The 57,671-nt window shown below is 70.4% G+C and carries 48 protein-coding genes and 7 pseudogenes (2 of these 55 only partly in view); 39 read left to right on the top strand and 16 right to left on the bottom strand.

Features of this window, described 5'->3' with window-relative positions:
* The 4 genes and pseudogenes from MTP03_RS15220 to MTP03_RS15205 all read right to left on the bottom strand — a co-directional run.
* Window positions 1–485 carry the 5' portion of an acyclic terpene utilization AtuA family protein gene (locus tag MTP03_RS15220; protein WP_248488972.1) on the bottom strand. Its footprint begins 1,258 nt before the window's first position, so only the first 485 of its 1,743 coding nucleotides appear in the window; the start codon lies at window positions 483–485; its stop codon lies beyond the left edge, outside the window.
* A complete protein-coding gene (locus tag MTP03_RS15215; protein ID WP_248488971.1) occupies window positions 482–1,264 on the bottom strand; it encodes a TIGR03084 family metal-binding protein in 783 nt (260 codons plus the stop codon). The genes MTP03_RS15220 and MTP03_RS15215 overlap by 4 nt, the downstream gene beginning before the upstream one ends.
* 95 nt (window positions 1,265–1,359) lie before the next feature.
* Window positions 1,360–2,085, bottom strand: a complete 726-nt coding sequence (locus MTP03_RS15210; RefSeq protein ID WP_248488970.1) for a hypothetical protein — start codon at window positions 2,083–2,085, stop codon at window positions 1,360–1,362.
* A gap of 725 nt (window positions 2,086–2,810) precedes the next feature.
* Window positions 2,811–3,550 (bottom strand): annotated as a pseudogene (locus tag MTP03_RS15205) (HNH endonuclease family protein).
* A 55-nt stretch (window positions 3,551–3,605) separates the two neighbouring features.
* On the opposite strand from MTP03_RS15205, the gene MTP03_RS15195 reads away from it, so the two are divergent.
* From MTP03_RS15195 to holA, 13 genes and pseudogenes are all read left to right on the top strand, one after another.
* Window positions 3,606–4,913: a glutamate-5-semialdehyde dehydrogenase gene (locus tag MTP03_RS15195; protein WP_248488968.1), complete on the top strand. Its 1,308-nt coding sequence runs from the start codon at window positions 3,606–3,608 to the stop codon at window positions 4,911–4,913.
* A 10-nt stretch (window positions 4,914–4,923) separates the two neighbouring features.
* Window positions 4,924–5,373, top strand: coding sequence for an SRPBCC family protein (locus tag MTP03_RS15190; RefSeq protein ID WP_248488967.1), 450 nt, complete (start codon window positions 4,924–4,926; stop codon window positions 5,371–5,373).
* A gap of 146 nt (window positions 5,374–5,519) precedes the next feature.
* Window positions 5,520–6,410 carry a MoxR family ATPase gene (locus MTP03_RS15185; RefSeq protein ID WP_248492223.1) on the top strand — a complete coding sequence of 297 codons (891 nt, stop codon included), beginning with the start codon at window positions 5,520–5,522 and terminating at the stop codon, window positions 6,408–6,410.
* On the top strand, window positions 6,411–7,922 hold the full coding sequence (locus MTP03_RS15180) for a VWA domain-containing protein (protein WP_248488966.1): 1,512 nt from the start codon (window positions 6,411–6,413) through the stop codon (window positions 7,920–7,922).
* A 48-nt stretch (window positions 7,923–7,970) separates the two neighbouring features.
* Window positions 7,971–8,621: a nicotinate-nucleotide adenylyltransferase gene (gene nadD / locus MTP03_RS15175; RefSeq protein WP_248488965.1), complete on the top strand. Its 651-nt coding sequence runs from the start codon at window positions 7,971–7,973 to the stop codon at window positions 8,619–8,621.
* A complete protein-coding gene (rsfS, locus tag MTP03_RS15170) occupies window positions 8,618–9,019 on the top strand; it encodes a ribosome silencing factor (RefSeq protein WP_248488964.1) in 402 nt (133 codons plus the stop codon). The genes nadD and rsfS overlap by 4 nt, the downstream gene beginning before the upstream one ends.
* Window positions 9,019–9,706, top strand: a pseudogene (locus tag MTP03_RS15165) (histidine phosphatase family protein). Before rsfS ends, MTP03_RS15165 begins: the two are co-directional and overlap by 1 nt.
* A gap of 10 nt (window positions 9,707–9,716) precedes the next feature.
* Window positions 9,717–10,427, top strand: coding sequence for a diglucosylglycerate octanoyltransferase (gene octT, locus MTP03_RS15160; protein WP_248488963.1), 711 nt, complete (start codon window positions 9,717–9,719; stop codon window positions 10,425–10,427).
* Window positions 10,424–10,618: a DegV family protein gene (locus MTP03_RS22875; RefSeq protein ID WP_256465158.1), complete on the top strand. Its 195-nt coding sequence runs from the start codon at window positions 10,424–10,426 to the stop codon at window positions 10,616–10,618. The genes octT and MTP03_RS22875 overlap by 4 nt, the downstream gene beginning before the upstream one ends.
* Window position 10,619: 1 nt before the next feature.
* Window positions 10,620–11,276, top strand: a complete 657-nt coding sequence (locus MTP03_RS15155) for a DegV family protein (protein WP_256465157.1) — start codon at window positions 10,620–10,622, stop codon at window positions 11,274–11,276.
* 125 nt (window positions 11,277–11,401) lie between these two features.
* On the top strand, window positions 11,402–12,340 hold the full coding sequence (locus tag MTP03_RS15150; protein ID WP_248488962.1) for a ComEA family DNA-binding protein: 939 nt from the start codon (window positions 11,402–11,404) through the stop codon (window positions 12,338–12,340).
* Window positions 12,341–12,365: 25 nt separating this feature from the next.
* The gene (locus MTP03_RS15145) at window positions 12,366–13,979 is read left to right on the top strand and encodes a ComEC/Rec2 family competence protein (RefSeq protein WP_248488961.1); all 1,614 of its coding nucleotides are present in this window, start codon (window positions 12,366–12,368) and stop codon (window positions 13,977–13,979) included.
* Window positions 13,867–14,834 (top strand): annotated as a pseudogene (gene holA / locus MTP03_RS15140) (DNA polymerase III subunit delta). The gene MTP03_RS15145 and the pseudogene holA overlap by 113 nt, the downstream one beginning before the upstream one ends.
* A 182-nt stretch (window positions 14,835–15,016) precedes the next feature.
* Here holA and rpsT read toward each other — a convergent pair.
* On the bottom strand, window positions 15,017–15,277 hold the full coding sequence (gene rpsT / locus MTP03_RS15135; protein ID WP_248488960.1) for a 30S ribosomal protein S20: 261 nt from the start codon (window positions 15,275–15,277) through the stop codon (window positions 15,017–15,019).
* A 328-nt stretch (window positions 15,278–15,605) separates the two neighbouring features.
* On the opposite strand from rpsT, the gene MTP03_RS15130 reads away from it, so the two are divergent.
* Genes MTP03_RS15130 through MTP03_RS15120 form a run of 3 tightly spaced genes read left to right on the top strand, consistent with a single transcriptional unit; the run spans window position 15,606 to window position 18,950 of the window.
* On the top strand, window positions 15,606–17,141 hold the full coding sequence (locus tag MTP03_RS15130; RefSeq protein WP_248492221.1) for a circularly permuted type 2 ATP-grasp protein: 1,536 nt from the start codon (window positions 15,606–15,608) through the stop codon (window positions 17,139–17,141).
* Window positions 17,128–18,111: an alpha-E domain-containing protein gene (locus MTP03_RS15125; protein WP_248488959.1), complete on the top strand. Its 984-nt coding sequence runs from the start codon at window positions 17,128–17,130 to the stop codon at window positions 18,109–18,111. The genes MTP03_RS15130 and MTP03_RS15125 overlap by 14 nt, the downstream gene beginning before the upstream one ends.
* Window positions 18,108–18,950, top strand: a complete 843-nt coding sequence (locus MTP03_RS15120; protein ID WP_248488958.1) for a transglutaminase family protein — start codon at window positions 18,108–18,110, stop codon at window positions 18,948–18,950. Before MTP03_RS15125 ends, MTP03_RS15120 begins: the two co-directional genes overlap by 4 nt.
* Here the strand turns inward: MTP03_RS15120 and MTP03_RS15115 are convergent.
* Window positions 18,934–19,677 (bottom strand): acetoacetate decarboxylase, encoded by a 744-nt coding sequence (locus tag MTP03_RS15115; RefSeq protein WP_248488957.1) that lies wholly within the window; start codon window positions 19,675–19,677, stop codon window positions 18,934–18,936. The genes MTP03_RS15120 and MTP03_RS15115 overlap by 17 nt on opposite strands.
* A gap of 149 nt (window positions 19,678–19,826) precedes the next feature.
* On the opposite strand from MTP03_RS15115, the pseudogene MTP03_RS15110 reads away from it, so the two are divergent.
* Window positions 19,827–20,512, top strand: a pseudogene (locus MTP03_RS15110) (type 1 glutamine amidotransferase domain-containing protein).
* Window position 20,513: 1 nt separating this feature from the next.
* On the opposite strand, the pseudogene MTP03_RS15105 reads toward MTP03_RS15110, so the two are convergent.
* Window positions 20,514–21,141, bottom strand: a pseudogene (locus MTP03_RS15105) (type II toxin-antitoxin system PemK/MazF family toxin).
* A gap of 93 nt (window positions 21,142–21,234) precedes the next feature.
* Between MTP03_RS15105 and MTP03_RS15100 the strand changes: the two are divergent.
* From MTP03_RS15100 to MTP03_RS15090, 3 genes are read left to right on the top strand one after another with little or no spacing between them, the layout of a single operon-like run.
* Complete coding sequence (locus MTP03_RS15100) at window positions 21,235–21,591, top strand: maleylpyruvate isomerase N-terminal domain-containing protein (protein ID WP_248488956.1); 357 nt, start codon at window positions 21,235–21,237, stop codon at window positions 21,589–21,591.
* A complete protein-coding gene (locus tag MTP03_RS15095) occupies window positions 21,588–21,845 on the top strand; it encodes a hypothetical protein (RefSeq protein ID WP_248488955.1) in 258 nt (85 codons plus the stop codon). The genes MTP03_RS15100 and MTP03_RS15095 overlap by 4 nt, the downstream gene beginning before the upstream one ends.
* Before the next feature lie 8 nt (window positions 21,846–21,853).
* Window positions 21,854–22,759 carry a sigma-70 family RNA polymerase sigma factor gene (locus MTP03_RS15090; protein ID WP_248488954.1) on the top strand — a complete coding sequence of 302 codons (906 nt, stop codon included), beginning with the start codon at window positions 21,854–21,856 and terminating at the stop codon, window positions 22,757–22,759.
* Between the two features lie 97 nt (window positions 22,760–22,856).
* Here the strand turns inward: MTP03_RS15090 and MTP03_RS15085 are convergent, their stop codons facing one another.
* The 3 genes and pseudogenes from MTP03_RS15085 to betT all read right to left on the bottom strand — a co-directional run bounded on the left by MTP03_RS15085 (window position 22,857) and on the right by betT (window position 28,104).
* Complete coding sequence (locus MTP03_RS15085; protein ID WP_248488953.1) at window positions 22,857–24,443, bottom strand: GMC family oxidoreductase; 1,587 nt, start codon at window positions 24,441–24,443, stop codon at window positions 22,857–22,859.
* Window positions 24,444–25,958, bottom strand: a complete 1,515-nt coding sequence (locus MTP03_RS15080; protein ID WP_248488952.1) for an aldehyde dehydrogenase family protein — start codon at window positions 25,956–25,958, stop codon at window positions 24,444–24,446.
* Window positions 25,955–28,104 (bottom strand): annotated as a pseudogene (gene betT, locus MTP03_RS15075) (choline BCCT transporter BetT). The gene MTP03_RS15080 and the pseudogene betT overlap by 4 nt, the downstream one beginning before the upstream one ends.
* 47 nt (window positions 28,105–28,151) lie before the next feature.
* Between betT and MTP03_RS15070 the strand changes: the two are divergent.
* From MTP03_RS15070 to MTP03_RS15060, 3 genes are all read left to right on the top strand, one after another.
* Window positions 28,152–28,811, top strand: a complete 660-nt coding sequence (locus MTP03_RS15070) for a GNAT family N-acetyltransferase (protein ID WP_371820979.1) — start codon at window positions 28,152–28,154, stop codon at window positions 28,809–28,811.
* A gap of 48 nt (window positions 28,812–28,859) precedes the next feature.
* Window positions 28,860–30,728 (top strand): translation elongation factor 4, encoded by a 1,869-nt coding sequence (gene lepA / locus MTP03_RS15065; RefSeq protein WP_248488951.1) that lies wholly within the window; start codon window positions 28,860–28,862, stop codon window positions 30,726–30,728.
* A gap of 223 nt (window positions 30,729–30,951) precedes the next feature.
* On the top strand, window positions 30,952–31,362 hold the full coding sequence (locus MTP03_RS15060; protein ID WP_248488950.1) for a hypothetical protein: 411 nt from the start codon (window positions 30,952–30,954) through the stop codon (window positions 31,360–31,362).
* A 102-nt stretch (window positions 31,363–31,464) separates the two neighbouring features.
* Here MTP03_RS15060 and MTP03_RS15055 read toward each other — a convergent pair whose 3' ends face one another.
* Entirely contained in the window at window positions 31,465–32,583 is a 1,119-nt protein-coding gene (locus tag MTP03_RS15055; protein ID WP_248488949.1) for a winged helix DNA-binding domain-containing protein, read from the bottom strand.
* A gap of 95 nt (window positions 32,584–32,678) precedes the next feature.
* On the opposite strand from MTP03_RS15055, the gene MTP03_RS15050 reads away from it, so the two are divergent.
* Window positions 32,679–33,587 (top strand): NAD(P)H-dependent flavin oxidoreductase, encoded by a 909-nt coding sequence (locus MTP03_RS15050; RefSeq protein ID WP_371820978.1) that lies wholly within the window; start codon window positions 32,679–32,681, stop codon window positions 33,585–33,587.
* Window positions 33,587–34,231, top strand: a complete 645-nt coding sequence (locus MTP03_RS15045) for a pentapeptide repeat-containing protein (RefSeq protein WP_248488947.1) — start codon at window positions 33,587–33,589, stop codon at window positions 34,229–34,231. The genes MTP03_RS15050 and MTP03_RS15045 overlap by 1 nt, the downstream gene beginning before the upstream one ends.
* 12 nt (window positions 34,232–34,243) lie before the next feature.
* Here the strand turns inward: MTP03_RS15045 and MTP03_RS15040 are convergent, their stop codons facing one another.
* On the bottom strand, window positions 34,244–34,648 hold the full coding sequence (locus tag MTP03_RS15040) for a hypothetical protein (RefSeq protein WP_248488946.1): 405 nt from the start codon (window positions 34,646–34,648) through the stop codon (window positions 34,244–34,246).
* Window positions 34,649–34,744: 96 nt separating this feature from the next.
* On the opposite strand from MTP03_RS15040, the gene MTP03_RS15035 reads away from it, so the two are divergent.
* On the top strand, window positions 34,745–36,775 hold the full coding sequence (locus tag MTP03_RS15035; protein WP_248488945.1) for a M3 family metallopeptidase: 2,031 nt from the start codon (window positions 34,745–34,747) through the stop codon (window positions 36,773–36,775).
* Between the two features lie 30 nt (window positions 36,776–36,805).
* Here the strand turns inward: MTP03_RS15035 and MTP03_RS15030 are convergent, their stop codons facing one another.
* The gene (locus MTP03_RS15030) at window positions 36,806–36,958 is read right to left on the bottom strand and encodes a hypothetical protein (protein ID WP_248488944.1); all 153 of its coding nucleotides are present in this window, start codon (window positions 36,956–36,958) and stop codon (window positions 36,806–36,808) included.
* A 761-nt stretch (window positions 36,959–37,719) separates the two neighbouring features.
* On the opposite strand from MTP03_RS15030, the gene MTP03_RS15025 reads away from it, so the two are divergent.
* On the top strand, window positions 37,720–39,468 hold the full coding sequence (locus tag MTP03_RS15025) for an HNH endonuclease signature motif containing protein (protein ID WP_248488943.1): 1,749 nt from the start codon (window positions 37,720–37,722) through the stop codon (window positions 39,466–39,468).
* 70 nt (window positions 39,469–39,538) lie between these two features.
* On the opposite strand, the gene MTP03_RS15020 is transcribed toward MTP03_RS15025, so the two are convergent.
* Window positions 39,539–42,655 (bottom strand): glycoside hydrolase family 38 C-terminal domain-containing protein, encoded by a 3,117-nt coding sequence (locus MTP03_RS15020; RefSeq protein WP_248488942.1) that lies wholly within the window; start codon window positions 42,653–42,655, stop codon window positions 39,539–39,541.
* Between the two features lie 24 nt (window positions 42,656–42,679).
* A pseudogene (locus MTP03_RS15015) lies at window positions 42,680–44,574 on the bottom strand (glycoside hydrolase family 15 protein).
* On the opposite strand from MTP03_RS15015, the gene MTP03_RS15010 reads away from it, so the two are divergent.
* The 12 genes from MTP03_RS15010 (at window position 44,557) to MTP03_RS14955 (ending at window position 56,148) form a co-directional block, all read left to right on the top strand.
* Window positions 44,557–44,952, top strand: coding sequence for a hypothetical protein (locus MTP03_RS15010; protein WP_248488941.1), 396 nt, complete (start codon window positions 44,557–44,559; stop codon window positions 44,950–44,952). The pseudogene MTP03_RS15015 and the gene MTP03_RS15010 sit on opposite strands and share 18 nt — an antisense overlap.
* A gap of 187 nt (window positions 44,953–45,139) precedes the next feature.
* On the top strand, window positions 45,140–46,204 hold the full coding sequence (locus MTP03_RS15005; RefSeq protein WP_248492215.1) for a sulfate ABC transporter substrate-binding protein: 1,065 nt from the start codon (window positions 45,140–45,142) through the stop codon (window positions 46,202–46,204).
* Window positions 46,204–46,995 carry a sulfate ABC transporter permease subunit CysT gene (gene cysT / locus MTP03_RS15000; protein ID WP_248488940.1) on the top strand — a complete coding sequence of 264 codons (792 nt, stop codon included), beginning with the start codon at window positions 46,204–46,206 and terminating at the stop codon, window positions 46,993–46,995. The genes MTP03_RS15005 and cysT overlap by 1 nt, the downstream gene beginning before the upstream one ends.
* Window positions 46,992–47,810: a sulfate ABC transporter permease subunit CysW gene (cysW, locus tag MTP03_RS14995; RefSeq protein WP_248488939.1), complete on the top strand. Its 819-nt coding sequence runs from the start codon at window positions 46,992–46,994 to the stop codon at window positions 47,808–47,810. Before cysT ends, cysW begins: the two co-directional genes overlap by 4 nt.
* The gene (locus MTP03_RS14990; protein WP_248488938.1) at window positions 47,800–48,798 is read left to right on the top strand and encodes a sulfate/molybdate ABC transporter ATP-binding protein; all 999 of its coding nucleotides are present in this window, start codon (window positions 47,800–47,802) and stop codon (window positions 48,796–48,798) included. The genes cysW and MTP03_RS14990 overlap by 11 nt, the downstream gene beginning before the upstream one ends.
* Before the next feature lie 36 nt (window positions 48,799–48,834).
* Window positions 48,835–49,314 carry a DUF1707 domain-containing protein gene (locus MTP03_RS14985; RefSeq protein WP_248488937.1) on the top strand — a complete coding sequence of 160 codons (480 nt, stop codon included), beginning with the start codon at window positions 48,835–48,837 and terminating at the stop codon, window positions 49,312–49,314.
* Window positions 49,266–49,709 (top strand): hypothetical protein, encoded by a 444-nt coding sequence (locus MTP03_RS14980; RefSeq protein WP_248488936.1) that lies wholly within the window; start codon window positions 49,266–49,268, stop codon window positions 49,707–49,709. Before MTP03_RS14985 ends, MTP03_RS14980 begins: the two co-directional genes overlap by 49 nt.
* A 39-nt stretch (window positions 49,710–49,748) precedes the next feature.
* Window positions 49,749–50,987: a GNAT family N-acetyltransferase gene (locus tag MTP03_RS14975; RefSeq protein ID WP_248488935.1), complete on the top strand. Its 1,239-nt coding sequence runs from the start codon at window positions 49,749–49,751 to the stop codon at window positions 50,985–50,987.
* A gap of 356 nt (window positions 50,988–51,343) precedes the next feature.
* Entirely contained in the window at window positions 51,344–51,826 is a 483-nt protein-coding gene (locus MTP03_RS14970; RefSeq protein ID WP_248488934.1) for a hypothetical protein, read from the top strand.
* A 16-nt stretch (window positions 51,827–51,842) separates the two neighbouring features.
* Window positions 51,843–52,955, top strand: a complete 1,113-nt coding sequence (locus tag MTP03_RS14965) for a hypothetical protein (protein ID WP_248488933.1) — start codon at window positions 51,843–51,845, stop codon at window positions 52,953–52,955.
* 163 nt (window positions 52,956–53,118) lie between these two features.
* Complete coding sequence (locus tag MTP03_RS14960) at window positions 53,119–55,233, top strand: FtsK/SpoIIIE domain-containing protein (protein WP_248488932.1); 2,115 nt, start codon at window positions 53,119–53,121, stop codon at window positions 55,231–55,233.
* A gap of 183 nt (window positions 55,234–55,416) precedes the next feature.
* Window positions 55,417–56,148 carry a hypothetical protein gene (locus MTP03_RS14955; RefSeq protein WP_248488931.1) on the top strand — a complete coding sequence of 244 codons (732 nt, stop codon included), beginning with the start codon at window positions 55,417–55,419 and terminating at the stop codon, window positions 56,146–56,148.
* Window positions 56,149–56,451: 303 nt separating this feature from the next.
* Here the strand turns inward: MTP03_RS14955 and MTP03_RS14950 are convergent, their stop codons facing one another.
* On the bottom strand, window positions 56,452–57,671 hold the 3' portion of the coding sequence (locus MTP03_RS14950; protein WP_248488930.1) for a sulfate adenylyltransferase subunit 1. The gene runs 58 nt beyond the window's last position; 1,220 of the gene's 1,278 nt are visible here — the last part of the coding sequence; its start codon lies beyond the right edge, outside the window; its stop codon occupies window positions 56,452–56,454.

The following is a 57,671-nucleotide window of genomic DNA, read 5'->3' as shown; positions in this document are numbered from 1 at the left end:
TCAGTGACCCGGCCGGTGATCACGATGTCGGCGCCCGCCGTGAGCAGGTCGGCGATGCCGAACGCGCCGAGGTAGGCGTTGGCGGTCACCGCGTTCGGCACGCCGAGGTCGGCCGACCGGGCGATCAGGTCGTCACCGTCGACCCAGCCGACCGTGAGATGACGGGCGGACTCGTCTGCGTTCTCGATGGCCTTCTCTACCGCGGCCGCGAGGCCGCCCGGGTTGAGCCCGCCCGCGTTGACGACCACCTTGGTGCCTCGCTCCGCGAGGGTGCCCAGGTGCGGAGTCAGGTGGCGCAGGAAGGTCTTGGCGTAGCCGAGGTCGGGATCCTTGAGCCGGTCGCGGCCGAGAATGAGCATGGTGAGCTCGGCCAGGTAGTCGCCGGTGATGTAGTCGACGCGCGGGCCGGCGAGCATCTCGCCGATCGCGGCCGCGCGGTCGCCGTAGAACCCCGAGACGTTCGCGATGCTGATGGAGCGGGTCATTCGATTCCTCCCTGCGGAGCGCGGCCGGCGCCGGGGGCGCCCGCGAAGCACTGCGCGATGGTGAGCCAGTGGGCGGCGTCGTCGCCGGTGGCCACGAGGTCGGTGTCGGCGACGTTGATGCGCTGGGTCGCCAGGCGGCAGAAGTCCTCGAGCGAGCCGGTGACGCGCTGCGCGGCGTCGCCCGGGCCGAAGGTGAGCTCGGAGCCGTCGGCGGCGACGAGGAAGACGTCGAAGGGCTCCGCGGGCGGGGTCTCGCCGTTGACGGTGTACGCGAAGTCGCGGGTCTTGTAGGCGATCTTGGCTACGTGGGGCAGGGCGACGGGGATGTCCAGCTCGGTCCCGGCGGCGTCCGCGATGTCGAGGCCGTGTGCCCAGGTCTCCATGAGGCGGGCGTTGGCCATGGTGGCGGGCCGCATCGGCGGGCCGAACCAGGGGAGCGGTGTGCCGGGGTCGGCCTCGCGGAGCGCGACGGCGAGGGCCGCGCGGGCGCGGTCCCAGCGGGCGCGCAGATCGGGGTCGGCGGCGAGCTCGGCGGCGCCGGCGTCGACGAACCCCACCGGATCCTGCATCGCCTGCTGCAGGATCGCGGTGAAGCCGTCGGTATCGGTGGCGGCGACCAGCGATACCTCGTCGGTCCAGGCCAGGTGGGCGACCTGGTGGGCGACGGTCCAGCCCTCGGCGGGCGTGGGGAGCGACCAGTCGGTCAGGGAGTCGGCGATCGCGGCGACGGCGGCGGAGGTCGCCTCGAGCGCGTCGAACACGGGGGCTGAAGTGGGCACGCCCACACTCTGTCAGCCCGCGACCAAAAACAAGCAGCAATGCTTGTTTGTACGATCGTGGCTCGACCACTCGGGTGCAGACGCCGCTCAGCCGGTCAGAACGTGAACGTGAGCTCGGATACCTGTCGAGCGGTCTTCCTGGCGGTATCCGATTCCACAGACCGCAGCCAGTGGAGGGTCGAGTCGTGCGGATCGAGTTCGCGATTCGCGGCGCATACCGCATTGCTTCCGACGCGCCCGGGAGAAGTGAGTAGTGCACGAACGAACTCGTTCGCGAATCGTGCCGTGGACCGAATCGACTCGTAACACAGCGTGGCCGGGTCGCACACGACGTGCGACGTCTCGTGGGCCGGCGAGAAGGCGCGGACCACCGATTCCTGCCGTCCGATACTGAAACGCGATGCAAAATCTGCTGGAAACCCATGATCGCTATGTGAGGCGGCCGCCACGGCGAGGCCCCAGGAGGAGCCAGCCCATTCGGGTGCCTTGAACGCGCGATTGGCGGCGACCAGATTCGTGGAATGGATCGGAACGACTTCCGGTACTGCGCCGTGAATTGTGTTTCGCAACTTGGCGATGTATGCGATATCGGCGCGTGCCGCGGTGAGTGCTTTCACCTGGTTTTGGCCGAAGAAGTCGCGGACATTGCGGTTGTACCAGGAGCGGTCATGTGGCTGATTCATTCGGCTGGCGTTCTCGATGTTCGCATGGACATGGAGCGCGGCCAGCGCGTCGAGAGTTCCGGTGAGATTGATCAGGACGTCATCGACCGCGGATTCGGCTCGTGCGGTGTCGCCCCGCCGGTCGAGAATGGCGCCCACGGAGGAGAGCCTGTCGGGGGAGAGGACAGCGCCGCCAACAGTGCATCGAATCCTGCCAACGCCCGCCCGAGTCGGATCTGCAAGGTGGCCGCGAGTCGTACGAGCGTTGGGTCACCGGATGCGGCGGACATCGATTGACAGACTCCGAGAAGTCGAGCCTGTTGGGGCAGGACCACCGGTGCGTAGTACATGGGGTAGAACTGGTGAAGTGGGACGTTCCTATCGGCCCACCCCATGCTCGGAAGACACACGGTGTTCCCACGCATACGACCGTAGTGGGCGAGGATGGGAAGGAACTCGCTCGGGCGGGCGAATGCACAGTACGGATCGAGGTTCGCCGCGCCGTCGTCCCCCGCCGCGCGGACGACGACCGATGCGCCGAGTCGTGCGGCGAGCAGCAGTGGCCCCAGGGCCGCGAGTTCGCGTTTGGATGGTGCCGCCGGTTGGACAAGCTGCCTGCAGGCCTCGCCCGGAACTCGGATCGCCGAATCTGTTGAGTGCGCCAGTGTCGGGACGGTCCGCCACGAGGTCCTGCGGCCTGAACCGTCGATTCGATAGCGGCGTATCTTGGCATCAACAATGCTGGCGAGTTCCATGACGGGATCGGTTTGGGATTGTGTGAGCGCCCCGTCCTCGATCAGGAGAATCGGCCTGCGATTACATGTGAGACCGAAGAGGTTCTCGCCGGCGAACGGGGACGATCGGAGATAGGAACGGAACACGGTTCATCCATTCGGGCGACAGGTGTTCGCGGCCTGGTCGACGACGGCGGCCGATGCCCGGTCCACGGACAGGCCGTACTCCCGGGCGACGAACGCGAACTGGCGCGCGTACTGGCAGTGGAAGCGCTCGTTGGACGGCATCCACCGGCCCGGGGGAGAGTCGCTCTTGTTCTCGTTCGCCGGCCCGTCGACGGCCACGAGGTTGCGCGGATCATTCGCGAAGTCGGTGCGGCGCGCATCGTCCCAGTTCCATGCCCCCATGTCCCACGCGTAGGCGAGCGGGACGACGTGATCGATCTGCACCTTCGCGGAGGTATTCGGGCCGCGCTCGAACCGCAGGGTGCTGCCGCTGTACGGGTCCACCAGCGTGCCGGTCGCGACCGCGTTCGGGCACGCCGAGGTGCGCACGTAGGTCTTGTCCTCCAGGTCGCGGTCCAACACGTCGTTGCGGGTGTCGCAGCCGTTGTGCCCGAGGGGCGCGGCCTGGTCGTCGGTCCAGGCCCTCCCGAACGCCGCGCGCCGGTACTTCACGGGCGCACGCTCGCGGGCCGGGACGATCACGACCCCGCCAGGGGCGCACCGTCGGACCGGGTGGCGGACGGCGCGGAGGGGCCGGGGGACGGCGTGCCCGCCGAACGGTCCTGCACCACCCCGACCGCCACGAACACCGCGGTCGCAACGGCCAGAACGAGGCCGATCCACGCCTGGCGGGACAGGCGGCGCGAGGATCTCCGGCGGGACATGGCCGCAACCTAACACCGCGCACCGACAGGCGAGCCCGGCACGTATTCTCGATCCATGAGCACGCCCACCGCCTCCGACGCCGATGCCGCTGCCGACCTGCAGACCGCGACCGCCGCGATCGAGGAGGCGGCCCGCGCCGCCCGCGTCGCGTCGAAGTCGCTGATCACGCTCACCACCGAGCAGAAGAACGACGCCCTGCACGCAGCGGCGGATGCGCTGCTCGCGGCCAAGGATCGGATCCTCGCGGCCAACGCGGAGGACGTCGATCGAGCGCGCGCCGCCGGCACCGAGGAGTCCCTCATCGACCGGCTCGCGCTCAACGAGGCCCGGGTCGACGGCATCGCCTCGGGGCTGCGCCAGGTCGCGGGTCTGCCGGACCCGGTCGGGACGGTCCTGCGCGGCTCGACCCTGCCCAACGGTCTCGAGCTGCGGCAAGTGGCCGTGCCGCTCGGCGTGGTCGGCATCGTCTACGAAGCGCGGCCCAACGTCACCGTCGACGCGTTCGGCCTCACCCTCAAGTCGGGCAACGCCGTGCTGCTGCGCGGCTCCAGCTCGGCCGCCTCGTCGAACGCGGCCCTGGTGGCGGTGCTGCGCGAGTCCCTGGAGGCGAGCGGCATCACGCCGGACGCGGTCGCGCTCCTCTCCGCCGACTCGCGCGCCAGCGTCACCGCGCTGATCCGCGCCCGCGGCCTCGTCGACGTGGTGATCCCGCGCGGCGGCGCCGGGCTGATCGCGGCTGTGGTGCGCGACGCGACCGTCCCGACCATCGAGACCGGCACGGGCAACTGCCACGTGTACGTCCATTCCGCGGCGGATCTCGACATGGCCGAGCGGATCGTGGTCAACGCCAAGACCCGCCGGCCCAGCGTGTGCAACACCGTGGAGACCGTGCTCGTCGACCGCGCGCTCGCCGGCACCTTCCTCCCGCGACTGCTGGGCACGTTCCAGGCCGAGGGTGTCGTGGTGCACGGCGACGAGGCCGACATGGTGCCGGCCACGGAGACCGACTGGGCGGACGAGTACCTGAGCCTCGACGTCGCCGTGAAGCTGGTCGACGGGCTGGACGAGGCGATCGGGCACATCGACCGCTACGGCACCGGCCACACCGAGGCCATCGTCACCGGCGATCTCGCCGCCGCCCGCGCCTTCACCACTCGCGTCGACGCCGCCGCGGTGATGGTCAACGCCTCCACCGCGTTCACCGACGGCGAGCAGTTCGGGTTCGGCGCCGAGATCGGCATCTCGACGCAGAAGCTGCACGCCCGCGGCCCGATGGGCCTGCCGGAGCTCACGTCCACCAAGTGGGTGGCCTGGGGGACGGACATGTCCGACCCCGCTAACAGCGGCGCGGTCCGGCGGTAGGTTGTCGGGCATGGCAATCAACGAGTCCCTCGAATTCGACATCGACGCCCCCGTCTCCCTCGTGCTGGACACGCTGGCCGACGTCGACGCGCTGCCCGACTGGTCGTCCGCGCACAGCAACGTCAAGGTGGTCGAGCGCGACGCGAACGGCCGGCCCAGCGTGGTCGATGCGTCCGTCGGGCTGATGATGTTCACCGACAACCTGACGTTCGACTACGTCTTCACCGACACCAGCTGCAAGTGGGACACCCGCAACGAGGGCACCGCCGTGCGCAGCCAGGGCGGCATCTACGAGCTGTCCCCGAAGGGCGACGATCAGACCCACGTCAAGGTCACGATGTACCTCGACCCCAAGGTCAAGGCGCCCGGCTTCGTGGTGAAGAAGGGCATCAAGCTGGCGATGGACATCATCAAGAACGGTCTGTCCAAGGAGGTCCTCAAGCGCAAGTCCGCGGCCTGACGGTCCGCCGCCGGGTCGCGCGATCGGGCCCGGCGGTACGCCTCTCGGCTCGGCCTGCACGAGAGTGTGAAGATGAGTGCAGAGATCGCGTCGAAGGGCTTCACGAAGGAGGTCCTCAAGAGGAAGGCCTCACTCTGAGTACGAACCTGATCACCCCGGCCCCGACCGCGCTGTTCAGCAGCGTCGAGGACGTGTCCTCGGCGCTGCGGGCGACGGGCTACATCCCGTCGACGGCCACGTCCACCGCCGTGTTCCTCGCGGACCGGCTGGGCAAGCCGCTCCTCGTGGAGGGGCCGGCCGGAGTCGGCAAGACCGAGCTGGCGCGCGCGTGCGCGCAGGCCCGCGAGGCGCGGCTCGTGCGCCTGCAGTGCTACGAGGGCATCGACGAGGCGCGCGCCCTGTACGAGTGGAACCACGCCAAGCAGATCCTGCGCATCCAGTCCTCGGGCAACGACGGCGACTGGGACGACACCAAGCAGGACGTCTTCTCCGAGGAGTTCCTCCTCCCGCGGCCCCTCCTGCAGGCCGTGCGGGAGAGCGGACCGTCGGTCCTGCTGATCGACGAGGCGGACAAGGCCGACCTCGAGTTCGAGGGGCTGCTGCTGGAGGTCCTCTCGGACTACGCGGTGACGGTGCCGGAGCTCGGCACCATCGTGGCCGCCCGCAAGCCGTTGGTGTTCCTCACCTCCAACGCCACCCGCGAGCTGTCGGAGGCGCTCAAACGTCGCTGCCTCTACCTGCACATCGACTTCCCCGACGCGGAACTCGAACTGTCGATCATCCGCAGCCGCGTCCCCGACCTGCCCACCGAGGTCGCGCAGCAGCTGCTCCGCGTGATCTCCACGCTGCGCGGCCTCGACCTGAAGAAGAAGCCGTCCGTCTCCGAGACCCTGGACTGGTGCCGCACCCTGCTCGCGCTCGGCGTCACCGGCACCGCGAACGGGTCGATCGACAAAGCGGCGCTCCGCTCGACGCTCGGCGTCGTGCTCAAGCACCAGGTCGACATCGATACCGCAGCGGCGGCGCTGGGGCTGTAGATGGTCACCGTCGAACCCGGCACGGGACCGGCCGCGGGAACGCCGCTGGACGCACACCTGCACGCCTTCGTCCGGACACTGCGCGAACGCGGCATGGCCATCGGCCCCGGCGAGGCGATCACCGCCGCCGAGGTGCTGACGGTGCTTGACCTCACCGACCGCGGCCAGCTCCGCGAGGGACTCGCGGCAGTGCTGCTGCGCGAGCAGATGCACCGCAAGACCTTCGACGTCATCTTCGACCTGTACTTCCCGGTCCGCGGCGGTTTCGGGGCGCTGCCCGACGGTCCCGCCGGATCCGGCGGGCAGGGCTGCTCGGGGGCCCCGGGCGAGGCCCCGCCGGACCAGGTGGACCCGTTGAAGATGCCGGCCGCCGACACCCCGCCCGACCCGGACGCCGTGCGCGAGGCGCTGCGGCAGGAGGCCGTCGCGGCGCTCGTGGCCGGCGGCGACCACGACGGCATCGCCAGCCAGATCGTCGAGCAGCTCGGCGAGTACCAGTCCGCCACCGGGACGGCGTTCTCCTCGTACCAGGCGCTCAAGGCGCTCAACCCGCAGACGCTCATCGCCGCCATCGCCAACGGGCTGCTCGCGGCGGCGGGAGAGGACGGCGCGGCGCCGGGGAGCTTCGAGTACGAGTCGGCCCGCCGGGTCGCCCGCTCGCGCGTCGCCGGGCTCACCGAGCGGGTCACCGAGCTCACCTCCGTTGCGATGGCCGCCCGACGGGGACCGGAAGCGGTGGCGCAGTACGCGGCGCCGCAGCTGCCCGAGAACGTGGCGTTCTTCGCCGCCACCCGCAGTGAACTGCACCGCATGGAGCAGACGGTCCGGCCGCTGGCCCGGCAGCTGTCTACGCGCCTGCTGGTCCGGCGCCGCCGGGCCCGCCGCGGCCCCATCGACCTGCGGCGGACGCTGCGCAAGTCGATGTCGACCGGCGGCGTGCCGATCGATCTGGCGCACCGTCGACCCCGCCCGACCAAGCCCGAGCTCGTGCTGCTGTGCGACCTGTCCGGCTCGGTCGCCGGGTTCTCCAACTTCACGCTGCTGCTCACCCACGCGCTGAGCGCCGAGTTCTCCAAGATCCGGGTGTTCGGCTTCGTCGACTCCGTGGACGAGATCACCGACTACATCGACCCGACGCGCACGCTCACGGTGGACACCGTGGTCGACATGTTCGACCGGGTGATCCGGGAGACGAACGTGGCCCGGTTCGGGGGCTCCGACTACGGGAACGTGCTGCGAACGTTCCTGCGCGACTTCCCCGACGCGGTGACGCACCGGGGGACGCTGCTGATCCTCGGGGACGCGCGGTCCAACCACACCGACCCGGCGCTCGCCGAGCTGGACGAGCTCGTCGAGCGGGCCCGGCACGCGTTCTGGCTGAATCCGGAACGGCGGGCGGCGTGGGGGAGCGGCGATTCGGTGGCCGACAAGTACGGCCGGCTGATCGACATGTACGAGTGCCGCACGGCCGGTCAACTCGCCGATGTGATCGGACGGTTACTACCGGTCTGACCGACGCCCATGGGATGGGCCGTCCGGCAGCCCATAGGATGGGCCGTTATGCAGCAGTCCAGCACCGCCGGACGGCGCCGGCGGATCGGCGTGATGGGCGGGACGTTCGACCCGATCCACCACGGGCACCTCGTGGCCGCGAGCGAGGTCGCCGACCGATTCGACCTCGACGAGGTCGTGTTCGTGCCCACCGGCAGGCCGTGGCAGAAGAGTGACGTCACTCCCGCCGAGGACCGCTACCTCATGACGGTCATCGCGACCGCCTCGAACCCGCGGTTCTCGGTGAGCCGCGTGGACATCGACCGCGGCGGCGACACCTACACCGTGGACACCCTGCGCGACCTGCGGGCGCAGAACCCCGACGCCGTCCTGTTCTTCATCACCGGCGCCGACGCGCTGGCGTCGATCCTGAGCTGGCAGGACTGGGAGGAGCTGTTCGGGCTCGCGACGTTCATCGGCGTCTCGCGTCCCGGCTACCATCTGGCCGCCGATCACCTGTCGGACGTGCCGAAGGATAGATTGTTCCTCGTGGAGGTGCCCGCGCTGGCCATCTCGTCGACCGATTGCCGCGCACGGGCCGATGCCGGGCGGCCCGTCTGGTACCTGGTGCCCGACGGCGTGGTGCAGTACATCGCCAAGCGCGCGCTCTACCAGAGCCATCCCGCGCCGGAGAAGACCGTGAACCCAGGAGGATCATGACCGCATCGGATCAGGCCCGCACCCTCGCCGCCATCGCGGCCCGCGCGGCCGACGACAAGCTCGCGAGCGACGTGGTGGTGCTCGACGTCTCGGAGCAGCTCGTGCTGACCGAGGCCTTCGTCATCGCCTCGGCGAGCAACGAGCGACAGGTGAGCGCCATCGTCGAGGAGGTCGAGGAGAAGCTCCGCGAGGCGGGCGTCAAGCCCACCCGCCGCGAGGGCGCCCGCGAGGGCCGCTGGGCCCTCCTGGACTTCCTCGACATCGTCGTGCACGTGTTCCATCAGGACGAGCGCGACTACTACGCGCTCGAGAAGCTCTGGAAGGACTGCCCGCACATCGAGGTCGAGGGGCTCGGGCAGCACGGCGACGAGGCCGCCGACGGCGTCGAGGGCGCCTGATGCACGTCGAGGACGGTCTCGACTCGTCCGTCGAGCGCCTCACCCCGACGGTCCGCCGCCTGATCCTGCTCCGGCACGGCCAGACCGCGTCCAACGCCGAGGGGCGGATGCAGGGCCAGCTCGACACCGACCTCACTGATCTGGGGCACCGGCAGGCGGCCGCCGCCGCGGCGGCGCTCGGACCGCGACCCGCTGCGCATCGTCAGCTCCGACCTGCGCCGCGCCCGCGACACCGCGGCGGCGCTGGCGGCGACGACGGGCGGCACCGTCGAACACGATGTCCGGCTGCGGGAGACCATGCTGGGGGATTGGCAGGGCCTGACCCACCGCGAGGTGGACGCGTACATGCCCGGCGCGCGACTGCGCTGGCGCGACGCGCCCGAGTGGGCGCCGCCCGGGGGCGAGGCGCGGGTGGACGTGGCGGCGCGGTCGTACCCGTTGGTCGAGGACCTGACCGCCGCCCTGACGGAGTGGGGCGCGTCCGAACGGCCTGTCGTCCTGGTGGCGCACGGCGGCCTGATCGCCGCGCTCACGGCCCGGCTGCTCGACCTGCCCGTCACGTCTTGGCCGATCCTGGGCGGGCTCGGCAACTGCAGCTGGGTGCAGCTGTCGGGGCACGGCGACGTGCCGCGGTGGCGGCTGGACGTGTGGAACGCGTCGGCCGAGGTGGCCGGCGAGGTGCAGTGAGCGGATCTCGATGACGGGCACACTGCTGGTGCTCAGCGATTCGCTGGGCTTCTACGGACCCGACGGTGCGCTACCCACCTCCGATCCGCGGATCTGGCCCAATCTGGTGGCCGCCGAGCTGGGGCTGCGCTGCGAGCTGTTCGGGCGGGTCGGGTGGACCACCCGCGACGGCTGGTGGTGCGTCACGCAGGACCCGCGGGTGTGGGCGACGGTGCCGACCGTGGAGGCGGCCGTGCTGGCGCTCGGCGGTATGGACTCGCTGCCCTCGCCCGTCCCCACCGCGCTGCGCGAGCAGATCCGCTACCTGCGGCCGGCGTCGCTGCGGGCCCGTGCGCGCGACGGCTACGCCGTGATCCAACGGGTGTTCTCGCCGGTCGGATGGCCGATGGCGCTGCCACCGGCGGTTACCGTCGACTACCTGGGCAAGACCTACGAGTCGCTGCGGGCGCTGCGCCCCGACGCGCCGATGGCCGTGCTCGGCCCGGCGGTGCACCGTACCCGCGCGTACGCCTACGCGCAGCCGGGGTGGGCGCGTACGAACGCCGCGATGGAGCAGTGGGCCGACGGTGCGTCGGTCCCGCTGGTGCCCGTGCGTGACCTGTGCGAGTGGTCGTTCGACGCGGGGATCAATAACATCGACGGGATCCACTGGTCGTTCGAGATGCACGAGCAGGTGGCGCGGCGGGTGCTGCGTTCCCTGCGGGAGGGGAGTGATTCGTGAGCGTTGTCGTGGTGACCGACGCGTCGGCGGCGATCGTCCCCGAGCGCGCCGCGGAGATGGGCATCCACATCCTGCCGCTGCACGTGCTCTCCCCCGGGGGCGAGTACATCGACCGGGGCACCGGTTACCAGGCCGATCGGTTCGTCAAGGAGGGTGACCACATCCGGGCCTTCCATCGGGGAGGTCCGTGAGGTGCTCACGGCCGCGGTCGCCGAGTCCGGCGGGGACGGCGTCGTGGTCATCACGATGAGTTCGTACCTGAGCTCGACGTACTCCACCTCGGTCGCGCAGGCCGCGCTCCTCGATGCCGACATCACGGTGATCGACTCCCGGTGCATCGATATGGCGATGGGCTTCGGTGTGCTCGAGGCGGCCCGTCTCGCCCGCTCGGGCGCGTCCGCCGACGAGGTCGCCGAGGCCGCGCGCCAGGTGCTCGACGGTGCCGAGGGCTTCTTCTGCGTCGCGACGCTCGACCACCTGCGGGCCGGGGGCCGGGTGAGCGCGCTGGCGAAGCTGCTGGGCGGTGCGCTGCAGATCGTGCCCGTGCTGCGACTGCAGGACGGCCGGATCGTCTCCGAGCGCAAGACGCGCACCGTCTCCCGCGCGCGGGATCAGCCGGCGGCGCTGGCATCGCAGCATCTGGGGGACCGCCCCGCACGAGTCGCCGTCCATCACGTCGAGGCGCCCGACGCCGCCGCGCACGTCGCCGAGCTGGTGAAGCAGGAGTTCCCGCAGCTCGAGGAGTTGGTGATCGGCTCGTTCGGTGGCACCATCGCCGCGCACCTGGGGCCCGGCGCGGTGGGCGTCGCGGTTGCTCCCGCGCTGGTCGACGGGGCGCCCGCGGCCTAGCACACCGGTCCGACGGCGCAGGTCCGCCGGGCCCGCTCATCCACAGATCCGCGGTTATCCACAGGCGGGCCGATTCGGGGCCTTGGCGGGGCTTTCCGACGGTGCCCCCGGCCTACGGTGCGGTCATGGACACCGAACGCGAGGCGCCGGCTGCGGGCGCCGAGGACGATCAGATCTTCGCGCGGCCCGCGTGGCTGGAGGACTTCCGCGGCGCGCGGACGGCCGGCGCGGGCGCCGGATCGCCGGAGTGGCGTGACGACACGCTGGATCCGCCGCCCCGCGGTGGCCGCGCGGACGACGATCTCTGGGACGACGAGCCGTCCGGGTGGCGGTCGACCGTCGACCGGGTGCGCACCACGCCGCGGGCCGCCCTGGCCCTGATCACCGTCGGCGTGATCGCGGCGATCGTCGCCGCGGTGGCGGTGTTCGGCACGCCCGGCGGTGGTGGCGGCGAGTACCCGGTGGTGGACTTCGCCGGGGCGTCGTCGTCGGTCGCGGCACCCGCCAAGGGGACGGAGCGGGCGGCGGACCGGGCCGTTGGGAACGGGGTCCCGTCGTCCGCCGCGGCGGCGGCGAAACCGCCGTCGTCGGAGCTCGTCGTGGCGGTGGTCGGCATGGTGCGCGCGCCGGGCCTGCATCGGCTGCGGGCCGGCGCGCGGGTCGCGGATGCGCTCAATGCCGCCCGGGGCGCGCTGAACGGTGCGGACACGGCGAGCCTGAACCTCGCTCAGCCGCTGCGCGACGGCGACCAGGTGGTCGTGGGCGTGGTGGACCCGACAGCGGGGGTGAAGCTGCGAAGCTCGGTAGTGGGAGCGGGCGCCGCATCCGGGGGTGCGGGCGCGGCGGGTGCGAGCGCGGCGGCGTCCGCCGGCGGCTTGGTGAACATCAACACCGCTGGACCGGCGGAGCTCGACAGGTTGCCCGGCGTCGGTGCGGCCACCGCCGCGGCGATCATCGCGTACCGCGACCGGAACGGGCCGTTCGCCGCGGTGGACGACCTCGCCAAGGTGAGCGGCATCGGCGACGCGAAGCTCGCGAAGATCAAACCGATGGCCACCGTTTGAGTCGGCGCCGCGGACGGAGAGCGAGATGCGCGAGCGCCTGGACCTGCGGTTGCTGCCGGCGGCCCTGATCTGCTGGGGAGCGGCGGCGATCGCGTTGGTCTCGGCCACGGCGGCCTGGTCGGCGACCGCTACCCTGACGGCGGTCGCGGTGCTGGCAGAGGTGTTCCGGCGCCGTGCCGAGCGTCCGCCGGCGCAGGCAGTCTGCCTCGCGATGGTCGCCGCCGCCGGCCTCGGCGCGGGTGTCGCGGCGTCCGTCGCGGTGCGGGTGCACGACCGCGAGCGTGCGCCGATCGCGGCGTTCGACGGCGCGGGCTCGGTGGCAGTGGTGATCGAGGTGGACGAGTGGCCCCGCCAGCGCTCCGGCGAGCCGGGCGGCCACCTGGACTCGTCGCGGGTGCTGGTGCCCGCCACGGCGCTCGCGGTGCGGGCCGATCGGGCGATCGCGGTGCGCGGGCAGGTGCTGCTGCTGGGCGCCACGATCGACCTCGGGCGGCTGGTCCCCGGCGAACGGGTCGCGCTGCGCGCCACCGTGCTCCGCAGCACGCGTCCGGGTTTCGTGGCCGCGGTCCTCATCGGTTCCGGCGCGCCGACGGTGCTCGGCCGCGCACCGCCGCACTTCCGGGCCGCGGCGGCGGTGCGGCGCTCCCTGACGGCGGTGGCAACAGGGGCGCTCCCGGCCGACGCCGCCGGGTTGCTGCCCGCCCTGGTGCTGGGCGACGAATCGGCGACGTTGCCGACAGTGCGCGGCGACTTCCAGGACTCCGGCCTGACACACCTGACCGCAGTCAGCGGCGCGAACTTCGCGATCATCGCGCTGTGCGTGCTGGGAGTATGTGCGGCGCTGGGACTTCCGCTCGCGGCGCGAGCGGCGGTCGCTACGGCGGCGATCGTGGCGTTCGTGGGCCTGGTCGGGCCCACCGGATCGGTGGTGCGGGCCGCGGTGATGGGTCTCGTCGGCGTCGGCGCGCTCGCGCTGCGGCGCTCGAAACAGCCGTTCGTGGCTCTGCTCGCGGCGGTCGTGGTGCTCATGGCGGCGCGCCCGGTGCTGGCCCGCGACATCGGCTTCGCGTTGTCGGTCGCGGCAACCGCGGGGCTGGTGCTGTGGGCGCCGGTGCTGCGCGACAGGTTGGCGTCGGCGCGGATGCCGGACACGCTCGCCGCGCTGCTGGCGGTGACGGTGGTGGCGCAGGTCGTGACGCTGCCTCTGGTGATCGCGTTCTCCGGTCGCCTACCGCTCGGCGGTTTTGCCGCGAATCTGTTGGCGGGCCCGGTGGTTCCGGTGATCACGGTGGTGGGCACGCTCGCGGCGGTGGCGTCACCGCTGGCGGCCCCGGTAGCGGGACTGGCCGTCCGGGCGACCGGTCCCGAGCTGTGGTGGGTGATCACGGTCGCCCGCCGGTGCGCGCGGATCGGGGTGCTGACGGTGCCCGGCGGCGCGACCGCCGGGGCACTGCTGGTCGCGGCGTGCATCGTCGTCGGTGGGGTCTGGAAGTATGGGAGTCGTGGTGGACAGCGCGCGCGTACACGTGGTGGTGGGGACCGAGGGCCTCCTGGTGGAGCGGGCGGTCGCGGCGATCGTCGAGTCGGCGCGCGCGGCGGCGGGCGACGGCGGGATGGGGCTGCCCGGCGGCGTGGGTGATGCGGTGCCGGTCACCCGGATCCGCGCGGGCGACGTCGACCAGTCGGAGCTCGTCGAGCTGCTGAGCCCCTCCTCTTCGCCGAGGAGCGCATCGTCGTCCTCGAGGCCGCGGGTGAGGCCGGAAAGGCCCCCGTCGACCTCATCGTGGAGGCGGCGAAGAACCCGCCGGACGGGATCACCCTCGTGATCGAGCACAGCGGCGGTGGCCGCGCGAAGGCGATGGTCGCGGCCCTGAAGAAGGCCGGCGCGAACATGGTGGAGGTGCCCACCATCACGTCGGCGCGCGACCGGGCGGACTTCGCCAAGTCGGAGTTCCGGGCGCAGAAGGTCCGCGTTTCGGACGAGCTGGTGGATCTGCTGGTGGACTCCGTCGGCAAGGACCTGCGCGAACTCGCCGCGGCGATCGCGCAGCTCGTCGCCGATACCGGCGGCCGCGTGGACCTCGCCGCGGTGCACCGCTACTACGCGGGCCGCGCCGAGGTCACCGGCTTCGAGATCGCCGACAAGGCGGTCGCCGGCCAGGTGGCTGCCGCGCTCGAGGCCCTGCGCTGGGCGCAGCACCGCGGCACCCCGCACGTGCTGATCGCCGACGCGCTGGCGGACGCGGTGCACTCGGTCGCCCGGATCCGTGGGCTCGGCCGCACGCCGGATCAGTACCGGGACGCGGGGGAGCTGGGCATGGCGCCGTGGAAGGTGAAGAAGATGACGCAGGTCGCGCGGCGCTGGCGCGCCGAGAACGTGGCGGGCGCGCTGCGGGTCGTCGCGGCCGCGAATGCGGACGTCAAGGGCCAGGCGGCCGACCCCGATTACGCGCTGGAGATCGCCGTGCGCAGGGTCGCCACCCTCGCGGGGTGAGCGCGGCGGTCGGAAGCAACAGGGGGTAAGAGGACTCGAACCCCTGACCCCCACACTGCGTGTGCGGTGGGAGGGGCGGCGCACCGTCGAACCCGGATACGCGAAAACCGCGCCGGACCAGCCCCGGCCCGCGTGGTGCCGGAAGGTGGTGCGGCGCGGTGATACGCGCGTCTAGCGGAGGATCAGAGCTTGTTCAGAGCCAGCGCGAGGGCCGACTTCTTGTTGGCGGCCTGGTTGGCGTGGATGACGCCCTTGCTGGCGGCCTTGTCGAGCTGACGGCTGGTGCTCAGCAGGAGCTCGCCGGCCTTGGTCTTGTCCCCGGCGTCGACGGCCTCGCGGAAGTGGCGGATGGCCGTGCGCAGCGACGACTTCGCCGACTGGTTGCGCAGGCGGTTGCGCTCGTTGGTCTTGATCCGCTTCATCTGGGACTTGATGTTGGCCACGCGTCAAACTCTCCGTCTCGAAAAATTGCAGCCCGTACTGACTGCCGACGTGCCAGGTTACCAGCGCGGCGGAGACAACCCAAATCGCGGCGCTCATCGCGCGAACGCCGCCTGGCCGTCACCTTGCCACGCCGTGAACCAGACGGCTGCCGAAACGGCGCCGGTGGGGCACGATGGCCGGGTGACCCCGCAGAAACAGGCCAAGGCCTCCAACACGGGACGCTCGGCATCCGCAACCCGGCGACCGGCCGTACCCCGACTGTCCGACGACGCGCGGTTGTTCGCAGGGTACGAGGAGGCACCGTCGTACGGCCGGGCGTTCGACGAGATGTTCACCGAGGACGGCACCGTCCGCACCCCGTACAAGCGCATCTTCGGTGCGTTGTCGTCGGCGGACGAATCGGACCTCGCCGCCCGCGTGGACGCGCTCGGCGCGGCCTTCATCGACCAGGGCATCACCTTCTCGCTCGAGGGGCGCGAGCGGCCGTTCCCGCTCGACCTGGTGCCCCGGGTGATCGCGGCCGGGGAGTGGAACCGCCTGGAGAAGGGCATCAAACAGCGCGTGCAGGCGCTGGAGATGTTCCTCGACGACGTCTACTCCGAGCAGGAGATTCTGCGCGACGGGGTGGTGCCCAAGCGCCTGGTCACCTCCTGCGCCCACTTCCACCGGCAGGCCGCCGGCATCCGGCCGCCGAACGGCGTGCGCATCCACGTCGCGGGCATCGACCTCATCCGGGACGCGGAGGGCACGTTCCGCGTCCTCGAGGACAATCTGCGGTCCCCGTCCGGCGTGAGCTACGTGATGGAGAACCGCCGGACCATGGCGCAGGTGTTCCCGGACCTGTTCCTGCGGCACCGCGTGCGCGCCGTCGCCGACTACAGCTCCCACCTCCTGCGCGCCCTGCGCCGCAGCGCCGCGTCCAACGAGGCCGACCCGACGGTGGTGGTGCTCACCCCCGGCATGGCGAACTCGGCGTACTTCGAGCATTCGCTCCTCGCCCGGCAGATGGGCGTCGAACTCGTCGAGGGTCGCGACCTGTTCTGCCGCGACAACGTGGTCTACATGCGCACCACCAGCGGCGAACAGCAGGTGGACGTGATCTACCGCCGCATCGACGACGACTTCCTCGACCCGATGCAGTTCCGCCCCGACTCCGTCCTCGGTGTCGCCGGTCTGCTCAACGCCGCCCGCGCCGGCAACGTGGTGATCAGCTCCGCCGTGGGCAACGGCGTCGGCGACGACAAGCTGACGTACACCTACGTGCCCGACATCATCGACTACTACCTCGGCGAGAAGCCGCTGCTGCAGAACGTGGACACCTGGCGCTGCTGGCTCGACGACGAGCGCGAGGAGGTGCTCGACCGCATCGACGAGCTCGTGATCAAGCCGGTCGAGGGCTCCGGCGGGTACGGCATCGTCTTCGGCCCGGACGCGAGCGAGAAGGAGCTCGCGACCATCCGCCGCAAGGTGCAGGCCGATCCGCGGGGCTGGATCGCGCAGCCGGTGGTGCAGCTCTCGACGGTGCCGACCAAGATCGGCGAATCGGCCCGCCCCCGGCACGTGGACCTGCGCCCGTTCGCCGTCAACGACGGCGACGACGTATGGGTGCTCCCCGGCGGCCTGACCCGCGTCGCCCTGCCGGAGGGCTCGCTCGTGGTCAACTCGTCCCAGGGCGGCGGCTCCAAGGACACCTGGGTGCTCGCGGCGCGCTCCTCGGCCGCGGAGGCGGAGCTGGAGGGCGCCGAGGTGGTGCCGAGCCGCGACCTGGCGGAGCAGCAGCAGGTGGAGCTCGGGCCCGAACTCAGCTCGCAGGACCAACAACAGCAGCAGGCCCGGGAGGAGGACCGCCATGCTCGCGCGTAACGCCGAAGCGCTGTACTGGATCGGCCGGTACGCCGAACGCGCCGACGACACCGCCCGCATGCTCGACGTGACCGTGCACCAGTTCCTCGAGGACGCCACCGTCGACGAGGATCGCGTGTCCCGGCAGCTGGTGCGGGTGCTCGGCATCCCCGAGCCGCCGGCCGACCAGCCGCTCGACCTCAAGGCCGTGACGGAGGTCGTGGCCTACAACCGGGACGCCGGCAGCGGGTCGATCGCGGCCAGCGTCGCGTCCGCCCGCGAGAACGCCCGCGGCGCACGCGAGGTCACCAGCTCGGAGATGTGGGAGTGCCTCAACGCCACCTACAACGGCCTCGCCGAACGCGAGCGCGCCGCTCGCCGGCTGGGCCCGCACGAGTTCCTCAACTACATCAAGAACCGTGCGGCGATGTTCGCCGGCCTCACCGACTCGACCCTCTCGCGGGACGAGGGCTACCGGTTCCTGCTGCTGGGCCGCTCGATCGAGCGCATGGACATGGCGGTGCGCCTGTTGCTCTCCCGCGCCGGTGACCGTGCGAACTCGCCGACCTGGGTCACCGTCCTGCGCGCCACCGGCGCGCACGACACGTACCTCCGCACATATCGGGGTGTGCTGGACGCCACCCGCGTGGTCGAGTTCATCCTGGTGGACCGGCTGTTCCCGCGCTCGGTGATCCACGCACTCACCACCGCCGAGGACTGCCTGAGCGCGATCGAGGGCGGCCGCGAGGGCCGCCTCGGCACGCGGACGGAGGCGCAGCGTCTGCTGGGCCGCGCACGGGGCGAGCTCGAGTACCTCGCACCGGGCGAGCTGCTCGACGACCTGGAGCGGCGGCTCGTCGCGTTGCAGGAGTTGGGGCACGCGGCCGGCGAGGCCATCACCGCCCGCTACTTCCACGTGACGCCGTACGTCGCGTGGACCGACGCCCGCGCGCGGGGCGACATCGACACCATCCTGGAGGGGGAGCTGTGAGCTGGCGTCTTCGAGTCGTGCACTCCACCGGATTCGGCTACAACGCCCCGGTCACCTCGTCGTACAACGAGGCGCGGCTGACCCCGCGCAGCGACCAGCGGCAGAACGTGATCCTCAACCGCGTCGAGACGGTGCCCGCGACCCGCGCGTACCGGTACACCGACTACTGGGGCACCGCGGTCACCGCCTTCGACCTGCACGCGCCGCACACGGCGCTCGAGGTCACGGGCGCGTCGGTGGTCGAGACCGAGGTGCCGGACGACTCCGGCGAGGTGGTCGACTGGGACGAGCTGGCCACCGAGAAGGTCCGCGACCGGTTCGACGAGTTGCTCAGTTTCACCGACTACGTGCCGAAGCAGCGCAAGCTCGCGGCGCAGGCCCGCAGGCTCGTCAAGGACCTCGAGCCCGACGATGCCGTGCTCGCGGTGTGCCGGTGGGTGCACGACGAGCTCGACTACGTGCCCGGCACGACGGGAGTGCATTCGTCCGCGATCGACGCGTGGGACGAGCGCAAGGGCGTGTGCCAGGACTACGCGCACCTCACGCTCCTGTTGCTGCGCAGCGTCGGCATCCCCGCGCGGTACGTGTCGGGGTACCTGCATCCGCAGCGCGACGCGGAGATCGGGTCGACGGTCGCCGGCGAGTCGCACGCGTGGATCGAGGCGTGGACGGGCCAGTGGCGCGGCTACGACCCGACGAACGACGTTCCGATCGGTGAGCGGCACGTGTCCGTGGGCGTGGGCCGCGACTACGCCGACGTCCCGCCGCTGCGCGGGGTGATCGCGGGCGGCGGGGCGTCGGATCTCGATGTGGTGGTGGAGATCACGCGTCTCGCCTGACCGAGACCGGCACCGGCATGTGCAGCGCCGCCTGGGCGGAGGTGTTGACGTCGAACGCGATGGCCCGCAGTGGTTTCAGGGCGCGTAGCTCGTCGGCCATGCGACCATCGCCAATCGTGAGGTCGATATCGCGGGGGAACCGTGTGCCGCCGCCGGAGAGGACGTTGGTCTGGTTGAGCGTGGAATGCCAGGCTCCATCGCGCTGCGTGTAGGAGGTGAGGGTGGAGACCTTCTCGCCGCTGGTGAACGCCGTCTGCTTCGGGGTCGGGGCGGAGAACGCGATGTCGACGTCGGCGACGGCGGTGCCGATCCCGCCGTTGCGTGCGGGCCGGACCGCGACCCCGACGGCGGCCTCGGTGTAGAAGTCGATGTCGCACACGTCGTAGCGGAACAGCATCACCGAGACCAGTCCGAGGCCCGGTGCGATCTCCAGCGGTGCGAGCTCGCGCGGGATGCGGCGCCGAATCGCTCTACTCGGAGCGAGCATCGTCAGCCGCGCGGAGGACATGGCGTAGTAGAAGTTCGGCGTCCGTGTCGGGCCGATCGGGGACTGGACCTCGGTCTTGGGCAGCGTGCGGAAGAAGTCGACGCCGGGGACGCGCGGGTCGTTCGCGACCTCGTCGAGCGGGGTGTCCATGCGGTAGCGGTCGAACAGGCCGCCCTTCGGGACGGCGACGGTGCGGCCGCCCAGGTCGATGTCGACGGTGGCGGTGGTCGTGCTGGTCATAGGGGCTCCTCGCCTGATGTATGCATTGCTTACATCGGAGGCTACGGGCAGGTGTAAGCAGTGTCAACACTTGACGGTGGAGCGACTCGCAGTTAATGTAAGCGGCGCATACATTGCGGCCGTGGGTCGCCCACCCCAGGAGAAGACCGATGACCAAGCGCATCCTCAACGTCGTCACCAACGTCGGCCACTACGACGACCCGTCGCACAAGACCGGGCTGTGGCTCTCCGAGCTCACACACGCGTGGCACGTCTTCGAGGAGGCCGGTTTCGAGCAGACGCTCGTGAGCCCACGGGGTGGCGCGGTGCCGCTCGAGCCGCGGTCGCTGAAGTTCCCGAATTACGACAAGACGGCCAAGGCGTGGCGCGCGGACCCGGCGCGGATGGCACTTCTGGAGAACACGAAGAGCCCGGACGAGATCGACTCCGCGGAGTTCGACGCGATCTTCTTCACGGGCGGCCACGCCGTGATGTACGACTTCCCGGGCAGCGCGGGCCTGCAGCGGATCAGCCGCGAGATCTTCGAGCGCGGCGGCGTCGTCTCCTCGGTCTGCCACGGCTATTGCGGGCTACTCGACATCACGCTGTCGAACGGCGAACACCTCGTCGCGGGGCGGAAGGTCACCGGATTCGCGTGGCAGGAGGAGGTCCTCGCCAGGGTCGACAAACTGGTCCCGTACAACGCGGAGGACGAGATGAAGAAGCGGGGAGCACGCTACGAGAAGGCCAGGCTCCCGTTCGTCTCCTACGCGGTCGCCGACGGCAACCTCGTCACCGGCCAGAACCCGGGCTCCGCCAGGCCACCGCGGAGAAGGTCGTCGAGGTCCTGGGGTGATTCAGGTCCAGCCGTAATCGTCGCGCAACCGCTGCGCGACGGACTCGAACCGGCGGCGGTCCAGGACCGCCCCTTCGCGCCGGATGCCGTCCTCGGGAACGTCGAGCACCCGGTCCAGGCGGACCCACGACGGGCGACGGTCCTCATCCCACGGGCCGGATCCGATGCCGACCCACTCGGGGTCGCCCATGTGCTTGTCCTGGCTCGAGAGCATCAGTCCGAGGAGCACGTCGTCCCCGGACCGGCCCACGACCAGGACGGGCCGGTCCTTGCCGTCGCCGGCGTTCGGCCCCGTCGTCTCCTCGAACTCCACCCAGGTCCACACGACCTCGCCCGGGTCAGCGCGGCCGTCGAGCTGCGGGGCGTAGATCACGCCCCGCGCCATCAGCGCGGTCGCGGTGGAGGTGCGGGTCACCGGCCGGCCGGGCGTGAACTCCTTGGGCTCCGACGGTGCCTCCAGGCCCAGGGCCTGGTTGACCGTCTGGGACACCACCTGGGTGATCGCGTCCCTCCCGGCGCGGACCGGGGCTGTTCACGACCTGCGACGCCAGCCGCGGACCGTGCTCGCGCGCGAGCTTGGCCGCGACGGCCGCGAAGCGGGTGAAATCGTTCGCCATGCCCTCCAGGATAGGCCCGGGCGCTCGACGGGCGCCCGCGACGAATTCCGGCGACCCCATTCGTATGTCCCTGTGACGACTGATTCCGAGCACAGGAGACCCGCCATGACCATCCGCACCGACACCGATCTGTACACCGCCACCGTCGCCGAGCGCACCCGGATGGCTGCAATCCTGGACGGCCTCGCCCCCGACCAGTGGGACGCAGACTCGCTGTGCGCCGGCTGGCGCGTCCGCGAGGTGGTCGCCCACCTGAACATGACCGATACCCAGACCTTCGACGAGTTCCTCGCGGCCGTCGCGGACGCCGACGGCGACGTGAACGTGGCCGTCGACCGCACCGCCCGTGCCGACGTCGCGCGGTTCTCGGACGCCGAGTTGCTGGCGATCCAGAAAGGCCGGGTCGCGAGCCGGTGGACGCCCGGGCCCGGGCCACGCAGGGAGCGCTGGCCCACGAGGTGATCCACGGCCTCGACATCACGATCCCGCTCGGCCTGCCCGGCCCCGCGCCGGAGGTCCTCGCCGCGACGGTGGCCGGGTCGGGTCCCGAGGGCCTCGCGTTCTTCGGCGTCGACCTCACCGGCCTGCGGCTGACGGCGGACGATTCGGACCTGGTTCTGGGCGACGGTCCGCGGGACGTCGCGCTGTCCACGCTCACCATCGTCTTGATCGCGACCGGCCGACACCCGGTTCCGGCCCGCACCGCCGTGGGATGATCGCGGGCGTGGCGGAGGTCGGCGGGGCGGTGACCGGCGGGACCGTACTCGACGAGGCGGTCCTCGCCGAGTTGCGCCCCGAACTGGTCCGCTACTGCTACCGAATGATCGGCGACGGCGCCGCGGCGGAGGACGCGGCGCAGGAGGTGCTGCTGCGGCTCTGGCGCACGCGGGACACCTACGACCCGACGCGCGCCGGTATCCGCACCTGGGCGTACGCGATCGCGTCCCGGTACTGCATCGACCTGCTGCGCGCCGCCCCGCGCCGGGCCCTCCCCACGGACCTCTCGGAGCGGAACGGCGTGGGCGACCAGGCGTTCACCGAGCTGCGGCCCGGCAGTTGGGTGACGCCCCTGCCGGACGCCGGCGGCGACCCCGCGGCGGCGGCGGAGCGGCACGAGTCCATCCGGATGGCCTTCGTCGCGGCGCTGCAGCACCTCACACCGGCGCAGCGCGCGGTGCTCGTCCTGCGCGACGTCTACCGGCACAGCGCCGCCGAGACCGCCGAGATCCTCGGGATCAGCGCGGCCGCGGCGCACTCGTCGCTGCAGCGGGCCAGAAGGGTGCTCGCTGCGGCGGGGACGGCACCGTCGGACGTTCCGGCCCGCGAGGTGGACGCCCGGCTGCTCGACGGCTTCGTCCGCGCCTTCGATCGGCACGACGTCGCGGGCCGGCGGCCCTCCTCGCGGAGGACGTGGTCTTCTCCATGCCGCCCGTCGCCTTCTGGCTGCGGGGTGTCGCCGACTACGCGGCGCTGTTCGGCTCGGGCGACGCCTGCGTCGGCCACCGCCTCGTCCCGACGACGGCGAACGGCACACCGGCCTTCGGGCAGTACGCGCCCGGCGACGAGGGCGGGATGCGCCCGTTCGCCCTCGTCGTCGTCGAGTCCGACGGTGCCCGCGTCACCCGCGTGACCACGTGCCTGGACCAGGCGGACCGGTTCGAGGCCTTCGGCCTCCCGGCCCGCCTGCTCCCGTAGCGGCGGCAGTCAGCGGCGCGCCGCTACCGCGATCAGCGGCTCGCCGCTACCAGCTCCGCGCACCGCTCGCCGACCAGCATCACCGTGATGTTCGGGTTCACCGTGGTGTGCTCCGGGAACACCGAGGCGTCCGCGACCCGCAGGCCCGCGGTGCCCTTGACCCGGAGCTCGGGATCCAGCGGCGACATCGGGTCGTCGGGCGCGCCCATCCGCACAGTGCCCACCGGGTGGTAGACGGTGTTGTGGGTGCGGCGGATGTAGTCCGCGAGCTCGGCGTCGGTCTGCGCGCCCGGGCCCGGGTAGAGTTCCCGCTCGATCCAGTCCTTGAGCGGCCCGGCCTCGGCGATCTCGCGCGCCTTCCGGATACCCGCGATCATCACCTTCATGTCGTGCCCCTCGGGGTCGGTGAAGTACCGCGGGTCCACCTTGGGCTTGTCCCGGAAATCCCGCGACCGCAGCCGGACGGTGCCGCGTGAGCGCGCGTGGGTGACGTTCGGCGTCAGGCAGAAGGTGTTCTCCGCCGTCGGGTAGCCCTGGCGCAGCGTGTGCATGTCGAACGGGACGCTGCCGTAGTGCATCATCAGGTCCGGCCGGTCGAGGCCGTACTCGGTGGGGGTGAAGATCCCGATCTCCCACCACTGCGTCGACTCCCGCACCATCGGCCGCGAGGTCTCGAAGCCGATCACGCCCTCGGGATGGTCTTGCAGGTGCGCGCCCACGCCGGGGGAGTCGACGAGCACGTCGACGCCGGTCTCGCGCAGGTGATCGGCGGGGCCGATCCCCGAGAGCATCAGCAACTTCGGCGAGTCGATCGCGCCGGCGCTGACGATCACCTCGCGGTTCGCCACGATCCGCGTGGTCCGCCCGAACGCGTTGTCGGTGATGTCCACGCCCACCGCGCGGGGCTGATCGCCCGAGGTGTCGAAGGCGATCCTCTTCGCCCACGCGCCGGTTCGGATCGTGAGGTTCTCCCGGTCCAGGATCGGGTGCAGATAACTGACCGACGAGGACGAGCGCGTACCGTCGGCCTTGCGGTTGATCTGGAAGAAGCCGGCGCCGTTGACCACCGTCTCGCCCGTGTTGTACGCCGTGCGCGGAATACCCACGGCCTCACACGCATCCAGCAGGGCAACGCCGCACGGATCCTTCGGCGGCACCGACATGATGTGCACCGGGCCGGACCGTCCGTGGTGGTCGCCGGGGGCGTCGTTGGTCTCGATCGTCGGGTACAGCCGGTACACCGAATCGGCGCCCCAGCCGGCGGCGCCGTGGTCCCGCTCCCAGGCGTCGAGGTCCTCGCGCGGCGCCCAGAACGCGATGCAGCTGTTGTGAGAACTGCAGCCGCCCAACACCTTCGCGCGCGCGTGCCGCATGAAGGAGTTGCCGTTCTCCTGGGGCTCGATCGGGTAGTCCCAGTCGTAGCCCGATTCCAGCAGCTCCATCCACCGGTCCAGCTGCAGGATCGCCTCGTCGCCCACGTCCGACGGTCCGGCCTCCAGCAGGCAGACCGTCACCGTCGGATCCTCGGACAGGCGGGCGGCGACGGCGGCCCCAGCCGAACCGGCGCCCACCACCACGTAGTCGAAGGTCTCGTCGTTCCGTGCGTCGTCAGAGGTCACTTACGCGTCCTTCCGCTCGGCGAACCATCCGGTGACGGACGGCCGCAGGTTCTCGTAGACGTGCTTGGCCTCGAGGTACTCGCCGAGGCCGGTGGGCCCGAGCTCGCGCCCGATGCCCGAGGCGCCGAAGCCACCCCACTCTGCTTGGGGGAGGTACGGACCGAAGTCGTTGATCCAGACGGTGCCGTGCCGCAGCCGGCGCGCCACCCGCTTGGCGCGGCCGCCGTCGGCCGACCAGACCGCGCCGGCGAGGCCGTACTCGGTGTCGTTGGCGATGGCCACGGCCTCGTCCTCGGTCGTGAAAGTCTCGACGGTGACGGTGGGCCCGAAGGCCTCGTCGTGCACGCAGGCCATCGACGGGTCGCACTGGTCCAGCACCGTCGGGAGGTAGAAGAAGCCGGCGTCGAGCGAGCCCGAGCCCTGGTCGCCCGTCGCGAAGGCGCCGCCCGTGCGGACGACCGCGCCGTCCTCGCGGGCCTTCTCCACGTAGGCGTGCACCTTGTCGCGGTGCGCGGCGGAGATCAGCGGTCCGGTCTCGGTGCCGTCGGCGAACGGGAGTCCCTGGCGGATGCCCTCGGCGCGGCGCACGAGCTCGTCGACGAAGGCGTCGTGCACGGACTCCTCGACCACCAGCCGCGCCCCGGCGGAGCACACCTGACCCGAGTGCAGGAACGCGGCGTTGAGCGCGTTGTCGACCGCCGCCGCAAGGCCCTCCGGGGTGGCGCAGGCGTCCGCGAAGATCACGTTGGGGTTCTTGCCGCCCAACTCGAGCGCGACCTTCTTGACGGTGCCCGCGGCGTTCGCTGCGATCAGCCGGCCCGTGACGAGGCCGCCGGTGAACGACACGAGGTCGACATCGGGATGGGTCGAGAGCGGAGCGCCCGCCTGCGCGCCGGCGCCGAGCACGAGATTCGCGACGCCGTCGGGCAGGCCCACCTCCTGCAGAACCCGCATGAGCAGGATGGAGGTGTGCGGGGTGAGCTCGGAGGGCTTGAGCACGAACGTGTCTCCCGCGGCCAGCGCGGGCGCGACCTTCCATGCGGCCTGCAGCAGCGGGTAGTTCCAGGGCGTGATCATGCCGCACACGCCGACCGGCTCGTACACGATCTGCGAGGCCACGTCGGGGGATCCGGCGTCCACGATCCGGCCGGACTCCTGTCCGGCGAGCTTGCCGAAATAGCGGAAGCACGCCGCGATGTCGGCCATGTCGAGCTCGGACTCGTACAGGCGCTTGCCGGTGTCGAGGGTCTCGGCGCGGGCGAACTCGTCGCGGCGGCGGTCGATCGCGTCCGCGACGCGCAGCAGCAGGTCGCCGCGCTCGGCGGCGGGCGTGTGCGGCCACGGGCCGGTGTCGAAGGCGCGCCGCGCCGCGGCGATCGCGGCCTCGGTGTCGGTGGCGGTGGCTTCGTCGACGACCGCGACCTCGGTGCCGTCGGCGGGGCAGACGATGGTCCGCGTGCCGCCGTCGGCGCTGTGGCGCCAGGCTCCGTCGATGAACAGGGTGGGTTCGGTCATGCGGGTGTCCCTTCGGGTTCGGGTGAGCTCTCGGGGTCCGAATCCGATTGCGGTTCGGTCGGTTCGGTGTAGTGATCGGTGGCCGATCGGCACAGGTGCAGGTAGCCGAGGTGGCGCTCGTACTGGTCCAGGATGTCGCCGATGATCTGCTCGCGGGTGTAGCCGCCCAGCGTGTATCCCTGCGATCCCTCGGCGAGGTAGACCTCGCAGCGGAAGTAGCGGTCGTCGGAGCGCTGCGCGAGGATCGCGTAGCTGGGTGCGGGCGCGGAGACCGGCCACACGCAGTACTCGAAGTCCTGTTCGCCGGCCAGATCCACCTTGAGCGACGGGGACGGCAGCGATTCGCTGCGGCCCGATTCGTCGATCGTCGCGGTCACGCCCTCGGCGGCGAACTCCGCGGCGACGTCGCGCATCGCGGGCGCGACGGTGTTCTCCAGGAAACGCAGGGTCGCGGCCCGGCCCGGATAGTTGATGGTCGCCAGCAGGCGCCGCCGCCAGCTCCGGGGTCCACGGTGCCGCGCCCCGCGGCGAGCGACTTCGGCAGGGCCGCACGGAAACTGTCGGTCTTGTACGACTCCGTGTGCAGGGCCCGCAGCAGCGACAGGCCGACGAGCGCCAGCACGAACGAGAACGGCAGCCCCATGATGATGGTCGCCTTCTGCAGCGTGACGATCGAGCCCTCGTTGCCCGCGAACAGCATGGCGAGGGTGAGCAGCCCGATCGCGAAGGACCAGAAGATGCGGGTGCTCCGCGCGCAGTCCGCCATCGGGTCGTCGAGCTTGCTGGTGAAGTTGCCCATCACCAGGGACCCGGAGTCGGCGCTCGTGACGTAGAACAGCAGGCCGGTGATGGTCGCGATCGCCAGCAGTAGGGGAGCCCCCGGGTACTGCTCGAGCAACGAGTAGAAGCCCACCTCGGGCATCGAGGCGGTGGCCTCCGCGAAGGGCTTGTCGTCGCGGGCGACGTCCAGCGCGCTGTTCCCGAACACCGAGATCCACACGAGGATGAAGCTGAACGGCACCACCAACACGCCGAAGACGAACTGGCGCAGCGTGCGTCCGCGCGAGATCCGCGCGAGGAACAGGCCCACGAACGGCGCCCACGCCACCCACCAGGCCCAGAAGAACAGCGTCCACGCGTCGAGCCAGCCCGATGGATCGTTGCCCGCGGTCTCGGGGTTGACCTGGCCCCACGCGAAGGTGTCCATGGTGCGGTCGAGGAAGGTCGAGACGTAGTCGCCGGTGTTCTGGACCAGTCCGTTGAGCAGGAAATCGGAACGGCCCGCGACCAGGATGTAGACGAGCAGCGCGATCGCCAGGATCACGTTGAGCTCGCTGAGCCGGCGGATGCCCTTGTCGACGCCGGAGGTGGCGGAGATCGTCGCGACGATCACGGACAGCACGATGAGGCCGATCTGCGTGGCCTTGCCCTGCGGCACGCCGAACAGCTCGTGCAGGCCGTAGTTGAGCTGCACGATGCCGATCCCGAGAGACGTGGCGATGCCGAAGATGGTGCCCAGAACCGCGGCCACGTCGACGGCGTCGCCGAGCCGGCCGTGCACGCGCTTGCCGAGGATCGGGTAGAGCGCCGCGCGGATGGTGAGCGGCAGGTTGTGCCGGAACGCGAAGTACGCCAGCGCGCCGCCCATGAGCGCGTACATCGCCCAGCCGGTGACGCCGTAGTGGAACACCGTCCAGGTGACCGCCTCGCGCGCCGCCGCGTTGTTCCCGCCCTCGCCGACGGGAGGGTTGAGGTAGTGGCTCACCGGCTCGGCGACCGAGAAGAACATCAGGTCGATACCGATGCCGGCGGCGAACAACATCGAGGTCCAGGTGAACAGGCTGTACTCGGGGCGCGACTCCTCGGGGCCCAGGCGGTACCGCCCGTAGCGGCTCAGCCCGATGAAGACGACGACGCCCACGATCGCAGTGGCGAGCAGGAAGTACCACCACCCGAACCAGGTGGTGATGAAGTCGACCACGCCGCTGATCACGCTCTCCGCGGTCGCGGGGGAGGCGAGTGCCCAGAGAGCGAACGCCAGGACCGAGCCCGCGGCGGCGAGGAAGACTCGGCGGTTCAAGGAGCTCGTCGGTGTCGGTGTCGTGTCTGCTGGTGTCGATGTTTCTGAGGATGCGAAATCACTCATGGCGTTCGACGTTACCGTGGAGGGCGTGAAACCGGACGAGGTCGGTCATTCCCCGGGCGGCGCGCGATGACGGTCATCCGCGGCTACCGCGCCGCCGATGCGGATGCCCTGCGCGACCTGTTCGTGCGGGCGGGGAGGGCTCACCGTCGGGAGAGCTGTGGCGGCACCCAGCCTCCGAACGCGCCGTCTACCTGGACCCCTACATCGAGCACTGTCCGGACTCGCTGTTCGTCGCCGAACGCGACGGGGTGCTCGTCGGGTACCTGACGGGGTGCCCGCCGGGGGCGTCGCTGCCGAGCGAGGACGACCGCCTGGTCGCGGCGCTCCGGCGCCCGGCGGTGCTGCTGCGCCCGGCGACGGCGCGCTTCCTCGGGCGTGCCGCCCTGGACCTCGCGACGGTGTGTCGGCGGGAACCGTCCGCGTCCGGGGAACTGAAGGACGACCGCTGGCCCGCCCACCTGCATATCGACGTCGCACCGGAGGCCCGGGGCACGGGCGCGGCCTACGGCCTCATGGACGCCTGGACCGGCTTGCTCGGCGGCGCCGGTTGCCACCTGCAGACGCTGGTCGAGAACGCGCGGGCGATCCGCTTCTTCGAACGCTGCGGGTTCGTCCCGTACGGCCCGAGCCCGACGGTGCCGGGCGTGCGCCACCGCGGCGCGCGGGTCCACCAGCTCACCATGGTGCGGCCGCTTCCGGCGGCATGAGAAACTGGAGGACGACGTGTGCCGGGGACCCGGCCAGCCGCCCGAGGAGTGAGTCAAATTCCCAGTTTCGCCGACACCACCTTCACGGATCCTGCCCGGATCCGGAACTTCTGCATCATCGCGCACATCGACCACGGCAAGTCGACGCTGGCCGACCGGATGCTGCAGCTCACGGGTGTGGTCGAGGAGCGGGCCATGCGGGCGCAGTACCTCGACCGGATGGACATCGAGCGCGAGCGCGGCATCACCATCAAGGCGCAGAACGTCCGGCTGCCGTGGACGGTCACGGGACTCGACGGTGCCGAGGAGCAGTACGTCCTGCACCTCATCGACACCCCCGGCCACGTGGATTTCACCTACGAGGTCTCCCGCGCATTGGAGGCGTGCGAGGGTGCGGTGCTCCTCGTGGACGCCGCGCAGGGCATCGAGGCGCAGACCCTGGCCAACCTGTACTTGGCGATGGACAAGGACCTGGAGATCATCCCGGTCCTCAACAAGATCGACCTGCCGGCGGCCGACCCGGACCGGTACGCCGAGGAGATCGCGCACATCATCGGCTGCGAGCCCGACGACGTGCTGCGTGTATCCGGCAAGACCGGCGAGGGCGTCGGCGCATTGCTCGACCGCGTGATCGAGCGGGTCCCCGCGCCCGTGGGCGACGCGGACGCCCCGGCGCGGGCGATGATCTTCGATTCGGTCTACGACACCTACCGCGGCGTCGTCACCTACATCCGCGTGGTCGACGGCCGGATCATCCCGCGCGAGAAGATCAAGATGATGTCGACCGGAGCGACCCACGAGCTGCTCGAGGTGGGCATCGTCTCGCCGGAGCCGAAGGCCACCAAGGGACTCGGCGTGGGCGAGGTGGGCTATCTCATCACGGGCGTGAAGGACGTGCGGCAGTCGAAGGTCGGCGACACCGTGACCACCGCGCGAGGCGGTGCCGAGGAGGCGCTGACCGGTTACCAGGAGCCGCGGCCGATGGTCTACTCCGGCCTGTACCCCGTGGACGGCTCGGACTACCCGGCGCTGCGTGAGGCGCTGGACAAGCTCCAGCTCAACGACGCAGCGCTCACCTACGAGCCCGAGACCTCGGTGGCGCTGGGCTTCGGCTTCCGCTGCGGGTTCCTCGGCCTGCTGCACATGGAGATCACCCGCGAGCGGCTGCAGCGCGAGTTCGGCCTCGACCTCATCTCCACCTCCCCGAACGTGGTCTACCGCGTGGTCGGCGAGGACGGCAAGGAGCTGATCGTCACCAACCCGTCGGACTGGCCGGACGGCAAGCTGCGCGAGACCTACGAGCCGATCACCAAGACCACGATCATCGCGCCGAGCGAGTTCGTGGGCACGATCATGGAGCTGTGCCAGTCCCGCCGCGGCGAGCTCGGCGGCATGGACTACCTGTCGGAGAGCCGCGTCGAGCTGCGCTACACGCTGCCGATGGCGGAGATCATCTTCGACTTCTTCGACTCGCTCAAGTCGCGCACCCGCGGCTACGCCTCGCTCGACTACGAGGAGGCCGGCGAGCAGCAGTCGGACCTGGTCAAGGTCGACATCCTCCTGCAGGGCGAGGCCGTCGACGCCTTCAGCGCCATCGTGCACCGCGACGGTGCACAGGCCTACGGCAACAAGATGACGGTCAAGCTCAAGGAGCTCATTCCGCGTCAGCAGTTCGAGGTGCCGGTGCAGGCCGCGATCGGTTCCAAGATCATCGCCCGCGAGAACATCCGCGCCATCCGCAAGGACGTGCTCGCGAAGTGCTACGGCGGCGACATCAGCCGTAAGCGCAAGCTGCTGGAGAAGCAGAAGGAGGGCAAGAAGCGCATGAAGACCATCGGCCGGGTCGACGTGCCGCAGGAGGCCTTCGTCGCTGCTCTCTCCTCCGACGCGTCCGCGGACAAGCCCAAGGGCAAGTAGCCTTTCGGCGGGTGAGTTCCCCGCCGCGAGGTGTCCTGGGCGTCGCGGGTGTCCAGCGGCGTCTCAGGCGAATCATTAACCCCTTCAGTAACTCTGAGCACGTGCGCATGCCGAATCGTTGGATTTCTCCCGCTGCTGCGCGACAATGTGACCTGCGTCACACGACGCCGGTGGTCGCTGGGCGGCCCGGTCAATTGTTCGGCGGAAGATGGGGAGATCAACCATGAGGAAGAGGACGGCGGGAGCGCTGGGACTCGCGATCGCGGGTGTCGCGTCGATGCTCACTGTCGGTACGGCGGCGGCGGATCCCGCGCCCCCGTACGTCGACCTGCAGGCGTTCGGGTACGTCAGTTGTGGCGGACCGCTGCCGGGTCGGGCGGAGACCGCATCACTCACCGATCACGGCTGGGTCACCAACCACGGCCCGGGCGTCGCCCACGACGTGTGGGTCGGATGGGGAGGCCTCGGCGGCGGCCGTGGCGAGTTCCGCTCCACGCTCTCGCCGGGCGATTCCATCATGATCGAGCGCACCGTTCCGAGTTGGGGCTGCGCGTTCCGGTCGAGCTGGATCCAGGCATCCACGAGCACGTACGACATCAACACCGGCAACAACGGCTGGGCGGCGCGGAACTGATCCGTTCCGCGCGCGTTCCGAGCGGCCCCGGAGGCTCACCCCTCCGGGGCCGTTCGTGTCGGGTGGCGGACGCCGCGGCGCTCGTGACCGTCGACCTCACGCTCAGGCCAGCGTCGCCTCCAGGCCCAGGAACCGCCCGTAGTCGCGGGCCGGGCCCGCGAGGCGGCGCTCGTCGGCCTTCGTGATCCGGGTGAAGGGCTCGACGGTGACGGTGACTGCCTTCGCCGTCGTCCTGCGGTTCCACACGCCGACGATCTCGCCGTCGACGACGACCATCGGCTTGAACACGCCGTTGCGCCCCGGCACGATCCGGGCGAGGAAGGCCTCGTCGAGCTGCGGTGCGCGCGAGGCGTACCCGATGATGTACTCGTCGAACGCGGGCAGGAGTAGTGGGGTGGCGAGCGCCTCGTCGACCTGCGTATCCGTGATGTCGGCGGTGCCCGGGGTCACCAGGAACTTCTTGCCCGCCAGCGTCACCCGTTCGACGGTGCCGGCCGCGGCCTCGAGCCCCGTGTCCACGGCACCCATCGGGAGGTACGCCCATTTGCCGAAGTCCTGCCGCGTGACCGGGCCCCGCGCCGCGACGAAGCGTGAAACAGCCTCGCCGAGAGCGTGATCCGGATCCCGACGGTCCGTGATCCAGTCGTCGGCGAGCGCGAACACATCCGTCTTCGTCCGCGGATCGGCGAACACGATCGCCATCAGTTCGGTGAGGTGCCGGAGCACGTGGCCCGCCTGTGCGTTGTCGAGCTCGACGCCCGCGGCGGCGCAGGCGTCGACCAGTTCGGAACGCGTACGCGTGTTGCCACCCGCGAGCTCGGCGCGGATCGCGCGCTCGGCACCGTCGACCACGGCATCGGTGAGACCGAGTTGCGGGCGGCGCTTCGCGGCCTCGGCGCGCGAACGGTCGGTGAGAGCGGCGCTGAGCCAGTGCAGGTCGTCAGCGGCGGTGATCTGCAGGGTGCCACGCGCGGGGCGATTGCGGGCGATGCGCCGCCCGGCGAGGTCGTCGAGCACGGCGGCATCGGTGGGGCGGTCGGCCGCGCGCAACGCCAGCGCCCACCGCGCGGCGCCCGCGTCCTGCGCCTGCAGCGCGAGCATGCCGCGCGCCGCGTCTTCGGCGGTACGCCAATCCCGCACGCCCGGCACCAGTCCCTGCGCGCGAAGGCGGAGCGCGCGGATGCGGCGGATCTCGGGGTCGGCCTTCGGGGCGGGGCTCATATGCGGAATCCTGCCACGGGCGTAGCCTCGTCGGTGTGTGGAACACCTGGCTGACGCGCACCCTGAACATCGACCTGCCGATCCTCGGCGCCCCCATGGGCGGCCGCGCCGGGGGTGAGCTCGCGGGACAGGTGACCGCGGCGGGTGGCCTGGGCATGATCGGCGCTGCGCGGTACGCCACGCCGCCCTGGCTGGCGGAGCAGGCGGAGCTGGTGCGCGCGGCCGCGGGACCCGAGGCGCCCTTCGCGTTCGGGTTGATGACCTGGTCGCTGGACCAGGACGACGCGCTCCTCGACGCGGTCCTCGCGTACTCGCCGAAGCTGATCTCGCTGTCCTTCGGGGATCCCGCGCCGTACGTCCCACGCGCCAAGGACGCCGGCGCAGTGGTCATCTCGCAGATCAATTCGCTCGAGGACCTGCGGGTGGTCGAGGCCGCGGGGGTCGACGCGGTGGTCGCGCAGGGCGGTGAGGCCGGCGGGCACACCGGGCGGATCGCGACCCTGCCGCTGCTGCAGGAAGTAGTGCGCGCCACCGACCTGCCCGTGCTCGCGGCCGGCGGGATCGGCACCGGCGCCGGCCTGGCCGCGGTGCTCGCCGCCGGCGCGCACGGCGCGCTCCTCGGCACGGCGCTGCTCGCGTCGCCGGAGACGGTGGGCCCGGACTACGCGATCAAGGTGCTGCTCGAGGCCGGCAGCGCCGACACCGTCTACACCGACGTCTTCGACAAGGCGCGCCACCAACCCTGGCCCACACGGTGGTTCGGGCGCGCGCTCACCAACGACTTCACCGCGCAGTGGCACGACGGCGACGGCGTCGCCCCGTCGTCCGGGTCGGAGGAGGAGATCAGCGGCGCGTACGACGGTGCCGATCCCTCCGTCGGGGTGGTCTACGCCGGCCAGGCGGCGGGGCTCGTGGATTCGATCCGCCCCGCCGGCGAGGTGGTGCGGACGATCGCGGCCGACGCCGAGCAGCGGCTGCGCGCGGTGGCGGGGGTGCTGTCCTGATGACCGGCCCCGTGGCACCGAAGATCTCGGCGTTCAGCAGCGCAGCTCTCGAGGACGGCGTGACGGACGAGTTGACGCCCGGGGAGACCTACGACCGGCTGCGGTTCTCCGATCCCACGGTGAAGGGTCGCGACCTCGGCGGCGTCACCTTCAGCGAGTGCGAGCTCGCGGGGTGGGAGGTGCGCGACGCCGTGTTCACGGAGTCGGCGTTCCTCGAGACCCGCATCTCGAGTCTGTTCGCCACCGGCTTCCGCGCCTCCCGCGCCACCTTCCGGCAGGTGGAGGTCGACGACGCGCGGATCGGTGCGGTCGAGCTGATGGACTCGAAGCTGCGGTCGGTCGTGTTCACCGGTGTGCGACTGGGTTTCGTGAACCTGCGCGGCGCGGCGCTGACTGACGTGGTGTTCCGCGAGTGCGTTCTGGACGGGATCGACGCGGCGGACGCGACGCTCACCCGGGTGTTGTTCGAGGACTGCCGCGCCGGCGAACTGGACGTGAGCCGCGCGAAGCTGCAGCACGTGGATCTGCGCGGCCTGCAGGTGGACCGGATCCGGGGCTCGAAGGCGTCGCGGGCGCCACCATGTCGCATCTGCAGGTGGTGGGCCTCGCGGAGGTCTTCGCCGCGCACCTCGGCATCCACGTGACCGACTGAGGAGCTAGGAGAGCCCGCCGCCGCGGTTCGCGAGCTCCGTACCGATCCAGGTGGCCACGACGACGATCGGGATGCCGAGCAACGGCCAGTACCAGAAGCACCGCCGGCGGACCAGACTCACGAGCGACCCGACGAGCGCGATCAGGAGCGCGGCCGCGACACCGCCCCAGACGGTGACCATGCCTGTGCCTATCAGCTCCTCGTGCGGACATCGCGTCGCGGAGTAGCACCCGTCCGCGGCCATCGCGAAGAAGAAGCTGAAGTACACCGCGCACATCCCGAGCAGGGACAGAACCGCCCAGAACGTGCAGCCGGCGATGATGTCGAGCACCCACGAGGCGGTGCTCCGCGTCCGGGCGCCGGAAGCGGCGGGGCGGTGAGGGGCGATCGGTGGTGCGTACGAGGTCATGTCTCCACGATGGCCGACCGCGCGGCACATGGGATCCGTGGAACTACTCGGATTTCGTGGGGGATCGCCCGGGTGAACTCAGGGTAGGTTCAAGACGTGACCGTCGACGCCGTTCTCGCACCCAGCACCCTGCCCTTCGCGCTGCCGGACTTCGCGACGTTCGCCGGGACCGACTTCCCGGTGGCGTTCGCCGAGGGGTTCACGCGGCACCACGCCGAGATCGCGGCGATCGCCGAGAATCCCGAGCCCGCCACGTTCACGAACACCATCGAAGCGATGGAGCGCGCGGGCCGGGAACTCTCCCGGGTGGCATCGGTCTTCTTCTCGCTGACCTCGACGGACCGTACGGACGAGCTCGAGGCCGCGCAGGCGGCGATCTCGCCGCAGTGGTCGGCCCACTTCGACGCCATCCACATGGACAGGGCGCTGTTCGGGCGCATCGACGATCTGTACTCCCGGCGCGACGCCCTGGGGCTGGACGCCGAGCAGCTGCGGCTGGTGGAGCGGTACCACCTCCGGTTCACCCGCGCCGGAGCGGGATTGGACGACGCCGCGCAGGCCCGGGTGGGCGCGATCAACACCGAGCTGGCGGAGCTGACGACCGAGTTCTCGCGGCGCACACTGGCGGAGACCAACGCCTCCGCCGTGCAGTTCGCGACCGAGGCCGAACTCGATGGCCTCGACGCCGACACCGTCGGGGCCGCGCGGGCGGCGGCCGAGCAGGCGGGCCGGGACGGATACCTGCTCGCGCTGGGCTATCCGCTGAACCAGCCCAACGTCGCCCGGCTCACGAACCGGGAGTCGCGCCGGAAGGTGTTCGACGCCTCGTCGGGCCGGAACACGCGGGGCGGCGAGAACGACACGCGCGAGCTGATCGCCCGGATCGCGGGGCTCCGGGCGGAGCGCGCCGCGCTGTTCGGCTACCCGCACCACGCCGCGTACCAGATCGCGGACCAGACCGCCGGGACCGCCGAGGCGGCCCTCGGGATGCTGCGCGACCTCGCGGGGCCGGCCGCGCGCAACGCCGCCGCCGAGCGAGCCGAGCTGGAGGAGATCGCGGGACACCCGATCGAGGCCTGGGATTGGCCGTTCTACGCGCGGATCGCCGAGCAGCGCGGACAGACCGGTGAGGGCTCCGCCGGGCCCGCGCTGAGCGAGTTCTTCGAGCTGGGCGCCGTCGTCGAGAAGGGCGTCTTCGAGGCCGCGCGGCGCATGTACGGGCTCGAATTCACCGAACGCACCGACCTCGTGCTGCACCATCCCGCCGCGCGGGCGTGGCAGGTCGCGGGGCCCGACGGTGCGCCGCTCGGCCTGTTCGTGGGGGACTACTTCGCGCGGCCGAGCAAGCGCGGCGGGGCGTGGATGACCAGCTTCGTGGACCAGTCCCGGCTGCTGGACGCGCAGCCGGTGATCATCAACGTGTGCAACTTCGTTCAGCCGCCGGCGGGTCGGCCGGCGCTGCTCACGCGCGACGAGGTGACCACGGTGTTCCACGAGTTCGGGCATGCGCTGCACGGGCTGCTCTCGGCCGTGACGTACCCGTACTTCTCGGGTACGAGCGTGCCGCGCGATTTCGTGGAGTTCCCGTCGCAGTTCAACGAGATGTTCGCCGCGTGGCCGACGATCCTCGACGGGTACGCGCGGCACCACGAAACGGGGGAGCCGCTGCCCGCGGAGTTGCGGCGGTCGGTGCTCGAGCCCGGAACGCGCGGTGAGGGATTCAGCACCGTCGAGTACCTGGGCGCCGCGGTGATCGACCTGGCCTGGCACACCATCGAGCCCGGCACCGTGGTCGACGACGTGGCGGCCTTCGAGGCCGCCGCGCTCGCCGACGCCGGGCTCGACGTGGACGGGGTGCCGCCGCGGTACCGCGGGCCGTTCTTCAACCACATCTTCTCGGGCGGGTACAGCGCGGGGTACTACAGCTACATCTGGTCGGAGGTGCTCGACGCCGACGCCGCGGCCTGGTTCACCGCCCACGACGGGCCGACCCGCGAGAACGGCGAGAAGCTGCGCGCGGCAGTGCTGTCCCGCGGCGGCAGCGTGGACGCCTCGCAGGCCTACCGCGATTTCCGCGGCGCCGACCCCGACATCACGCCGCTGCTGGAGCGACGCGGGCTGAACTGACGGCGAACGATCACGCGACGGGCATGCGCGTCAGGAGACGATCACGCCCCGAGGATCGGTACGGCGGTCCCGGTCCGCGACGGCGCGACGGACGTCGCGGGCGCGGAAGTCCTGGCCGTTCCGGTCGTTCGTCAGCCAGACGAGGAAGACGACGAAAGTGATCAATGCCAGCACGCTGAGCATCTCGACCTCCTTGATTCGAAGGACACTAGTGATAGTGATGAACTTTCAAACTATCAGCGTGTCGCGGGGCGATCGAGGTGACGCTGAGCACGCCAGCGCGGAAAATGCGGTGTGACCAGCTGAGACGGGCGCATGGTGAGGCGGACGTCACCGTCTGGCGTGGCGAGTGCGGGTGCGACGGTGGCGCGACTCTCCGATTCTGTCCGAGACGGTCACGCTGGTCCGAGCCGCATTCTCGAACGTATCTAGCGAAACGTGGTGCATTCTATCGAACGGGTGTATCATTGAGTCATGGCACTTCCGGCGGCGTTACGCGATCTACCTGGGGATTTGGTTCCCGGGGGGCTCGATGCTGCTGGCCGAGACGATCGGGCCATCGCGGAGATCCTCTTCGAACAGCGGAGGTCGGAGAATACTGCGTTCTGTCGCACGGTTGCTACCGTGTACGCGCTGCACCGGGTGATGTACGCCGATGATGAGGCGGCGTATCTGGCGGGTCCTGGTGATTACGCGGAGGCGGTGGCCGCACGGCGCCGGCTGTCGGCGGCGTCCGAGGCGTTGGAGGCGCAGGTTTCCACGCTTCTGCGGGTTGGTTCGACAGCGGCGTCGCACGCGATCGAGGTCGCGGTCGGGTTGGTCGAGCGGGTGCCGCAGGTATTCGCGCTCATTGGCTCCGGGGTGATCTCGCCCAAGGCGGGGAGGCGGCGCTGGGTCGGGCGCAGGCGCTCACAGCGGAGCAGGCCCGGGAGTTCGATCGACAGTTGGCGGAGCAACTCGTCGCCGAGTACGAGGTGCTGTCGCTGCCCGCGTTGCGAGAGGCCGCGGATCTGGTGGTGCGGGGAATCGATCCGGAGGCCTGGGAGCGGCGCCGAAAGGCGGCGGTCGAGGATCGTAGGGTCACGTTCCGCCCGGAGGAGGACGGGATGGCGGCGGCGTTCGCGTTGCTGCCGGCGCATCACGGTCTGGAACTGCGGGCCCGCGTGGAGGACATCGCGGGCACGGTGTGCGACGCCGATCCGCGCACGGTGTCGCAGCGCTGCGCGGACGGGTTGATGCAATTGGCCCGCGGGTACTCGACTCTGGGGTGCCAGTGCGACCTCGAGAACTGTCGGTACCGACAGGCGCGGTTCCACGGGGAGCCGGACGCCGACGGTGCCGTCGCCCGGTTCGTCACGATGATCCACGTGGTGATGAACGAGCGCGACCTCGCCGAGCCCGATCTCGCCCATTCCGGTGTCGCCCGTCCCGAGGTCGCTGAGCCTCCTTCCGCTGGCAGCGAATCCGATACCGCGGGTGCGGATCCTGCTGCGGGTGGTGGGGTGGCCTACCTCGTGGGGCACGGCCCGATCAGTGCGGAGTACGCGCGGGAACTGGCCGCTCGCGACGGTGCGAGGATCCGCCCGTTCGGCACCCGCATCGATGACCCACCCGAGATGCCCGGGGCCGCAGGTGGTGCGTCCTCTGGGGGCGGCTCTGCCGAATCACCGACTCCTGCCGCGCCCGGCGTGGACGCGGTGCGCGGGACGATCGATTTTGCATGGGAGTGGGCGGAGATCGTGCTCGGATTCGAGGTGCATTCCTGGCCCGAGGGTGGTGGTGAAGCCCCAGATGGCGGGGGATCTCCCGACGGCGGCGGACCGCGCGACGATGACGTGCCACCCGACGGGGGAGGCGTCTCGGACGACGGCCCACCGAACGACGGCCCACCGGACGGCGGATCACCCGCCGGTGGTGGAGCTCCCGGTGGTGGTGGAGTTCCCGGTGGTCGAGATCCAGGTGGGCGAGATCCGGGTGGCGAAGTGACACCCGGTGGTGGCGGATCGTCCAGCGGCAGTGAGGGCGCCGCATCGGGTTCTGGCGCCCGTTCCGGCGCGGAAGGTGCGCGTGCTCTGGTGCGGGCGCGGGGCAGTGCGAGGTATCGGCCGTCGGCGGATCTGCTGCGGTACATACGGTTGGTGTTCCCGCGGTGCGTGTTCCCGTTCTGCAACCGGCCGGCGTCGCGCGCGCAGATCGATCATCGGCGCGAGTACGACCATCGCGATCCGCGGCTCGGTGGCGCGACGACGGCGGACCAACTGCAGCCGTTGTGCGTGGCCCACCACCAACTGAAGACCGCGGGCGCATGGATCGATGCGCTCCTGCCGGACGGGCGGATCCTGTGGACTTCGCCGGACGACCGGAGGTACATCGTCGATCCCAGCGGGATCGTGCTGCGGTTGTTCCCCGACCTGGCTCGGGTGCAATGGATCGTGCCGAGTGGCGCCGGGCCGGGGGCCGTCGTCTCGGCGGGCGGGCGCCTCATTCCGGATGCACCCCGACCCGGCGGGCGCACCCGCCTGCAGCGCGAGCACGCCCGGCGCGAACGGCTCCGCGCGCGCAATGTCGCTGCGCTGCAGGCCGATCAGGCAGCCGCGGCGGAGCCCCGCAGCGCCGTCGAGGACACAGTCGTCCGTGCGCTCGGTTCGCCCCCGCCTAGGGCCCCGTCGTACGACGGTCCTCCGCCCTTCTGACCACGTCGACGGTGTCCACGGCGGCAGCATGTCCCATGTGCGCCTCGAGTGCCACCGAATTTCCGGCCGGTCAGCGGCGGAAACGGAGGGTGACCAGCTGGAAGGGGCGGAGGGTGAGGCGGACGTCACCGTCGGGCTCCGCATCGGCGACGGGGCGCTCCAGGAGGTCCGTGCGGACCGTGGAGCCGTGCGGGAAGTCGGCGCGGACCGTCGCGGTCGCGCGCGTGCCCCGCGACTCGTACAGGCGCACCACCACGTCGCCGCTGCCGTCCTCCGCCAGTTTGACCGCCTCCACGATCACGCCGGGGTGATCGACCGCGACGAGCGGTGCGACCGCCGCCGAGCCGGGGACCCCGCGCGGAGCGAGGTTGCGGCGGTAGCCCTCCTCGACGGCGTCGCCGATCGTCGCGCCGGGCCGCACCGAGACGGCGAGCCGGTGTGGGCCCTGATCGGTGTGGGGGTCGGGGTAGCGCGGAGCGCGGAGCAGCGACAGCCGCACGACGGTGCCCGGGACGGCGTCGCCCGAATCCGCCGGGGCTCGCGTGATGTCGTGTCCGTAGGTGGAGTCGTTCGCCACGGCGATGCCGTAGTCCGGCTCGCCCACGTGCACCCAGCGGTGCGCGCAGATCTCGAACTTCGCGGCGTCCCAGGAGGTGTTCGCGTGGGTCGGCCGGAAGACGTGGCCGAACTGGGTCTCCGAGGCGCTGCGGTCCGCCTGCACATCGAACGGGAACGCCAGTTTGAGCAGCTTCTGGGTCTCATACCAGTCGATATCGAGCTTGATGTCCAGGGCGGGGGAGCCATCGCGAAGCGAGATGTGCTGCGTCACCGACGAATCGCCGAACGAGCGCTGCACCACCACCGCGTCGCCGGCGGTCGCCACCGCATCCGCCTCGAGCAGGTCGGTCACGTCGCGGCGGTAGAACGAGTCGACGTCCCACGCCTCCCAGTGGTTCGGGATGTCGCGGTGCAACTGCAGCAGATTGCCCGGGCCGGCCATGGCCTCCCTGCCGGTGGCCGCGTCGACGAGAGACATGAGCAGTCCCCGCTCGTCGATCACCGCGCGGACGACGCCGTTGTCCAGCACCAGATCGCGACCCTCGGCCCGCGGAGTGATCGGCTCGGTCGGGGGGACGACCGCGGCCCCCAGGGCCGGTACACCGTCGCGGGCGTGCGGCGCGGCGTTGAACACCAGCGATGTGCTCGCCGCCGAACCGGTTTGCGCACCAGCGGGAACGGTGCCGCCTCCGCTTCCGGTGCCTCCGTCTCCGGTGCCGCCGTCTCCGGTGCCTCCGCTTCCGGTGGCGTCGCTGCCGGTGCCTCCGCGTCCGGTGCCGCCGTCTTCGGTTCCGGCGAGCGCCTGCAGCGCCGCGGCGATGATCGCCTCGAGCCGACGGGCCACCGCGGCGTAGTTCCGCTCGGCGTCCTGATGCACCCAGGCGATCGAGCTGCCCGGAAGGATGTCGTGGAACTGCTGCAGCAGCACCGTCTCCCAGATCTCCTGCAGTTCCGCGTCGGGGTATGCGAAGCCCACGCGCACGGCGGCGGTCGCGGCCCAGAGCTCGGCCTCGCGCAGGAGGTGTTCGCTGCGCCGGTTGCCCTGCTTGGTGTTCGCCTGCGACGTGTAGGTGCCGCGGTGGAACTCCAGGTACAGCTCACCGGACCATCGGGGCGGCGCCGCGTACTCCGCGCGCGCCGCCTCGAAGAACCGTGCGGGCGACTCCATCTCGACGGTGGGTGATCCCTCCAGGGACGCCGTGCGCGCGGCGGCCGCGAGCATCTCCCGGGTGGGGCCACCGCCACCGTCGCCCCACCCGAACGGGACGAGCGAGCGCGTTCCGGCGCCCTGCTCGCGGTAGTTCTTCTGCGCGCGGGCGAGATCCGCACCGGACAGGTCCGAGTTGTACTTGTCGACGGGCGGGAAGTGCGTGAACAGCGCGGTGCCGTCGATGCCCTCCCAGAGGAACGTCGAGTGCGGCATCCGGTTGGTCTGGTTCCACGACAGCTTCTGCGTCAGGAAGAATTCCGAGCCCGCCGCGGCGACGATCTGCGGCATCGCGGCCGAGTACCCGAAGGAGTCCGGCAGCCAGGCCTCCGGAGTGTCGATGCCGAACTCGTCCAGGAAGAATCCCTTGCCGCGCACGAACTGCCGCGCCATCGCCTCCCCGCCGGGCATGTTGGTATCGGCCTCCACCCACATGCCGCCCACCGGCACGAACCGGCCTGCCGCGACGTACTCCCGGATCCGGGCGTACAGATCCGGGTAGCGCTCCTTCACCCATGCGAACTGCTGGGCCGACGAGCAGGCGAAGATCAGCGAAGGATCCCGGTCCATCAGGTCGACGACGTTCGCGAACGTCCGCGCGCACTTGCGCGCCGTCTCCCGCACCGGCCACAGCCACGCGGAGTCGATGTGCGCGTGGCCGACCGCGGTGACCCGGTGCGCCGAGGCGTACGCGGGCGCCGCCAGCGCGGGCGCCAGGGCCCGACGGCCGGCAGCGGCCGTCCCGGCCACGTCGTGCGGGTCCACCACGTCCAGCATCCGCTCCAGGGCGCGCAGCACGTCGTGCCGGCGCGGCAGGTCGAACGGGAGCTCGTGCATCAGGCCGTTCAGCGTCCAGACGTCCTGCTGCAGTTCCCACACCGTCACGTCGCGCAGCGCGAGTTCGATCGCCCCGAGCCGGTACAGCGGACCGTCGCCCGCGGTGGCGCGGTCGCCGAGCGGGGTGGGGGAGACGAAGTCGCCGCCGAGGTCGGGGTTCGCGGCGGCCTCGACGTACAGGTCCACCGGCTCGTCGGGCGCCAGCGGCACGTACGCGTTGAACGGCGAGATCCCTTTCACGACGGTGCCGTCCGCCCGGTACACGAGGCCCTCGGCGTTGAACCCGGGGCCGCCGGTGAAACCGAGCTCCACGAGCAGTTCGAGCGCCCCGTCGCGCCCCGCCCAGTCGGCCGGCGGCGTTCCGGTCACGTGCAGCCACAGGGCGGACCACGGCGCGCCCCACGGCGTGCCGGCGGCGATCGGCGTGAACTCCTGCGTCACAGCGTCCGCGAACGGCACCGGCTCGCCCGGCACCGTCCACGCCGTGACAGTGACCGGCGCGCGACGCGAGTGGACCGCTCCGTTGAGGAATCCGTTGGTGAACCTGTCGAGCCGCTCTTCGGTCAGCCGCCGGTCGTCGTGCATGACTGCACGCTACTGCCGCGGATGCTAGGGCGTGGGGTGCGCGGGGAGGAAAGCCGAGGCGTCGTGCCCCGCCTCCTCCGCTCGGATCACGTGCACGACCGCGTTGATCAGTGCCAGGTGGGTGAACGCCTGCGGGAAGTTGCCCAGGTGCGCGCCCGTCGTCGGGTCGATCTCCTCCGCGTACAACTTGAGCGGCGACGAGTACGCCAGCAGGCGTTCGCACAGCGTGCGGGCGCGGGCCGTCTCCCCGATCTCCACGAGCGCCGACACCAGCCAGAACGAGCAGATCGTGAACGTGCCCTCCTCACCGGACAGCCCGTCGTCGGTCTCCTCCACCCGGTAGCGCAGGACCAGGCCGTCCTCGGTGAGCTCATCGGCGATCGCGAGCACAGTGGCGCGGACTCGCGGATCGTCGGACGGCAGGAAACGCAACAGCGGCACGAGCAGGAGTGAGGCGTCCAGCGCCGGCGCGCCGTAGCGCTGGGTGAACACGCCGCGCTCGTCCACGCCGTGCTCCAGGATGTCGGCCTTGATCACGTCGGCCTGTTTCGCCCACTCGCGGGCGTAGTCGTCCTCGCCGTGCATCACCGCCAGCTTCGCGCCGCGGTCGAGCGCGACCCAGCACATCACCTTGGAACTGGTGAAGTGCTGCGGTTCGCCGCGCACCTCCCAGATGCCGCGGTCGGGCTCGCGCCAGTGCTTCAACGCCTCCTCGACCTGCTCCTTGAGCACCGGCCACAGCGCCTCCGGGATCCGTTCGGTCGACTTGGTGTTGAGGTACACGGAGTCCAGCATCGTGCCCCAGATGTCGTGCTGGCGCTGGTCGAACGCCCCGTTGCCGATCCGGACGGGCCGCGCACCGTCGTACCCCGAGAGGTGAGTGAGCTCCTCCTCCGGCAACGACCGCTCCCCGCCGACGCCGTACATCACCTGCAGCGGGTGTCGCTCGCCGTTGTTCGCCCCCGAGACGTCGGCGATGAACGAGAAGAAGTCGTCGGCCTCCCTGTCGAGGCCCAGCGTGTAGAGGCCCCACAGTGCGAACGTCGAGTCCCGCACCCACGCGTAGCGGTAGTCCCAGTTGCGCACCCCGCGCGGCGTCTCCGGCAGCGAGGTGGTGGAGGCCGCGAGCAGCGCTCCGGTCGGCGAGTACGTCAGGCCCTTGAGCGTGAGCGCCGAACGCTGCAGGTAGGAGCGCCAGGGGTGGTCCGGGAACTGGCCCACGTTGACCCACTGCCGCCACGACTCCGCCGTCGACCACATCTTCTGCGCGGCCTCGGGATAGGTCTGCGGAACCGGGTGCTTGCTCCACGACAGCGCGACGAAGATCTCGTCGCCCTCCTTCATCCGGGTGCGCGCGCGGGCCTCCCGGCCCTCGAGGCCGAGCCGCATGTTGGTGGTGAGCTTGAGCTCGGGGTGCTCGTCGGGATGGGTGCGGGCCCGGGCCACCGCCTCGCCGTACCCGTCGGCGGAGTAGGACCACTCCGCCCCCGCCCGGTGGTAGTCGAACGCGGGCTCGCAGTTGAGCTGCAGTTCGACGGTGCCCGACACGCACCGCGCGGTGCGCAGCAGGATGTGCTCGGCGTCCCAGTCGGTGGGGTCCGGCGGTGCGTGCGCGAGCGGGTCTGCGTGTCGTGCCAGGGCCCCATGACGAGCGCGTCGCGCACGATGAGCCAGCCCGTCGAGGTCTGCCACGTGGTTTCGAGCATGAGGCTGCCCGGGAGGTACCGGCGGTCCACGGGCACCAGCACCCCGTACGGCGCGAGGCGGAACGACCCGGCGCCGCGGTCGAGGATCGCGCCGAACACACTCGGCGAGTCCGGCCGGGGGATGCACATCCACTCGACGGTGCCGTCGCGCGCGATCAGGCACGTGTTCTCGCAGTCGGAGAGGAACGCGTAGTCGTGGATCGGCGGGAACACCGCGTCACCGAGCGGGGAGTGTCGGTGATCAGCGCGTCGGCGCCGAGCGAGTCGGTGGTCGAGTCGTCGTTCGTCGATGACATGCACACCATGATGGGGCACGGCGGCCGGTTCGCGCAGGACGGTCGCTACGCTGGTGTGGTGCACGGACTGGCGCGATGGTGGGACTCGGTGGAGCTGTGGCTCACCGGTCTCCCGTTCGCCCTGCAGGTCGGCCTGGTGATGGTTGTACTCTCGCTGATCGCAATTCTGGTGGTGCGGGTGCTCAGCGCGCTCATCGACCGGGTGGCCGACGTGCTGGACGCTCGCCTCGCGCGTGCGGAGCGTGCTGATGTCGCAGGTCGTGGACCTGGAGAAGGGAACGATGACGGTGTCTGACGGAGGCCGCGGGTGGCGGGCGCTGGTGCCCAAGTCGAAAGTCACCCTGGCGCTGATCGCGCTGCTGGTGCTGCTCGTGGTCGCGTGGGCCGTGACCCTCTGACCCCGGTCCGTACGATTCTCGCCTGATGAGTCCCCTGCAGGAGAACGGCGAGAAGTGTTGAGACCCACCCTCCGGGGCCGCGCGATGGGCATCGTCGCCGTCGCCCTGACCGTGCTGCTCACGGCGTGCGGGGGCGGCTCCACCGATGACCCGCACGGCGTCGACATCTCCAGCGGCGACAAGCGGGTGAACCTGGTCGCCTTCGCGGCGCCCAAGCCCGCTTTCGACGTGGCCATCCCGCTGTTCCGCGAGACCAACCCCGACGTGGGCTTCTCGCAGTCCTACGGCGCGTCCGGCGACCAGTCCCGCAAGGTCGCACGCCACGTGCCCGCCGACGTGGTGAACCTGTCCGTGGCGCCGGACGTCACCCGGATCGTCAAGGCCGGACTCATCGACAAGGACTGGGAGAAGGCCTACCCGCGGCGGTCCGTGCCCGTGACCTCCCTCGTCGCCGTCGTCGTCCGCCCCGGGAACCCCAAGGGCATCCACGACTGGGCGGACCTGCTCAAGCCCGGCGTCGAGGTGGTCACGCCGAACCCGGCGAGTTCCGGCTCGGCGAAGTGGAACCTCCTCGCGCCGTACGCGGCGCTGTCGAACGGCGGCCAGGAACCCGAGAAGGGACTGGCCTTCGTCAAGGAGCTCATCCGCGATCACACGACAGTCAGCCCCGGCTCCGGCCGCGACGCCACCTCCGCCTTCGAATCCGGCCAGGGCGACGTGCTGCTCAGCTACGAGAGCGAGGCGGTGCTGCTGCAGCGGCAGAGCGAGAGGGACGGCAAGCCCCGGCCCGAATACTTCATCCCGCCGCAGTCCTTCCGCATCGACCTGCCGGTGGCAGTGGTGAACACCGCCCAGTCTCCCGAGGCCGCGAAGCGCTTCGTCGACTTCCTGTTCTCGCCGCCGGCGCAGCGCGCGATCCCGACGTCGGGGTTCCGGGCCGGAGACCCCGCGATCGCCGCCGAGACCGCGCACCTGTTCGGCGCCCAGCCGCAGCGGCTGTGGACCATCGACGAACTCGGCGCCGTGCTCGGCCGGGGCACTGCCGCGAAGAACAACGGCACGGACCTCGCCGGGTGGGCCGCGGTGGACGCCGCTCTGTTCGGTGACAAGGGCGCCATCGCGACCGCCTACAAGACCGGGGGCAAGTGATGCGCGCGCTGATCAATCCGCTGCGCATCGGCGTGGCCTGGCTGTGGATCTCGCTGATCGTGCTGCTGCCCATCGCCGCGATCACCACCAAGGCCTTCGACGACGGCTGGTCGGGCTTCTGGGACGCGCTCACCGCGAAGAACGCCGTCTCGACGCTGGTGATCACCGTCTGGGTGGCGCTGCTGGTGACCCTCATCAACGTGGTGATGGGCACCGTCATCGCCTGGGTGCTGGTGCGGGACGACTTCCCGGGCAAGGGCGTCGTGAACGCGCTGATCGACCTACCGTTCGCGCTGCCGACCATCGTGGCGTCCATCGTGCTGCTCTCGCTGTACGGGCCGGACAGCCCCGTCGGGCTGACCCTGAACGCGACCCAGCCCGCGATCGTGATCGCGCTGGCGTTCGTGACGCTGCCGTTCGTGGTGCGGCAGGTGCAGCCCGTGCTGATCGAGCTCGACCGGGAGGTGGAGGAGGCGGCGGCGTCCCTCGGCGCCCCGAACCGGGTGATCGTGCGCAAGATCGTGATCCCCACCCTGCTCCCGGCGATCCTCTCGGGCGCCGGCCTCGCCTTCACCCGCGCCATCGGCGAGTTCGGCTCCGTCGTTCTCGTGGGCGGCAACATCCCCGGCGAGACGCAGGTGGCGTCGCAGTACATCCAGCAGCAGCTCGAGGTGGACAACCAGGTCGCGGCTTCCGCGGTGTCGGTGGCGCTGCTCGCCATCGCGTTCGTGCTGCTCGCCGCGATGCGGTTCTTCGGATCGCGGGGCGCGAAGCGGGAGGAGCAGGAGTGAACCTGTCGAAGAAGACGGTGCTGAGCCTGCGCGGCGTCGCGCTGCTGTACCTGCTGGTGCTCCTGGTGCTACCGATCGGCGTGATCCTGTACCGCTCGTTCGAGCGCGGTTTCGGCGAGTTCTGGGACTGGATCACCACGCCCGCGGCGATCTCGGCGCTGCAGCTGTCGGTGCTGATCGTGGCGATCGTGGTGCCGCTCAACGTGGTGTTCGGTGTGCTCACCGCGCTCGCGTTGGCGCGCGGGAAATTCCGCGGCAAGGCCGCGCTGCAGGCCGCCGTGGACCTGCCGTTCGCCGTCTCGCCCGTGGTGGTGGGCGTGGCCCTGATCATGCTGTGGGGCGTGGGCGGCTGGTTCGGCGGCATCGAATCCCTGGGCTTCCGGGTGATCTTCGGGTTGCCCGGCATGGTGCTCGCCACCACCTTCGTGACGCTGCCGTTCGTGGTCCGCGAGGTGGAGCCGGTGCTGCACGAGATCGGCCAGGATCAGGAGCAGGCCGCGGCGACGCTCGGCGCGAACGCGTGGCAGACCTTCTGGCGGATCACGCTGCCCGCGATCCGCTGGGGCCTGACCTACGGCGTGGTCCTCACGATCGCCCGCGCGCTCGGCGAGTACGGCGCGGTGCTGATGGTCTCCTCGAACTTCCCGGGCATCTCGCAGACGCTCACGCTGCTGGTGAGCTCGCGCAACCACGACGACTACAACACGTTCGGGGCCTATGCGGCCGCGACGCTGCTGATGCTGCTGGCGCTCGTCGCGCTGGTGGTGATGACCCTGCTCGAAGCGACCCGCAGGAGGAACCGCGATGACGATTAGCGTGGTAGGCGCGAACAAGCACTACGGTGACTTCGCCGCCCTGGACGACGTGTCCCTGGACATTCCCGACGGCTCGCTCACCGCGCTGCTGGGCCCCTCCGGCTCGGGCAAGTCGACGCTGCTGCGGTCCATCGCGGGCCTCGACCGGCTCGATTCCGGGCGGGTCGAGATCAACGGCGTGGACGTCACGAACGCCACGCCGCAGGAGCGCGACATCGGCTTCGTGTTCCAGCACTACGCCGCCTTCAAACACATGACGGTGCGCGAGAACGTCGCGTTCGGGCTGAAGATCCGCAAGCGCCCGGGGGCCGAGGTGAAGGCCAAGGTCGACGACCTGCTCGAGGTCGTGGGGCTCAGCGGCTTCCAGACCCGGTACCCGGCGCAGCTGTCCGGCGGTCAGCGGCAGCGCATGGCGCTCGCTCGCGCGCTCGCGGTCGATCCGCAGGTGCTGCTGCTCGACGAGCCGTTCGGCGCCCTGGACGCGAAGGTGCGCGACGAGCTCCGCGCGTGGCTGCGGCGCCTCCACGACGAGGTCCACGTGACGACCGTGATCGTGACGCACGACCAGCAGGAGGCGCTCGACATCGCCGACCGCATCGCCGTGCTCAACAAGGGGCGCATCGAGCAGGTGGGCACGCCGGAAGACGTGTACGACCGCCCGGCGAGCACGTTCGTGATGTCGTTCCTCGGCTCGGTCGCGAAGCTCAACGGAGTGCTCGTGCGCCCGCACGACATCCGCGTGGGCCGCACCCCGGAGCTGGCGCGTGCGGGCGGGTTGACGTCCGAGGAGGCGGGCGTGCTGCGCGCCGATGTCGAGCGGGTCGTGTACCTGGGCTTCGAGGTGCGGGTGGAGCTGCGCAACGCGGCGACGGGCGAGCGTTTCCACGCCCAGATCACCCGCGGCGACGCCACTGCCCTGGACCTGTCGGAGGGCGACGCGGTGTACGTCCGCGCCACGCACGTGCCGGAGATCGCGGCGCAGAAGTAACACAGGAGTGCGATCGACGGATGTACGGTCGTGAACATGTCGGGGCGGGATGGGGAACTCCGCGCTCGGGACGTCGACCGGATGTGGGCGATGGCCCGGCTCGACGAGGCCTTCACCGAGGGCCAGCTGACGACCTCGGAACACCTCGCGAGGCTGGCGAGCGCGCGGGACGCGGCCCTCGTCTCCGATCTCGACGAGCTGCTGGGTGACCTGCAGCTGCCGGCGGTGCCGGACGCCCCGGGCGGGAGGAAAGAGGCCGGGAGGAGCGCGGACCGTCGGGCGCAGTGGCGTGCGCGGGCCGTGATCGGTGTGGTGGCGGTGGCGGTCCTGGGGCTGCTCGGATCGCTGACCGCCGCGTGGATGCTGCGGGAGGAGACACCGGCGAACGGGGAGACCGCGCCGCGGCCGTCGCCCTCCCGCCGGCCGCCGATGGGCTCGTCGGCGGGCAGATGTTCACCGCGGCGGGCATGGACGAGGTGGTGGTCGCGATCCGGAAGAAGTTCGGCACCACTGTGATCCAGGGTGTTCACTTCTACCGCGACCAGGCGGTGGTGCGGATCCCGGAGGCGCAGTCGCCGGTGGGTGCCGCCTGGTACACGTACTCGCTGGGCGGGGCTTTCCACGGCCGTGAGGTGTACGGCGGGCTCTCCCCGGGGTCGGACCCCGGAGCGCGGGTGGACGTCGCGAAGCTCGACACCGCGCGGATCGCGGCGCTCATCGCGTCAGCGCCGGACCGGCTGGGGCTGACCACGGCGCGCGTGTCGCCGAACGAGCGATTCCGCGTCACCGTCAGCGGCGACGGTGGCGGTGAGATCTGGATGGGCATCAACTCCAACGGAATGGACTCGCACCTCGTCGCGGGCCTGGACGGAACGATCCTCGGCGTCCACCGATGCGGATGGGGTTGCTGAGCGGGAAACCCGGTCGTGTGCGCCGGTAACGTTGTCGGTATGACCGATTCGAACGGTATCGAGTTCCAGCGCGTAACCACCCGCGAACAGCTCCAGGGCTTCCACGACTGCGCGGCAGTCGGATTCCAGAGCCCAATGCCCAACGCGGAGGCGTGGTTTGATGCCGTCGTGCCGCAGCTCGACGTGCTCGACCACCGCGCCGCTGTAGACCGCGGGCGGACCGTCGGTACGTTCCTCTCGTTCGACCAGTCGCTGACCGCGGTCGGGGGCGCGCCGGTGCCGGCCCGTGCTGTCTCCGCGGTGACGGTGCTGCCCACGCACCGTCGGCGCGGCATCCTAGGCGCGCACATGCGCGGGTGCCTCGCCGACGCAGAAGCCGCGGGCCTTCCCGCCGCGACGCTCATCGCCGCCGAGTACGCGATCTACGGCCGGTACGGGTTCGGGCCGAGCACCGAGGTGGTGGACTACCGGATCGTGGTGGACCGCACCAGGTTGCCGGAACGGTCCGGGGACGAGCTGCGGTACGTGGACGGCGAGGAGCACCTGGCGGCCGCGGACCGCATCCGGGAACGGCTGACGATCCCGGGCCGCGTCTCGCGGCTGCCGCTCAACGGGCGGATGGCCGCGGGCCTGATCGGCAAGGGCGACACCAAGCAGCGCCTCGTGCTGCGCCGCGGCGGCGACGTGGCCGGCGTGCTCACCTACGGTGTGGAGGGCAAATGGACCGATTCGCGGCCCGACTCCGTCGTCACCGTCTCCGAGCTGCTGGGCGTCGACGCGGCCGCCGAGCGGGACCTGTGGGCGTTCGCGATGAGCATCGACTGGGTCGCCGCCGTCGTGGCCCCGCAGCGCGCCCTTGACGACCTCGTGACCACCGTTCCCGCCGACCCGCGCACCGTGCAGGTGTCCAATCGCAGTGACCTGCTGTGGATCCGGCCGCTCGACGTGCCCGCGCTGTTCTCGGCGCGCAACTACGCCGCCCCCGGTCGGCTCGTGCTGGACGTGACCGATCCCGGGTACGACGGTGCCGGTCCCGGCCCGGCGCACGGGCGGTTCGTCATCTCCACCGACGGTGGCGCTGGGACCTGTTCGGCCACCGACGAGCCCGCGGATCTCGCGTTGGACGTCACAGACCTGGGGCGGCTCTGGCTCTCCGATGAGCCGGTATCCCGGCGCGTCGGGACCGGGGCGATCCGCGAGCTCACCGGCGGTGCCGCCGCCCGCGCCGATCTCATGCTGCTGAGCCCGCGTCGGCCCTGGGCCGTCGAGCACTTCTGATGCGCGATCCCTCGACCTCGAGAGCGAGATTCACCTGGTGGCGGATCAGGTGCGGGAGGCGGTCCTGGATTCCGGTCCGGTCGGTCCGGTGCCGACCTGGCCGCGGACTTCTCGGGGGGGCTCCGCTGCGGGCGCGCGTGCGTGATGGAATCGCGGTGTGGGAGAGCGTAGATGGCGCTGAGCGATACGTGATCGGCGAGCAACCAGTGGGTCGATAGTCGTCACCATTTCCGTCACTCTCCGGTTTCGTCCGAGATGGACAGAGGATTGTTCGTGTTGCGATTGATACACGCACAACATGTTGTATCTTCGTTGAGGGATGGAAGGGGAGCCCATTGACTTCGGAGCTACTGACAGTGGGGCAGTTTCTCGGTTACAGGACCCGCGACGAGGCGGTCGGGGTGGTCTTCCGGCTGGGGGATCGTCAGATCGACGTGCCGGCGGACGGGCCCGATCTCGAGTCGCTGATCGTCTCTTGGCCCGGACGCGTCCGTGGATCCGATATCGGTGCGACGGTCCTGTCTGCAGCGCGGTCACGGGGCCTAGTCGTCGACCTCGCGGACGCCTGGTCTCGTGCGACTGAATTTCAGGCCGTGGCGCTCGGCAGAGTTGCCGCGGTATCGACTGATGTCCAGCACGTTCTGGTTGACCGGAACGGTGACCTCCGGATGGTCACACCGCTCGAATTCTCGGTCTGGGTATTGGCGCCGAGACTGTACACCCTCGCGGAACTCGCTGAGGTCCTGCGGAGCGGTGGCGACGAAATCGACGTGCTCGAGTCACTACGCCTGCTCGCGTCCAAGAATCTGATTGCACTTGATGAGGCTACGTCCGGGTGACATCGTGCGGATACCCGTGGAGCAGTGGGACGAAGAGCTCACCGAGAAGATCCGTTCTCGAAGGGCGTCGCAGAAGCATGGCTTCGTTGACGCGCTGACGTACCTCTCCTTCCGTGACCATCACGGCGACTACAGCAATGTCGGGCAGCACAACCTGGGACAGCGAGGGGTCGGCGCAATCGCAGCGACCCGCGACGTATGGAACGCGCACCAAGCGTTCCGTGCTAAGGCGCGCGAATTGCGGGATCAACAGCGCGAGGACGTGGCTCGCCTTCGCGCTGACGACAGCGTCGGCGACTTTAGGTGGCTGGGCAAGCGGATTGCTATGGCTGGCGGATACCGAACCCGACGACTGATACTGCGGGGAGTGGCTGTGCAGCAGGCACTGCCGGCCCTGTCATATCTCCACACCGTCGGGACGCCCGTCGCGGCCCAAGCGGGCCAGATTCTCGGTGCCTCCGCAATTCTGACCGGAACCGCGTCGGCAGCGGCCACTTCAGTCGCCGCTGCCGCCACCGCCGCTGCGCCGTTCGTGCTCGTGGGCGTTCCAGTTCTTCTCGCGGCGGCCGCGGCGATCGCGGTCGCGCGGCGCTATCACGCTCGGACCACGGAATCAGTGCGGGCCGGCGGGAGCGGTCCGGATTCCGAGGCTCTCGAGTCCGGTGGTCCAGCGCCAGCGGGCGGCGATCCACCGCCGGATGATTCACTGCCGAACGGTTCGCCACAGAGCAGTGCTTCACGGGGCGATCCGCCGGCCCGCGAGTCGACCGCGATACCCACGAACACGAGCGACGACCGAGAACAGATCGACACCGGAGCGGCGACGGGCGCCGCTGGCGGCTCTCACGGAAGGGGAACGACCATGGCTGGGAACGGCGCGAATGTCACCATCGAGGCGATGGAACAGGTCAAAAAGGCGATCGCAGAGTTCCTGGAGCAGATCCAGGATACGCACGAGCAGCTCAAGACAGCACTGGGTGATGCTGAAAGTGCTTGGAGCGACGAGAAGTTCAGACACGTCAACGAGCAGGTCGAGGAGCAGCTCGCAAAATTCGAAACGGATCCGTTCGAGGAGCTGACCACGTACATCGACGGCAAGATCCAGGCGATCGAGGACTACTCTTCGTGAATCCTGAGAGCCCGAGCGCGCGGCTCCGCAGCCTGTTCGCTCTCAGGTCGACGGTGGCCTCGGTCTCGCCGAGCGGCGGCGTGCCGCAACAGCAGCAGCGGATCAAGAGCGTCGCGCTGCAGACGAGAGATTCCGTAGCGCGGCAGCGCTAACCGCGAAGGAGTTGGCGGACTTCGGTCCCCGTTCCGCGGTCTCCGCGGTCGGCGACAGGTCTGTGCGCGACGCCGCAACTGCGTTCTCTGCTGTCTGTGTTGGTACATTTCGTCCTGCCGGCGCGATCGTGTCGGGTGTGGCAGGTGGCGAGCCCTTCGACTTTCTGGAACCCGGTGCGCCTGCGCCGTTCCTGTTCGGCGACTTCCTGACCGCCCCCAGGCTGGTCGTCGACGCTGATAGAACTTTCAGGACCGATGTTCTTGGGATCGTCTCGGCCGCATTCATCTCCTGCTTCCCGGCCTCGAAAGTCCTTGTCATCGACACTGCGACGATGGGTAGCGATCTCGGCGCCCTCGCACCGCTGTCGCGCTCGGGACTGGTTGAGCGTGTAGCGGTCTCGCGTCGCGATCTCGACGGAGTCATCGACGACGTTCAGGAAATCATCTCGACGAACGCACGCGTGATCGAACACGTCGGCCGGACGATCGCTGACGTGGAGGCGTCGGTACACGCGACGTCCATCACGCCATTGCTCGTTGTGTGCACTGAGTGGGATAGTCTTCCCGACGCGCTGCGCGAACGGCTCTGGCAGGTGATGGTCAATGGGCCGCGCGTAGGCGTGTTCTCAGGCATCGGCGCGGGTGCGAAGCCGGAAGGCCTTGCGGAAGTAGCTATTCCCAACAGCACGATCATCGGCGGCATGGGCATGGTCCACCACGGCGCGGAGCTTCTCTACGGATCGATCCAGCTCCGCCCCGCGAATGAAGTGGTGGAATCAGCGATTGCCGAAGTGTCGGCAGTGCTCGAAGAGCTTCGCGACGCCCAGCGCCGGACAGGATTCCGTGAAGCGCTGCTGGATCGGGAGTCCATGCATGGGACGCGGGCAGACGGAGCGATCGGTACTCCGATCGGCAGGGACGAGGCCCGCGAACCGCTCGTTCTGCGGCTTGACGCGGAGTCCCCGGATGCGCACGCGATCGTGGTCGGGCGCACGGGATCCGGGAAGAGCAAGCTGCTGCATACGATCGTGAGTGGTCTCGCGTACCGCTATCCTCCGGAGGACCTGCGCATGGTGCTGATCGACGGGAAGAACGGGGTCGAGTTCGCGACCTACGTCCGCCGCGACCACGTACTCCCTCACATCGACATTGCGGCCGTCGAGTCGAATCAGGCCACTACGCTCTCACTACTCCGCTGGGTGGCTAACGAAATGTCCAGCCGGTATTCGCGATTCAAGCGCGCGGGCTTCAAGGACATCGTGCGTTACAACGCCGCGAATCCCGAAGGCCGGGTGCCGCGGCTCGTCGTCGTGATCGACGAGTTCCAGGCGACGCTCCAGGATCCGGAGTACGGCGGTGAAGCCGGATCGGTCCTCCAGGCCATCGCGCGCCAGGGGCGAGCGGCGGGACTTCACCTGATTCTCGCGAGTCAGTCGCTCGCGAACGTCTCGGCGGGTGCGCGCAACAAGTCGATTTTCGATCAGCTGACAGTCCGGTTGGTTCTTCCGTCCGATCAGGACACGAGCATCGCCATGCTTGGCGACCGGTCCGGCGCCGCCATCTCCGGTCCGGGGCGGTTGATCATGCGCACCGATGCCACGGTTCGCCGCGGACAGGTCCTGATCGACACGGACGCCACCCACCGCGAACTCATCGACGACATCCGAGAGAATGCGGCGCGAACCGACTACGCCGCGGTGACACCACGTGTGTTCCCCGGGGCCGACGGTATCGATCCGAACGAGGACCCGACCATGACGGGGGCGATCGAGCGCGGCGACCTCGTCGTGGGGACTTCCCTAGTGCTCGAACACGAAGCCCTTCTCCCGCGCGAGTCCGCTGCGGCCGGAATCGTCGCCGTCATCGCGCCGGACGCGGCCGACCGGACGAAGCTCGCAAGATCCATCGGCGCCAGCATCGGTGTAGTGGCGCTCCTGGTCACGAAACTTCGTGGCTGCGCTCGGTTGCCGACGGCGCCTCGCGGCTATCGCCGTTGTGGGCCGTGGACCTCACCGACCCGCTTGTGTCCGCCTTCGGTGATCCGCTCCCTGCCGCAGGTGGGGTGGTGTTCGCCGCGTCGGTGGACGACCTGGCGGCAAAATTATTCGTCGGCGAACGACCGATGAAGCAGGCCGAACTTGTGAGATCGACCGTGCGTTACTGGGTCGCGGACGGCAGGCTCATCGACCGGGTCCCCACTATCGGTAGCAAGGACCGACAGCAGGTGAACCCGGGCACCTTCGTGCTGCATTCGGAGACCGACTTCGCGATTCACAGCCCTCGCCTCTTCATTCCACACGATTGGTCACATGTCGATGTTTGATTCCTACGCGGAGGTGTGCGCTCGGCTTGCTCAGCAAGGCGCGGCCGCCATCGAATCCGCAGCTCGAGCTGAGGCCGCTGCGCATCGTCTCGTCGCCGACGAACGTCCGATCACAGATGCACTGGCATCGACCTCGATGCCGTCCTGGATGTTCGACGACATCGCGGCTGCATCTGTTGCGGAGCTCAGCGCGGCCAGCGTGCCATCGGAGATGACGACCATTCCCGACCCCGCAGCGCTCGATCGCGAGATGGAGCGGCTGTACCCGCAGGCGGTCAACGCGGAGTCCGCCCCGTTCGTCAGCCGGAACTCGTACCGACTCGCCATTGCGCCTCCTCCCACCTCAAGTGGCGGGGGCGCGGGAATCGCCGTTGGTCTCAGCCTGTTCTTCTTGATCGTCGCTGCCTGCACTGGACAGCCAGTGCTCGTGTTCCTCGTGTTTCTGGGGGCCGGCGCTTATATCTGGTACCGGACTCACACCGCCAATCAAGATCCCGTGCGACAACTACAGGCGTGGAGCCGGGGCCAGGCATCTCAGGGCAATGAAGTTGTCCAGGTCGTCGCGATGCGTCAGCTGCTTGCGAACAGGTCGATAATCTACCCCGCTTCCGGCGGTGCTCGAGCGGTCGTCGGGCAACCGATTGTTCAGCAGGTTGCGGGGAAGCCCGTGCCGGTTTTCATCGCTCTCCGGGACGGAAGAGTAGTCGGGTACTTCTGACCAACGGCAGACCGCCAAACTGATAAGCGCGAGGTCCGAATCGGGCGGTCCCTTGCGTGGCGTGCGGTGGGGGAGACGTTGGCGTGCAGTGGGGGAGTCGGCGTCGCGCGGGGGACGTTCGAGCCCCTGTCGAAGGCACGGCTTCTGGCAGGGGTACGAACGCACGGGTCGCTGTTCGGCGCGGCGCGGGGGACGAACGGTCACGGCGTTCCGGAGGTGGCTGTCCGGGGTGGACAGGACCCGAGTGCGGCGCGAAAGGCACCCGGCGACTCCGGCGGAGTCGGCGGGTGCCTTCGTTCGGTCTCAGACCAGGTGGGACAGGGCGTTCCCGACCAGGCCCGCGGCGAGGGTGTTGCCGCCGGCGGGGTCGATGAGCAGGAACGAGCCCATCTCCCGGTTGACGTCGTAGTCGTCGGCGACGATCGGCTCCGCGGTCTGGATGGAGATGCGGCCGATCTGGTTGAGCTCCAGTGTCTCTCCGGTGCCCACACTGAGGTTCTGCTCGTCGAACACGGCGTCCAGCCCGCCGACGATCGCCTGCGTGGTCTTGGTGCCGTGCTTGAGCAGCAGCCGCGCGCCGATGCGCAGCGGCTTCTCGGCCAGCCAGCACACCGTCGCCTCGAACTGCTGGCGCGGCTCCGGGGCGTCGGCGGCGGAGACGATCACGTCGCCGCGGCTCACGTCCACGTCGTCCGCGAGCACGACCGTCACCGAGCGCCCGGTGTGTGCGGAGGCGAGCTCGCCGTCGGGGGTGTCGATGCGCTCGACCCGGCTCCGGGTGCCGGCGGGGAGCACGAGCACCTCGTCGCCCACGTCGACGGTGCCCGCCGCCACCTGACCGGCGTAGCCGCGGTAGTCGGGGTACTCGGGGGTGCGGGGCCGGATCACGTACTGCACCGGGAAGCGGAAGCCGATGGGCTTCGTGTCCGGGTCCGTGGGGATCGACTCGAGGTGCTCGATGAGCGACGGTCCGTCGTAGTAGGGCGTCTGGTCCGAGCGCGAGGCGACGTTGTCGCCGTGCAGGGCCGACACCGGGATCGCGTGGACGGCATCGTCGGCCCACCCGAGCGAGCCGGTGAGCGCCCGGAACTCGGCGGAGATCTCCTGGAACACCGATGCGGGGTCCTCCACCAGGTCGATCTTGTTGACCGCGAGCACGAGGCGCGGAACGCCCAGCAGCGACAGCACGGCGGCGTGCCGGCGGGTCTGCTCGATGACGCCCTTGCGCGCATCGGTCAGCAGGATCACGACCTGCGCGGTCGAGGCGCCGGACACCGTGTTGCGGGTGTACTGCACGTGCCCGGGGGTATCGGCGAGGATGAAGGACCGGTTGGGCGTCGCGAAGTAGCGGTAGGCCACGTCGATCGTGATGCCCTGCTCGCGCTCGGCGCGCAGGCCGTCGACCAGCAACGACAGGTCCGGGGTGTCGAGGCCCTTGTCGACCGACGCGCGGGTGACGGCGTCGATCTGGTCGGCGAGCACCGACTTCGTGTCGTAGAGCAGGCGCCCGACGAGGGTGGACT

It is taken from the genome of Tsukamurella sp. PLM1, from assembly GCF_023168325.1.
GTDB lineage: Bacteria > Actinomycetota > Actinomycetes > Mycobacteriales > Mycobacteriaceae > Tsukamurella.
The sequence above is the reverse complement of the archived record's forward strand: the minus strand, read 5'-3'. Positions and strand labels throughout refer to the sequence as shown.

Excerpts from the sequence above, each read along its gene's own strand:
- MTP03_RS15195 (WP_248488968.1), top strand. The coding sequence starts at position 3,606 with ATGAGCACGCCCACCGCCTCCGACGCCGATGCCGCTGCCGACCTGCAG.
- MTP03_RS15190 (WP_248488967.1), top strand. The coding sequence starts at position 4,924 with ATGGCAATCAACGAGTCCCTCGAATTCGACATCGACGCCCCCGTCTCC.
- MTP03_RS15180 (WP_248488966.1), top strand. The coding sequence starts at position 6,411 with ATGGTCACCGTCGAACCCGGCACGGGACCGGCCGCGGGAACGCCGCTG.
- nadD (WP_248488965.1), top strand. The coding sequence starts at position 7,971 with ATGCAGCAGTCCAGCACCGCCGGACGGCGCCGGCGGATCGGCGTGATG.
- rsfS (WP_248488964.1), top strand. The coding sequence starts at position 8,618 with ATGACCGCATCGGATCAGGCCCGCACCCTCGCCGCCATCGCGGCCCGC.
- octT (WP_248488963.1), top strand. The coding sequence starts at position 9,717 with ATGACGGGCACACTGCTGGTGCTCAGCGATTCGCTGGGCTTCTACGGA.
- MTP03_RS15150 (WP_248488962.1), top strand. The coding sequence starts at position 11,402 with ATGGACACCGAACGCGAGGCGCCGGCTGCGGGCGCCGAGGACGATCAG.
- MTP03_RS15145 (WP_248488961.1), top strand. The coding sequence starts at position 12,366 with ATGCGCGAGCGCCTGGACCTGCGGTTGCTGCCGGCGGCCCTGATCTGC.
- MTP03_RS15130 (WP_248492221.1), top strand. The coding sequence starts at position 15,606 with ATGTTCACCGAGGACGGCACCGTCCGCACCCCGTACAAGCGCATCTTC.
- MTP03_RS15125 (WP_248488959.1), top strand. The coding sequence starts at position 17,128 with ATGCTCGCGCGTAACGCCGAAGCGCTGTACTGGATCGGCCGGTACGCC.
- MTP03_RS15115 (WP_248488957.1), bottom strand. The coding sequence starts at position 19,677 with ATGACCAGCACGACCACCGCCACCGTCGACATCGACCTGGGCGGCCGC.
- MTP03_RS15100 (WP_248488956.1), top strand. The coding sequence starts at position 21,235 with ATGACCATCCGCACCGACACCGATCTGTACACCGCCACCGTCGCCGAG.
- MTP03_RS15080 (WP_248488952.1), bottom strand. The coding sequence starts at position 25,958 with ATGACCGAACCCACCCTGTTCATCGACGGAGCCTGGCGCCACAGCGCC.
- MTP03_RS15060 (WP_248488950.1), top strand. The coding sequence starts at position 30,952 with ATGAGGAAGAGGACGGCGGGAGCGCTGGGACTCGCGATCGCGGGTGTC.
- MTP03_RS15055 (WP_248488949.1), bottom strand. The coding sequence starts at position 32,583 with ATGAGCCCCGCCCCGAAGGCCGACCCCGAGATCCGCCGCATCCGCGCG.
- MTP03_RS15050 (WP_371820978.1), top strand. The coding sequence starts at position 32,679 with ATGGGCGGCCGCGCCGGGGGTGAGCTCGCGGGACAGGTGACCGCGGCG.
- MTP03_RS15045 (WP_248488947.1), top strand. The coding sequence starts at position 33,587 with ATGACCGGCCCCGTGGCACCGAAGATCTCGGCGTTCAGCAGCGCAGCT.
- MTP03_RS15040 (WP_248488946.1), bottom strand. The coding sequence starts at position 34,648 with ATGACCTCGTACGCACCACCGATCGCCCCTCACCGCCCCGCCGCTTCC.
- MTP03_RS15030 (WP_248488944.1), bottom strand. The coding sequence starts at position 36,958 with ATGCTCAGCGTGCTGGCATTGATCACTTTCGTCGTCTTCCTCGTCTGG.
- MTP03_RS15020 (WP_248488942.1), bottom strand. The coding sequence starts at position 42,655 with ATGCACGACGACCGGCGGCTGACCGAAGAGCGGCTCGACAGGTTCACC.
- MTP03_RS15005 (WP_248492215.1), top strand. The coding sequence starts at position 45,140 with ATGGGCATCGTCGCCGTCGCCCTGACCGTGCTGCTCACGGCGTGCGGG.
- cysT (WP_248488940.1), top strand. The coding sequence starts at position 46,204 with ATGCGCGCGCTGATCAATCCGCTGCGCATCGGCGTGGCCTGGCTGTGG.
- MTP03_RS14990 (WP_248488938.1), top strand. The coding sequence starts at position 47,800 with ATGACGATTAGCGTGGTAGGCGCGAACAAGCACTACGGTGACTTCGCC.
- MTP03_RS14985 (WP_248488937.1), top strand. The coding sequence starts at position 48,835 with ATGTCGGGGCGGGATGGGGAACTCCGCGCTCGGGACGTCGACCGGATG.
- MTP03_RS14980 (WP_248488936.1), top strand. The coding sequence starts at position 49,266 with ATGGACGAGGTGGTGGTCGCGATCCGGAAGAAGTTCGGCACCACTGTG.
- MTP03_RS14975 (WP_248488935.1), top strand. The coding sequence starts at position 49,749 with ATGACCGATTCGAACGGTATCGAGTTCCAGCGCGTAACCACCCGCGAA.
- MTP03_RS14955 (WP_248488931.1), top strand. The coding sequence starts at position 55,417 with ATGTCGATGTTTGATTCCTACGCGGAGGTGTGCGCTCGGCTTGCTCAG.